The following is a 57,671-nucleotide window of genomic DNA, read 5'->3' on the forward strand; positions in this document are numbered from 1 at the left end:
CGCCCGGATTCCCGGTGTCATGCAGGTGTTTCCGGCCTTTGACAGTCTGGCGGTGATCTACGATCCGGTTCGCCTGACCTATGATGAACTGGCCAAGCGCATTGCCGAACTGGACGGCGGGGAAGAGGCCGGGGAGGCCGAGGAACAGCCCTTGATCGAAGTTCCGACCGTCTACGGGGGGGAATATGGCCCTGATTTGCCATCGGTGGCCCGGGCCGCCGGATTGACGGAAGACGAGGTGGTGCGTTTGCATAGCGGGAAGGAGTACCGGGTATGGATGGTCGGCTTCTTGTCCGGCTTTCCCTATGCGGGGCAGCTGGATGCAAGACTGGTGCTGCCCCGGAAGGCCTCTCCCAGCCTTTCCATACGCCCTGGTTCGGTGGCCATCGCCGAGAAGATGACAGGGATCTACCCCCTCGCCTCGCCGGGCGGGTGGCATGTGATTGGCTGGACGCCGCTGACCATCTTTGATTTGAAGCGGGAACCGCCAGGCCTGTTTCAAGCGGGGTACCGGCTTCGTTTCCGGGCGATTCGGGAGTCGGAAGTGGCTTTTTACTCGGAAGCGGCTTTTCACAGGGAGAAAGGAAGAGGAAAATGAAGGACGGGTTGCGGGCGGACAGGATGCGTTTCGGTTCCGGGCAAGCATACCTGGAGGTGGATAGGCCGGGGCTTTTGACAACCGTACAGGATGGCGGGCGTAAGAATAAGCAGGTGTACGGGGTGTCCCTTTCCGGGGCGATGGATCGTTTCGCCATGCGCGTGGCCAACCTGTTGGTGGGCAATCCCGAGGAGGCGCCTGTGCTGGAATTTACATTCACAGGGCCCACCTTGCGTTTTGCCTGTGATCAGGTGATCGCCATCACAGGGGGAGATTTTACGCCGATGGTGGATGGCCGGCCTGTGCCGCAATGGCAGTCGCTGCCGATTGCGGCTGGCTCAGAGCTTTCTCTGGGAAGGTGCCGCAGCGGCGCCCGGGGATATTTGGCGGTGGCAGGCGGGATTCAGGTGCCGCCTGTGATGGGCAGCGCCTCTACTTTCTTGCGCGGAGGGTATGGCGGGCTGGAGGGAAGGCCGTTGAAAGCGGCCGACCGGCTTCCTGTGGCTGACCTCGGCCCGATGCTGAATCGCTTGGAACGTCGTTTGGCACGGCGCCGTCTTGCCCCTTGGATGATCCCTGATTACGGGCAGTTGCGGCCAGTGAGAGTGATCCCTGGGCCCCATCAGGAGGCCTTTTTGCCAGAGGCTTTGGAGCGTTTTTGGACGAGCGGCTTTCGCATTTCCCCCGCTTCGGACCGGATGGGCTACCGCCTGAGTGGCCCGGTTATAAAACACCGGGGGCGGGCAGATATTTTGTCCACGTATATTTTTCCCGGGGCGATTCAGGTGCCGGCGGATGGCCAGCCGATCGTGCTGATGGCCGACTGTCAGGTGACAGGTGGCTATACGGTGATTGGTGCGGTGGCAGGTGTGGATTTGCCTTACCTTGCCCAGCGAAAGCCCGGGGATGTTCTTCATTTTAGGCCGGTTTCAGTAGCAGAAGCGCAACGGTTGTGGAGAGATCAAGAGGCGTTTTTCAAGCGGTTGCGGGCGGCGGCTTGTTTTTAGTGGAACGTACATACCCTAAAAAAACATCGTGGTTCGAACAGTATAATTACAGAATGATTACAGAATGATTACAAACCCTTCCATTTTTCGCCATTCCTTTGGACAAATATGTGGAGGTTTGGACTACTTTGCGGGATTGCCAAATAAAAATGAGAGAGAGAGAAACCAATTGGGGGTTTTACTATGGGGATTGGACTGTCGTTGACGGCCATCCTGTATTCGCCTATTACTAGCATGCTATGGTTGATCGGGATAGGAGTGTATTGCCTCTTACACCTTCGTGAGGTCAGGTTGGAACCTTACAGCGTCGGCTTGATGCTGCTGACCATGTGGAGTTTCAGTGTCGCGGTCTTTTATGAAAGTTGGGTGAGTTTTGCAGCCTCCTTTGTCCTCGGTTTCTTTTTCCTGTTCCATCAATGGATGCTGGCGCGTGAATGGACGCGTGAGGAAATGGAGCGATGGATGACGCTGCTGTTTCATTACGGCACCGGGACAGCCCTGATTGGCTGGCTGCAGCAGATGGGTCAACTGCCTACTGAGCCGGGCTGGTTTACCTGGCTGATGGGCTGGGCTCCCTTTGTTCCCCTTTCGGAGGAACGGATCTCGGGCAGTTTTAACAATCCCAACTTCGCGGCCTGTTGGTATGCGGTGTTGCTGGTGCTGGGCATGTGGGTGTGGGAACGCTCCGCCCGTTCACGGCGCGTTTTGGTCGCGCTGGAGATGCTGCTTTTGCTCGGCGCGCTGTATTTTACCGGATCGCGCGGCGGGATGTTCGGATGGCTGGCCGGCACATTTTTCTATTTGTTTATCCGGTACCGGCGAGCGGCTTTGCCCTTCCTGACAGGCGCCATGGCCATCCTTTTGACGTTATGTTTTTTCAAGATAGACTGGTTGCCCAGAGGGGAATTGATCTGGAAATCGCTGGATACGCGGCTGGAGATTTGGCGTACAGGATTGGAGTTGTTCATTGACAAGCCCCTGACCGGGATTGGCCTGGCGAACATGTGGTTTGTGGAACCGTGGCTGAGATTGTACCCGGATCCTCTGCCGCATGCTCACAACACCCTTTTATCGATTGCTGTGGAATTGGGCATTGTGGGACTGGGACTGTTCTTGTGGATGCAGGTTTTCGTCATCAAAGGGCTGTTCCAGCTGATGGCTGAAAAGCACATCTTTGCCCCGCTTTTTGCCGGTGTCTTTGTTGTCCTGGCGACGCAGGGGCTGGTGGATCACCCGATGTTCTTGCCTCAGGTGGCTGTGATCTTTTTCGGCATGAGCGGCATGATTCTTCAGTTGACCACTGCTGAAGCGCCGGCACAACCCAAACCTGTTCTCCAGCCGCATCTTGAGTACCGGTTGTTCCGCCACCAACAGCGCCATCAGCGGTTGCGTGTATGAGGGTGTTATAGACAACGGCTCCGTTTTCAGCTATACTAGGCTCAACAACATTCGTCGATGTTGTAGGACAACTGAATGCCAGGTAACATGGTGATTGGACCTTCGGGGCAGGGTGAAATTCCCGACCGGCGGTGATGGTGCCTCAAAAGAGAGCGCCTCAGTCCGTGACCCGCGCAAGCGGTGGATTCGGTGAGATTCCGAAACCGACAGTATAGTCTGGATGGGAGAAGGGATGACCAAACACCATGGCCTCTGAATGCCTGCATGTGCGCATTCCCGGGAAGGAGTGCACGCCAAGGCGGATACACCTTGGCTTCCCGGCGGCGCGAGAGACCGCAGCTGTTTTCTGTCTCCGCAACGCCGGCGGAGATGCCAAGCCAGGGAGATGGTGTGCCTTCTTGTGGCCTTAGCGGTTATTGAGAAACGAACACATGTGCGGACGATCAGAGCGCCATGATCATTTTGCTCATCGATGCAACGCCCCGTCGAAGGTACGGGGCTTTTTTGATCGATAAAAGCGGTAAAGGGAGATGAATGGATGCAGGATGCCGAATGGATGAGGTTTGCGCTGCAATTGGCGGCGGCTGCGCTGGGGCAGACCTCTCCAAACCCGGTGGTGGGTGCGGTCGTCGTGCGGGACGGCGAACTTGTCGGGATGGGGGCTCACTTGCGGGCAGGAGAGCCCCACGCGGAGGTCCACGCGCTGCGGATGGCTGGTGAGAAAGCGGCCGGCGCGGTGCTGTATGTGACATTGGAGCCCTGCAACCATTACGGAAAAACCCCGCCATGCACGGAACAGATTATCGCGGCCGGGATCCGGAAAGTGGTGGTCGCATGCCGCGACCCCAATCCGCTCGTGCAAGGTTCGGGGATTGCGCGGCTGAAAAGCGCCGGCCTGGAGGTTGTGGTGGGAGTCTGCGAAGAGGAGGCGCGACGCCTCAATCGCTTCTTTTTCAAGTGGGCAGAGACGGGACGGCCCTTTGTGACCGTGAAGACGGCCGCCACGCTGGACGGAAAACTGGCCGCATACACGGGAGACAGCCGCTGGGTGACAGGAGAGGCGGCCCGCCGGCAGGTGCACCGGATGCGCAGAGAGCACGATGCGGTGATGGTGGGAATCAATACCGTGCTGCAGGATGATCCGCAGTTGACCGTACGGTTTGATCAAGGAAACAAGCAGCCGTTGCGGGTGGTGGTGGACTCGCAGTTGCGCTTGCCGCTGGATTGCCGCCTGGTGCGCGATGGCCAGGCGCCGACGCTCATCTTTACGACGGCCGGCTCGCCGGAGGAAAAGCGCGCCCGATTGCAGGAGCTGGGCGTTGAGGTGGCCGTCGTGCCGGCTGTACCATCGCCGGACGGCAAGTCCGGGGAGCCCTCCATGCGGGTGGAGCTGGCAGCGGCGATGAAAGAGCTTGGCAAGCGCGGCGTGACCTCCGTCCTGGCGGAAGGCGGCGGCACGCTCAATTTTGCGCTGTTGGAGCGCCGGCTGGTAGATCAGGTGGTGGCCTTTATCGCGCCGAAATTGATCGGCGGCCGCCAGGCGCCGACACCCTTTGACGGCACGGGGTGGCCTGAGATGGCTGCGGCGGTGCGCCTGATGGATGTGCGAATGGAGCAGGTTGGCGAGGATTTTTGCCTGATTGGAACACCTGTTTACACCCATGACGTGGCACCATAGGTTGCGCCATGGTTTTGAGGAAAGGGGGCGTGCGGATGTTTACGGGAATTATTGAGGAGATCGGCAAGGTGACATCCATCCGGCGGCAGGGTTCCCAGGCCATGCAGCTGGCCATCGGCGCCAAAAAGGTGCTTGAGAAGGTGCAGCTGGGCGACAGCATTGCCGTCAACGGCGTCTGCCTGACGGTCACCCGCTATGAGCCGGGGCAGTGGTTTGAGGTGGACGTGATGCCGGAGACGATGAAAAGCACCAATCTGGGCCAGTTGCAGCCGGGATCTCCCGTGAACCTGGAACGGGCGATGACGCCCGAAAGCCGTTTCGGAGGGCATTTCGTCAGCGGTCATGTGGACGCCACAGGCCGGGTGGTCCGCCGTGACGCGATCGCCAATGCGGTTCTTTTTGAATTTGCGGCGCCAGAATCGTTTCTCAAGCAACTGGTGCCCAAGGGATCGGTGGCGGTGGACGGCATCAGCCTGACCGTGGTGGATGTCAAGGCGGATCGTTTTGGCGTTTCGATCATCCCGCACACACTGGAGCAGACGATCCTCCAGTTCAAACGGGTCGGTGACACGGTCAACCTGGAGGCGGACATGTTGGGCAAGTATGTCCGGCACTACTTGGAGCAAAGCGGTTACCTGGAAACGCGCCAGACATTGAGCCCGTCCTACCTGCAGGAGAAGGGGTTCTTGTGATTCGGTGCGCTTCGCGATGAAGGGGGGAACATCATGAGCGGGATGCTGGATTCGATTCCATCTGCGGTGGAGGCGTTGAAAGAGGGGCAAATCATCCTGGTCGTGGATGACGAAAACAGGGAGAATGAAGGGGATTTGGTGGCGCTGGCGGAGAAGGCGACACCAGAAGTGATCAACTTCATGATCACGCACGGCAAGGGGCTGGTTTGCACACCGATTACGGAAGAGCGAGCGGCTGAATTGCAATTGCCACCCATGGTGGATCACAATACCGATCCGCATGGAACGGCCTTTACCATCTCCGTGGATCACCGTTCGACGACGACGGGCATTTCCGCCCACGAGCGGGCCGCGACAATTCAGGCGCTCATCGACCCGTCCAGCAAGCCGAGCGATTTTCGCAGGCCGGGCCATGTTTTTCCGTTGATCGCCCGAAAAGGCGGGGTGTTGCGCCGGGCCGGCCACACGGAGGCAGCGGTGGATTTGGCCATTTTGGCGGGAAGTTACCCTGCCGGTGTGATTTGCGAGGTGGTGAAAGAGGACGGGACGATGGCCCGTTTGCCGGAATTGCTGGAAATGGCCAAGCGGCACGGATTGAAGATCATCTCGATTGCCGATCTGATTGAATACCGGAAACGCCGGGAGACACTGATCAAGCGGGAAGTGGAGGTGACGATCCCGACCGATTACGGGGACTTTCTGGCAGTCGGCTATTCGAATCGTGTCGATGACAAGGAACATCTGGCGCTTGTCAAGGGGGAGATCCATCCCGACGAGCCCGTTTTGGTCCGGGTCCACTCGGAGTGCCTGACGGGGGATGTGTTTGGTTCCCAGCGCTGTGACTGCGGGCCGCAGCTGCATGCCGCCCTGCGGCAGATCAGCGAGGCGGGGAGGGGCGTCCTGCTTTACATGCGGCAAGAAGGCCGTGGAATCGGTTTGCTGAACAAGCTGCGGGCATACCAGTTGCAGGATCAGGGGCTGGACACAGTGGAGGCAAACGAAAAGCTGGGTTTTCCCGCTGATCTGAGGGATTACGGCATCGGCGCGCAGATCCTGCGCGATCTCGGCGTGCGGAAGATGCGCCTTTTGACGAACAACCCGAAAAAACTTCACGGGTTGCAAGGGTATGGCCTGGAAGTGGTGGAACAGGTGCCGATCGAGATCCCGCCGACGGCAGCCAATTATCAGTACCTGAAGGCCAAGAAGTACAAGATGGGCCACCTGCTCCATTTGTAGACTCACTTCATTTACAGACTTGCTTGTCGATGAGCGAGTACCGTTTCCGACGAATCAGGGGGTTGGAATGAGATGGCAAAAGTATGGGAAGGCATGTTGACAGGCCAGGGGTTGCGGATCGGTATTGTCGTCAGCCGGTTCAACACGTTCATCACGGAAAAATTGCTGGAAGGGGCGCTGGATGCCTGCCGGCGTCATGGGGTATCGGAAGAGGATGTGGAGGTGGCCTGGGTTCCCGGTGCCTATGAAATTCCCTTTATGGCCCGGAAAATGGTCGAGAGTGGCCGCTTTGACGCAGTGGTGACGCTGGGGGCGGTGATCCGTGGGGCGACACCGCACTTTGACTATGTGGCCAATGAGGTGGCCAAAGGGGTCGGCCATCTGGCGTTGAACGGCGAGGTTCCGGTGATCTTTGGCGTGCTGACCACGGACACGATTGAGCAAGCTGTCGAGCGGGCGGGAACGAAAGCCGGCAACAAAGGCTGGGATGCGGCGGTTTCGGCCATTGAGATGGCCAATCTCAACAGGCAGTTTGCGTGAATTCAGGCTCATGTTGCATGCGTGCCTGCCGGAAGATGCGCCATCCCGAACCATGATGGTTCGGGATGGCTATTTTTCTGTCCATTCGACAGTGGCCGGTACCTCGTGAAGCTTTGCATCCGGGATGGAGAGGACAATCATCGGATAGGTGAGCACTTCGGCGACGATATCACCGGGGCCCGGTCCCTTGAGCTGGGCGATGACTTGCAACTGTTCCCCATTGTAAGTGATTTCCTTTATTTCGATGGCGTAGCCGGCTGACGGTTTTTCGCCGGCTGTAACCACAAGGTACGTTTTGTCGTTTTCAGTCACCCAATAGGCACCGGCCGGCCGGGATTGCAACTCACCCAGTTTCTCCAGTTGTACGTCCTCCACTTTGAATTCTACCGGGACGGACCCTGCCCCGTCTTCCTTGCCGCTGCTGCCCGAATTTGCGCTTGAAGTGCCGCAGGCGCTTAAGACCATGATCAAGCAGCCGAGAAGGAAAATCATGCGCATGGATGGGGAGGTCCGAAAGAACAGACGGGACAACGAAACCACCTCCGGAAGTCGTGATGGATAAAATTTCATTTAAAAATAAAGACGTTTTTTTGTGACAAGTGGTTTCGCCGTCCTTCCGGCGCGCCGGACAGAAACTCGCGAAAAGCTTGTTCGTAGCCCGAAACCATTTGCTCCAGCGTGAACATCTCTTCCACCCAGCGGCGGCAGTCCTGTCGCCGGAGGGTGGACAGCTTTCCGATCTGGCGGACTGCCTCGTCCACGCTGGAGACGACAAACCCGGTTTTCCCGTGTTGGACAACTTCCGGCACCGATCCGAGGCCAAAGCCGATGACCGGGGTTCCGCAGGCCATCGCTTCCGCCATCACGAGGCCAAACGGCTCAGGTGCCCGGACCAGATGCAACAAGGCGAGGGCGCCGCCCATCAGGCGGTTGCGTTCCACAGGTCCGACCTCTCCCACGAATTGGATCTGTTTGCCGTCAATCCAGGGACGGATTTTGGCCGAAAAAAACTCCTCTTGCCCTTGGGGCACAATGCCGGCGATGATTAACGGCAATCCGGATTTCCGCGCCACTTCAATGGCCAGGTCGGTTCCCTTGTCTGGGCAGATGCGGCCGATGAAAAGCAGGTATTCCCCTGTTTGCCCGACAAAGTCAAATTCCTCCAGGCGAATGCCGTTGTATACGTTGGCGATGTAATTCAGCTCCGGACATCCCTGCCGCTCCGCGTGGCTGATGGAGATGTAGGGCAGTTCGGGATAGTGCCGGTATGCGACCCGGGAGTCAGCTTCCAACAAGGCTGCCCCGTGCAGCGTCGTGACCATCGGCGTGCGGATGAGACGCGCAAAGGGCAAGGGGAAGTAGTTCATGTGATTGTGGAGCAGATCCAGTTCGAGCTTGTCGGCCATCTCCAGCGCGTGGCCGATGTGGATCATCTCCCAGGGACGGGAGGGCCGTTCCGGATGCTCCCCCAGCGGCTCCGGGCAGACGGAGACCAGCTTGGCCCGGGTAGCGGAATCTCCGGTGGCGAAGAGATATACCTCATGTCCCCGTTCAACCAGGCCATCGGCAAGATTGGCGCAAACCTGTTCCCAGGGGCCGTATTTTCGCGGCGGCGTCCGCCAGGCGATGGGTGCCAGAATCCCGATACGCAACGGTTCGATCACCTCCGCAGGATTGGTTTTAGCTAGTGTTTCGTGTCCGGTACAAAGGTGGCAATAGCCTGGAACGAACCGTGGAAATGTTGAAAGGAGATGGCGCCGGGAACGAGAAGATGATCTCCTTTTTGCAACGGGAAGATTTGCTCATCGATGCGCAGTTCGCCTTCTCCCTCAAGGATGCTGACGGTATAAAACGGTCCATGCGAGACAAAGGAAAGTTCATCTGACACGTCCCAGTGTTCCACCTGGAAATGGGGCCCTGACGGAAAGGAGGTGGCGATGCCTTTTTTCAGCACCTTGTTTGGCTGCAAGCTGGGGGAAGGTATCCGAATGACCTGCATCGCTTTCTCCAGGTGCAGTTCTCGCGGCTGGCCGTTTTTGTCCAGACGGCCGTAGTCATAGAGCCGGTATGTGACATCGGAGCTTTGTTGCACTTCCAGCACCCGCACGCCTTGGCACAGGGCGTGTACCGTCCCTGCGGGCACATAGATGAAATCCCCCTTTTCGACGGGGACATGGCGCAACAGTTCCTCCCACCGGCCTTCCCGGATCATCGCCTCCAGCTCTTCTTGCCGGCGCGCTGTGTGCCCGTAGACGATCTTCGCGCCGGGTTCGGCGTCCAGGACATACCAGCATTCCGTTTTGCCCATCGGTTCGCCTTCCAGCACCCTGGCCCAATGATCGTCCGGATGAACCTGAATGGACAGATCTTGCGCCGCGTCGATCATTTTGACCAGGATCGGGAAGGGCGTGCCTGGCTTGGTGCCGAACCATTCCGGGAAGGCATGCCAGACTTCATCCAGTGTCTTGCCAGACAGGGGGCCGTTGGCAATCCGGCTGCAGCCGTGGGGATGCGCAGAGATGGCCCAGCATTCGCCAATCGCCTCCCCATTGAGCGGATAGCCGAACGTCTCGCGAAGCCAGGTTCCACCCCAGATGCGTTCCTTGAAAACCGGTTGCAATAAAAGCGGATATGGCTGCATCGGTATCCCCCCTTGTTCTCGTCAACTTTCTGTGGACTAACGAGGGATGATTTCCATCACCCTGCTTTCAATCAACACGGTTTCCGCCGTGGCTTCGATATTGTAAGAATGCCCTTCCTGTGACTGGATCATGTGCTCGCAAAAGATTCGCTCTGTGAGGAGGAAGGAGAGGGTGGATTCCGCGCCTGCGTTCGGGTTGGGGCCGTCAGGGTTTAACCCGTCCAGTCCCGCTCCCTCTTCCGGCAAGCACATCATCTTGCCGAGGCGGTTCTCGCCGTAAAACCATTGCCGGCACCGCTTGAGCACGTCACCGTATTCAGGATTGCCGCTGATTTCGTACGCCTTGGCGGCAGCCAGTGCCAGCTTCAGGACATCGACCGGCTGCTGGTCCCACTCGCTGCGGGATGCCTTGGTGCACCAGCCCCGGTTTCCGACGGGCTGGATAAATAAGTGAACGGGATGACGCATCTTTGTCAGCAGGAAATCCAGCGAATCCATTCCGATCTGGAGAACCTTTTTGTTTTGCAGGTAATGCCCGCTGGCAAGCAGTGCCCAGGGAAGGAGGCCGTTGCTGTAGGTCATTGCGGGTTCAAACCAGTTCCATCCCGGACTGGCCGATTGTTCGTACATGGATACCAGTTTGCCGGAGAGTTGTTCAATGAGCGGCTCCAGCTGATCCCGGGCTTTTGGGGCTTGGCCGGCATACAGGACACAGGCGGCGAGCGCGTAAGCGCATCCCCGCGGGTAGGCCAGTTGGGCGGCTTGAGGAAGCGCCTTCCAGAACATTTGTTGGGCAAGCTGGCGGTGCGCTTCCTGTGGGGCGTGGAAAGAGGCAAAGGCAAGAGCCCACATGGCGCGGCCCAGGCAGTCGTCGGATGGTTCTTCCGGTTCCCGCTTTCGCGTATAGTCGATGTTGTTATAGAAATGGCCGTTTTCCAGCTGGTTCCAATGGAGAAATGCCAGGTACGTTTCAGCCAGCCGGTTCAATCGTTCGGCCAGGGGCCCTTGCGGCAGCAGCTTTAACCACCAGAGGACGCACCACAGCCCCCGGGCATTGTCATCGGTGGTGTATCCTTCCTGACGCCGCGGGATCAGGTGATTGGCATGTTCCAGCAATCCAACATCGTCGCTCAGGCGGAACAGATGACGGAAACTCACCCGTTGGATCATTGTTACTTCACCACCTTCGAACCCGTCATTTTGAGACAGACGTGATAAAATTTGCGGCCGACCGCATGCCAGCTCATCTCGCGTCCCAGCCCCTGCATCGCTTGTTCATAGCGGGCCAGTGTCTCCCGATCGCCCAGCAAACGGATCAGTTGTTGCCGCCACAAACCGGGCTGGTCGTAAGGAAGGAGCAGTTCGGGATAATCATGCAACAGATCACGGGCATGCGCATAAGGTGTGGAGAGGATGGGCCGTCCCAGACCGACGGCGTAGGCCAGGGTACCACTGGTGATCTGTTGCATGCCCGGATAGGGGGTCACATACAGATCACAGGCGACCAGCAACTCGCTCAATTTTTCCTCCGACAGATACCGGTTGACAAAGCGGACGTGTTCCTCCAGGTGATTTCGGGCTACCCAGTCTTCCAATTCTTCCCGGTAACGCTCACCGATCTGTTTTTTGATTTCCGGGTGTGTTTGTCCGGCGATGACATAGAGCAGATCAGGCACCTCTGCAATCACATCGGGTAGGATCTGGAGCAACATCTCGATCCCTTTCCCGGGACTCAGAAGGCCAAAGGTCATCATCACCCTGCGATTGTCCAGGCCGTGATGTTTCCGGATGGTCTCCCTTGGCAAGGCTGGAGGTTTGGGAGCGCCATGCGGCAGGAAGACGATCTTGTCCGGGTGGATCGGATAATGATTGGTCAGGTAAGAAACCGCCAGTCGGTTCATGACCATCACCCGGTCACTGTAACGGATGATCTCCGCCTGCACGCTTTTGTAGGGTTCCTGAGGTTGTTCAAAGACGGTGTGAAACGTGGTGATGACCGGCTTGTTCAGCAAGCGGAGGAAGGAGACGATGTATCGTCCGGCCTCGCCGCCAAAGATGCCGAACTCATGTTGCAAACTGATGACATCGATATCACTGTCGTTGATCCATTCAGCCAGCCGCACATAATCTTCTAGACGGTGTTTGAGCAGTGTTCGAACATTCCGTGGGGTTTCGGTGTCGCTGTCTGGAAGGATGGAGGCTACCGGAAGCGTCTCGTCAGACAGGTGATGCGCCTCCATGATCCCCTGCCGCAGATGATGGGTGAAGGTGGCGATGCCGCAACGTGTGGGAGGATAAGTACCGATAAATAAAAGTTTCATGCTTTTGCCACCGCCATTTTTCCGGATTTTTGCAGATGCCGCCGATCCATCTTCAGCTTGATGACAGCTCCGTGCATCATTTGGTCTGCCCCGGTCAGCAGGTGATCACAGAGGATGCAGTCCACCACATACGATCCGGATGCGATGGAGGTGCTTTCCCAGATGATCGAACGGGAACAGCTCGATCCTTTTCCAATCCGGCTGTGATTCCCGATGACCGCGTACGGTCCGATGGTACTGTTGTCTTCGAGCACGACATGATCGCCGATCAGGACGGGCGGAACCAGGATGACTCCCTTGCCGATTTGTACATTTTTCCCCAGGTAAACACCTTGTTTCTGGCGCGTGGCAGGCAATTGGAGAGGCACCTTGCCGTCCAGGATATCCCAGTGGGCCTGACGGTATCTTTCTGTCGTGCCCATGTCCATCCAATATCCTTCGATGACGGTGCCGTAAACGCCTGCTCCCTGCTCGATGAGCAGCGGGAAGGTTTCGCGCTCGATGGAGACTTCTTGGTTGGCAGGGATGAATTCCAGCACCTCTTTTTTCATGACATAAATTCCCGCGTTGATGAGATTGGAAGGAGCCTGATCACGCGGAGGCTTTTCGACAAAGCGTGTAATCTTTCCATCCAAAGTCAGTTCGACAACCCCATACGCAGAAGGATCTTCAACCCGTGTCAAACCGATCGTCACAGCTCCTCCATGACTGCGATGGAATTCCAGAAGGGGCAGGAGGGGAGCCATTTGCACCACATCGGCATTAATGACGAGAAACTGGTCACTCAGCATGGGTTCAGCATTTTTGATGGCGCCTGCTGTTCCGAGAAGCTGCTTCTCAACGGCATACTGGATCTCCACCCCTAACCGGCTTCCATCGCCAAAATGCCGCTGGATCACCTCGGGATAGTGCTTGACGGCGATCACAAACTGTTCGATCCCTTCCTGCTTGAGGTGCAGGATCAGGTGTTCCAGCCAGGGGCGATTCCCCAGAGGAGCCATTGGTTTGGGCAAGTCTTCCGTCAGCGGGCGAAGACGTGTGCCAAGACCACCAGCCAACAACAATGCCTTCACGATACGATCCCTCCTTGCGAAAATGGGTTGCTGTATAAATGTTCTAGAAATAGCAGCAAACAAGAAACGAGAGTGCTAAAATGTCAGACACTTAAAAAAGAGTAAAGAAAAAAGAAGTTATCCAATCTCTATCTCAACAAAGAAGGGCCTTGCTGACGCGTTCGTTTCGGGTCCCATTCTTCGTAGAAAACAGCAATTGAAACAACTTCTTTTTCCTACTCTTTAGGATTTATATGTCAGGTAAAACTTTAACATGCTGCTACTTCTAGCCTTATAACCAAAATTATGACACTCGTCACGGATCTCGTCAAGTGGAGGAGTGGCGAAAAAAAGAAAAAGCCCCTATAAAAGGGGATCAGGGGTAAGGAATCATTCACATATTAGGGTGCAAATCAGATAAACTGGGGTAAAGTGGGTATGCATCAAACGGCCAAGGCGAAAGGTTGTTCCGGCAGGTCAGGATGATGCAAGTCGTCACAGTGCCTGCTTGCGCAACAGATGCCATGGATGGGGTCGTGGTCGATGACCAATCCCTCCATATACCATGAATCATCCGGGCTGATGACGAAGGTCACTCCGCCTACCTGAACCCTGTGATCGCGAGCGGTAGGCCGATCCACTTGCACGCCGATGGAGTAGCCGCCGCAACCAAAGCCGCCGATGCGGACAAACAACCGCAGCGCCTGGTCCGCGGACAGCTCCATTTCCTGACGGTAAAACGCCGCTGCCGCCGGAGTGATATGAACGTCCAGGTTCAAAGGGATTCACCTCCCCACCTGTGTATCGGAACAACATCATGAAAAGCACTCTGTATGATAACAGCTAACTGTATTATAACACGAGATTGGTTCTTGTAAAGAGAAATTTTTCGGAGAAATGGTGAAGGAAATATTTTGCACAGATTTGTCTCTCTGGCGGTGGGAAACTTCTGGCGGCTGATCTATAATGGGAAGAAACAAGACAAGAGGAATGGGGCCAGGTGAGACAAGACGCATGACGACGGGCGGGCTTCTTGAGCGGATTGAACGGCAGTTTCGTGGCCGGGAAAGGAAAATTCTTGACCAACATCTCTATGTTCGCTCGGCCGTATTGCTGCCTTTGGTCGAATCGGACGGGGAGCTTGGGGTATTGTTTGAAGTGCGGGCGCATCACCTGAAACGGCAGCCCGGTGAAATCTGTTTTCCCGGAGGAAGAGTGGACGAAAATGACGCCGACGAGGAGGCGGCCGCTGTCAGGGAAACGTGCGAGGAGCTGGGCCTGAGATCGGATCAGGTCAAGGTGTACGGCCCGCTGGACGTCCTCGTCGGCTCCTTCCCGCTGATGATCATTCCCTTTGTGGGGAAAATTCCTTATGATGCGGTTGTGCCCAACCCGAGTGAGGTGGCGCAAGTTTTTGTCGTGCCGTTGTCTGTTCTGTATCAGATGCAGCCGCTGCGGTTTGATGTCCCTGTGAAGGCCACTCCAGCCGAGGATTTTCCGTTTCACTTGATCCCTGGCGGACGCAACTACAAGTGGCGTACCTATACTCTCCCGGAATATTTCTATTGCTACGAGGACAAGGTGATCTGGGGTTTGACGGCCCGCATCCTGCGGCATTTCTTGGAGTTGACCCGCAACGGATCGGCGGCGAAGCCAAAAGGATAGGAGAGAGGAGATGGTCCATTTTCGTTTTTTTCACGCAGCCGATTTGCACTTGGACAGCCCCTTCAAGGGGCTGTCTCGTTTACCGGCACCGATCGACGAGGCGGTGCGGCAGTCGTCGGTGGCCTCGTTCAACCGCCTGATCCGCTTCTGCATCGAGAAGCGGGTGGATTTTCTCTGTTTGAGCGGTGATCTCTACGAAGTGGCAGACGGGCGGCTGGCTGGCCAGATGGTGCTGCAAAGGGGGCTTTGGCGGCTGTATGAGGCGGGCATTCACAGTTTTGTCATCCGGGGCAATCACGACCCCCAGGATGGGCCGCATGCGCAGCTGGAGTGGCCGCCGACGGCCCACCTTTTTTCTTCCCAGCGCGTTGAAGGAATTCCTTTTCGCAAAGGGGGACAAGAGGTGGCGCGCGTATACGGCCGCAGCTATCCGACAGCCCGTTTTCAGGAAAATATTCTGTCCGAATACCGGCGGGACCCGATGGTGCCTTTTGCCATCGCGATGCACCACACCAATGTGGACGGGATGGGAGGGCATGAAAACTATGCTCCTTGCCGTCTGAGCGAACTGGTCGCATGCGGCATGGATTATTGGGCGCTTGGCCATGTCCACAAGCGCCAGATTTTGCATGAGGCGCCATGGGTGGTTTACCCCGGCAATCTGCAGGGCAGAAGCATGAAGGAGCAAGGGGAGAAGGGCGGTTATCTCGTGGAGGTGCGGGATGGACAGGTGGAGGCCATCCAGTTTGTGCCATTAAGTGAAGTGATATGGCAGGAGCTGGAGGTGGATCTGACAGGGGCGGAAGCGGAAGAGGAGATGCTGCGTCGGATCCGGGCCGCGCTGGCCGCTTTGCAGGAGGAGCTGGGAGGCCGGGCCGCCATGGTTCGCCTCGTGCTTCAGGGGATGACCACGCTGGCTCCCCGCCTGAGGAATCCTCTGGTGCTGGAGGACGTGCTGGCGCTGCTCAACGACGAGGTGAACAGCCAAGTCGGCGGGAAGAACGGCCAGTCCACCGCCGCCTGGATGTGGCTGGATGAGGCTGTCAACCGCACGCTGCCGCCTTTTGATCGCCAAACTGTTCCGCCTTTTATCCGCGAAGTGTTGTCCGCATGCGGGCGGCTGCGATCCTCCGGCCATGGCCAAAAGCCGGAAGAGTTGCCCCCGCTGAAGGCCCTCTGGACGCATCCTGCAGCCAGGAGATACCTGGAAGCGTGGACGGGAGAGGAATGGGAAGGAATTTTCGCTGAGGTGGAGAGCCTCCTCTTGTCCTTGTTGCTTTCGGAACGGGAGGGAGGGCGATGAGTTTGCGGCGGATTCGCAAGCTGCGGATTGACGGGTTCGGCCACTGGCGCAATCAGGAATGGGAGATCCATCCACGTCTCCAGTTGATTGTGGGACATAACGAAGCGGGGAAGAGCACCTTGCTCGGATTTATCCGGGGAATTTTGTTCGGGTTCGAGCCGCGCAACTCGCCGCACCGGTATGAGCCGTCCAAGGGCGGCCCCTTCGGCGGTTCCATCTGGATGGAGGATGAGACCGGTCTGTGTGTGCAAATCCAGCGCCTGGGGAAGGAGCGGGTATCCGGCCAGCTGACCGTTTATTTACCGGACGGGCAAACGGCGGGGGAGGACTGGCTGAAGGAATGGCTGGGGAGGATCGACAAACAAACGTTCAGGCAACTGTTTGCTTTTGGATTGGATGATTTGCAGCAGGTACGGTGGCTGGAAGAAGAAGCCCTGACCCCTTTTTTGTACAACACGCTTGCGGGAACCGGAATCTCTCTGGAACGTGTGCAAAAAAAGCTGGCTGAACGGGAAGCGGAACTGTTCCGGCCGCGCGCCAAATCCGGCCGGATTCTTCATATCCTGCAGCATTTGGACGCGCTTGAAGAGAGATGCCGGCACTGGCGCAAGCAGCAGGAACAGGCGGTTGGCTTGAGAAAGCGGCTGGAGCGGGTGAACGAGGAAATTGGCCGTCTGGAGCAGGAAATCGGGAATCGGCAAGAACAGTTAAGCCGCCTTGAGCGCGTCGCCCAGCTTTTCGCGCCCTATCGAAGGTTGCGGGAGCTGGGGGCAAGGCAGCAAAAGGCAAAGGGAGAGCCCGAACCTTACCAGCGTGCGGGCGATCTCAGAGAGCGGTTATCCGAGCATGAAGCGCGGCTGAAGGCGCTTTACGGACGGAGGGAAGAGGTGAAGCGGCAGCTGGTGGAGACCGAGTCACATGATCGCGGCCACAAAGACGGCGAAACGGCACAATCGCTTTCGGGCCTGTTCCTGGCATTGTCGCTCGCCTTGCCGTCCAGCTGGTGGCTGCTGGTTCAGATCTGGAACGGCGGACAAAACCTGTTTTCCCTCAGTCTCGGCGTGATCCTTTTGCTGATAGCTGTCTCCTTGGCCCTGGCCTTCCGTCGCAAGGCGGCAAAAAGCCGCCGGGAGCGGCGGCGCCTGGCTGAGATGGCGGAGCGGTTGAGGCAGGAGGCGGAACGGCTCAATCGTCAAATCGAAGCGGCAGAGCATGAGGCGTCCTGCCTGCGGGAGGCATGCGCGATTCAGGAATCGTTTGGCGAGTGGTTCGCGCAACCGCAATGGCAAGCCTTGATGGATGAATGGCACCGTCGGGGAGAAGGCCGGCTTGCTGCGGAGCGGCAGCGCCTGGAGGCGGAGTTGGCGCAGCAGATGCAGGCATATTCTGCCCGCCTGGAAGAACGGGGCCGGCTGGCGCAGCGGCTGGAGGCGCTTCAGAGCGAAGCGGCGTTGGGGGAGGCTGAGCAGGAGGCTGCACGGCTCAAAGCCGAACTCCAAAAACAGGCCATGCAGTGGTCGGCGGTGGTTTTATCCCGGGCGGTCCTGGAGGAGGCGATGGCCGTTTTTGAACGGGAGCGACAGCCGCTTGCCCTGCAGCGGGCCTCCGAGTACTTTGCGCAATTGACGGACGGCCGCTATCTCCGGATACTGGCGCCGTTGGGGCAGCGGGAGTTGTTGGTCGAACGCCATGACGGGGAGCGGTTTCCGCCCGAACGGCTGAGCCGGGGTACGGTGGAACAATTGCTGCTGGCGATGCGTCTTGCCTTGGTCGAGGAATACAGCGGCAAGGTGGTGTTGCCCCTCGTCATGGATGATATCCTGGTCAATTTTGATCCCCGGCGGATGGCATCCGCGGTAGAGACGATCACCCAGCTGAGCCGGCAGCGCCAGGTATTCTTTTTAACCTGCCATCCGCATGTCGAGGCAGCATTCCGCCAGGCGCTTGCGGGAGAGGATTGGGACTGTCTGGAGTTGGCATGAGGGAAGTGCGTGCGGGCGTGATAAGAACGGTTACGCAGTTTTCAGTCGTGTGTGAAAAGGAGAGACTCGTGGTAGAATGATGGGAACTGGGAGGTGATCGGAAGTGCAAGCGATTGAAGATGTGGCGCAATTCGCTGAGACAATCGCGACGGGCACCGTGGTGGCCATGTTTCATGCGGACTGGTGCAAAGATTGCAAGTTTATCGATCCATTTATGCCGGATGTGGAAAAGGCGTACCAGGGAAAAATACGCTTTGTCAAGGTGGACCGGGATCGCTTTCCGGAACTGGTGGAGCGTTATGATATTTTCGGCATCCCCAGCTTTGTGGCATTTTTTGACGGCAAGGAGACGATTCGTTTTGTGAGCAAGTTGCGAAAGACGCGGGAAGAGATTGAGCATTTTCTGGATCGCGTGTGCGAGGTGAGCGAGGCACTGGCCCAGAACTAGTCGGAGGTGAGGAAATGTCGCGGTCAAACGAAGATTGGGACGCTGCCCAAGATGGCGGCAGGGCCGCCGCATCAGGCGGCCGCGGTGGCGGTGGAGGACAAGGGAGGTTGTGGAAGGTACTCGCCGGGCTGGGGGCCTTTCTGCTGGCATTTGGCGGGAAGCTGAAATTCCTCTTGCCCCTGCTCAAGTTGGGGAAGGTTGGCGGAACGATTTGGAGCATGTTGCTGATGATGGGCACCTATGCCCTGATTTATCCGTGGCAGTTTGCCATCGGGATTGTCCTGATGATCTTTGTCCACGAGATGGGCCACCTGCTGGCCGCCAAGCGCAAGGGGTTGCCGGTTTCAGCGCCTGCTTTCATCCCTTTTGTCGGCGCGCTGGTCACGATGAAAAAGGCGCCGCCTGACGCGGAGACAGAGGCATACATTGCCTATGCCGGCCCGCTGGTGGGCAGCATCGGCGCGTTGGTCTGCCTTTGGCTTGGCCGGAGCCTGGAGATGCCGGTGTTGCTGCTGGTGGCCTGGTTTGGGTTTTTTATCAATTTGATCAACCTGCTGCCGATTCATCCCTTGGATGGAGGCCGGATCGTCACGGCGATCTCCCGCTGGTTATGGGTGGCCGGCCTGGTTATCGGTTTGCTGGCCGTGATCTGGTTGCGATCGATTTTGCTGGGCCTGGTCTGGATTTTGTTTGTCTGGCAGCTGGTGCAAAGCTGGCGGCGGAAAAAAGAGCCGCACAGCCAGGTGCGATGGGCACTGGAGGTGAACCGGCGGCAGTTTGAGGAGGCCGGCATCCCAGTTCCCGGCGCTGAACACACCCGTCAGCTTGAGTTTCAGATTTACAGCCGGCTGGAAGATCAGAAAAAGTATTGTGACATTTTTTATCCGGGTCTGGGAAAACTAGGCACGATTCCCTTTCCATATGGCGAGGTGGTCGCCGTGCGGATGAACGGGATCAGGCCGGGCGGAGAAGGGGAGGATGGGGGAGAACGCTTGATTGTTCAGCTTGAGCTGACTTATTTGCCGGATGAACAGTTTTCCCCGATTCGCGAGGACGCCTATTACCGGGTACCGGCCCGCACCCGCGTGATGTATGGCCTGGCCTATTTTGGCTTGATCTTTGTCCTGAGCGTCTTGCTTGTCATGACACATGATTTGATTCCTCCGCTTAGAGGATAGCCACTGAGGGGAAAAGCAGGGAAAGAGGTTGCATTTCCGATCATTTTGTTATACTATTTTATGCATTAGTATAACTCATTTAGAGTAATACGCCATAATAGGATAACCTTTTTCCGGAAATAGAATGGCTTTGTTTCCTTTTGATTGTTTTATCGAGTACGTCATTGACCCTAATTCACTCCATATGAAGAAGAGAGAGGATTCGGCATGGGAGGAATCAAGAGGTTTCAAAAAGTCTTGGTAGCCAACCGCGGGGAGATCGCGATTCGCGTTTTTCGTGCTTGTACGGAGATGAAAATCCGTACGGTGGCCATTTACTCTGAGCAAGACAGCGCTTCGCTGCACCGGTTCAAGGCGGATGAGGCCTATCTGGTGGGAGAAGGCAAGGCGCCGATTGAGGCCTATCTGGATATTGAGGGGATTATCGAGATTGCCAAACGGAATGACGTGGACGCCATTCATCCCGGATACGGTTTTTTGGCGGAAAACGCCACGTTTGCCCGCCGCTGTGAGGAAGAGGGGATCACTTTTATCGGCCCCAGCCCGGAACATATCAACATGTTTGGGGACAAAGTGGAGGCCCGCAGGCAGGCGATTGCCGCAGGGATTCCGGTGATCCCCGGCACGGATGAGCCGATTCAGGATCTGGCGGATGCCGAGCGTTTTGTGGCTGAACACGGCCTTCCGATCATGATCAAGGCGGCCGCTGGCGGCGGGGGCCGGGGGATGCGCGTCGTCAAGCGGGCGGAGGAGCTGCCCGAGGCGTTCAACCGCGCCCGCTCGGAGGCCCGTTCCGCTTTTGGCGATGACCGGGTTTACCTGGAAAAATTGATCGAGCGGCCGAAGCACATTGAGGTGCAGATTCTGGGTGACCGCTACGGAAATGTGGTTCACCTGTATGAACGGGATTGTTCCATCCAGCGGCGCCACCAGAAAGTGGTGGAGGTGGCTCCGGCCCGTACACTGACGCCGGAGCTGCGGGAAGAGATCTGCCAGTCCGCATTGCGCCTGATGCAACGGGTGGGATATGCCAATGCGGGGACGGTGGAGTTTCTGGTCACCGACGAGGGCAAGTTTTACTTTATCGAAGTGAACCCGCGGATTCAGGTGGAACATACGATAACGGAACTGATCACCGGCGTGGATCTGGTGCGGGCGCAGATCCGTCTGGCAGAAGGGTACCCGCTGACGGATCCGGAGGTCGGCGTGCCGGCTCAGGAGCAGATCACAACCACTGGTTATGCCATTCAGTGCCGGATTACCACGGAAGATCCGGAAAACGGCTTCCTTCCGGATACGGGGCGGCTGGTGGCTTACCGGTCGCCGGGAGGATTCGGCGTGCGGCTGGACGGCAGCAATGGCTTCACAGGGGCGCTGATCACACCTTATTATGATTCGCTCCTGGTCAAGGCCTGCACCTATGCCAACACGTTTGAAATGGCGGCCGACAAAATGCTCCGGGTGTTGCGGGAGTTCCGCATCCGCGGCGTGAAGACCAACATCCCGTTTCTGGAGAACGTGATTCAGGACGAGCAGTTCCTGAAAGGGAATTATGACACGTCCTTTATTGACAGCCGTCCCGATCTGCTCCGGATTCCCAAGCGCCGCAACCGCGGAACCAAACTGCTGCAGTATATCGGACATGTCATCGTGAATGAACGTCCGGTGGAGAAGAAACCGGTGTTCGCCAAGCCGCCCCTGCCCCGGATTACGGAGGAACAGCAACGAATCTTTGCAAGCCAGATGGTTGGTGAAGGCCCCTATCCGTCCACCAAGCGGATTTTGGATGAGCAGGGGCCGGAGGGGCTGGCAAAATGGGTGCTTGCGCAGAAACGGTTGCTCGTCACCGATACCACCTTCCGCGACGCGCACCAGTCGTTGCTGGCCACGCGGGTGCGGACCGATGACATGGTCAAGGTTGCGGAAGCCACCTCCCGCCTGGCTCCGGAACTGTTCTCACTGGAACTGTGGGGCGGTGCCACCTTTGACGTGAGCATGCGTTTCCTCAAGGAGAGCCCTTGGGAGCGCCTGGACAAACTGAGAGAGCGCATTCCTAACATTCTCTTCCAGATGCTGCTGCGTGGTTCCAACGCGGTCGGATATACCAATTATCCGGACAACCTGGTGGTTGCGTTCATCAAGGAAGCGGCGAAGCGGGGAATCGATCTGTTCCGGATTTTCGACAGCCTCAACTGGCTGGACGGGATGCGGGTGGCCATCGATGCGGTGCGCAATGCCGGCAAGATTGCGGAAGGTACGATTTGCTACACGGGGGATGTGCTGGATCCTGCCGAAAGCAAGTACACGATGAAATACTATGTCCAGATGGCCAAGGAGCTGGAGAAAGCGGGCGCCCATATTCTCGGGATCAAGGATATGGCCGGTCTCTTGAAGCCATATGCGGCATACGAGCTCATCCGGACGCTCAAGCAAGAGGTAGGCATCCCCATCCACCTGCACACGCACGACACCAGCGGCAATGGGCTGGCGATGCTCCTGAAAGCGGCGGAAGCCGGGGTGGACATTGTGGATGCGGCGCTCAGCTCGATGTCCGGCACCACCTCCCAGCCCAGCCTGAATGCCTTGGTGGCGGCCCTGGCCCAGGATGAGCGGGCGACGGGCCTCAATCCGGACAACTTGCAGGCGCTGAGCGATTACTGGGAAAAGGTGCGGGAGTTTTACCAGCCCTTTGAAAGCGGCATGAAGGCCAGTTCGGCTGACATTTACAAGTACCAGATGCCTGGAGGCCAGTACACCAACCTGGAGCAGCAGGCCAAGGCGGTGGGCCTGGGTGATCGCTGGCCGGAAGTGAAAGAGGCCTACGCCATGGTCAACCGCATCCTGGGCGACATCGTCAAGGTGACGCCTTCCTCCAAGATGGTGGGCGACTTCGCGCTCTTCATGGTCCAAAACGGACTGGACGAGAAAACCCTCTACGAACGGGGCGAGCAGCTGGACTTCCCCGCTTCGGTAGTGGACTATTTCATGGGCTATATGGGCCAGCCGTACGGCGGGTTTCCGGAGCGGCTGCAGAAGATCGTCCTCAAAGGGAGGGAGCCCTTAAAGGGCCGGCCGGGCGAACTGCTGCCGCCGGTCGACTTCGCGGCGGTGGAAAAGGAGCTGGAAGAAAAGCTCAAGCGCCCCGTCAAGCATGAAGAGGTCCTTTCCTATTGCCTGTATCCGAAGGTCTTCCTGGATTACCAGAAACACCTGGAGGAATACGGGGACGTCTCGGTGCTGGATACGCCTACCTTCTTCTACGGCTTGCGGCCGGGAGAAGAGATTGCTGTCGAGATCGAACGGGGCAAGACGCTTTACATCAAGCTGATGTCGGTCGGCGAGCCGCAACGTACCGGCAAGCGGACGATTTACTTCGAGCTGAACGGTCAACCGCGTGAGATTGAGGTGGTCGACCAGTCGCTCAGCGAGACGGTCCAGTCCCGCCCGAAAGCCGACCTGAACGATCCGTCTCAGGTAGGCGTTTCGATGCCGGGGAAAGTGGTGAAAATCTTCGTTTCCGTCGGAGACAAGGTGAAGAAAGGGGAGCACCTGATGGTGACGGAAGCGATGAAGATGGAGACGACCATTCAGGCCTCCCAGGACGGAGTGGTGGAAGAGATCCTGGTCCGGGAAGGCGATGCCGTGGAAGCCGGAGACCTGGTGCTCAGGCTTAAACTCTAGGCGAATCTTAAACTCCTTTAAACACTAGGTGAATTCGGCCTCTTCATTGGGCTAGTTGCAAGGGGGCTATCCCAGTGCAGGCAAAGTCTGCGCGGGATAGCCCTTTTTTAGGTAAGATGGTCATACCAGGGATGATGACGTCTCTTGGGCATTGTGACCCCCTGAATTTGAATAGACGGCCCAATTTGTCGGAAACATTTTGATCGTCCAGCTCCACTTACCCTCTCTCTCATACATTGAATTTAAGAATGTACATGGAGGGGGAGGGTTTTTGCGTGGGCGGCAGAAAGCACACAGGTGACAGGAATGAAAAGGATTGGAAAAGCAGAGAAGACTGGAGAAGTAGAGAAGTTTTTGGCGTGGTTTACCATCGGGATGGGCATGACGATGATGACCAACATACCCACCAAATGTATCTGATCTCATGGGACGGGGAGGCGCTGCATGTTCACAACTTTGCCGGTGTGACCTCCTACAATGTGGGACACCGGCACCGGTATCTGGGAACGACCGAACCGGCGCCCAGCGGTGTCCCGCACACCCATGCCTACTATACGGAAACCTCGTTTGATGACGGACACAGGCACGTCATCCGCGGATGCACCGGGCCGGCTATTCCACTTCCCGGCGGTGGTCATTATCATCTGTTCAGGGGATATACCACGGTGGACGGGAGGATTCCGCACACCCATTATTACTGCGGAAAGACGAGCCCTTGATTGAATTGGCAAAACCATTGGTTGCACAGCAGGCCACAGATAAGAAAGATGCCCCTCTTTCAAATTGGTTTGATCGTGGCTATAAAGCTGTTGACGGGCGAAAATGAAACGGCAAGAGGGGATTCGGCGGGGTTGCGGCTAGATTCCCCCATGACACAAAGCCCTTTGGAAATGCCTATTGGCAATTCCAAAGGGCTGAAGCGTTTAACTTTGAAACTTTCATTTTAATAGCTCTGAAATAGCTCTGAATTTAATAGCTCTGAATGAACATCTGCACAAACGTTTTCCCGTAAGGGCCGCCATCCAGGATGCCGACGCCCACTTTGTTGAATGAAGGATTCATGATGTTGTTGCGGTGTCCAGGCGAGTTCATGAAGCTCTGATGCGCGCCGGTGACCGACGGGTTTTGGGCGATGTTTTCGGCGGCTGCCTGCCAATCGGTGACGCCAAAGGAACGCATCATGTCAAATGGTGAACCGTAGGTAGGCGAGGTATGGGAGAAATAGCCTCGATCAATCATGTCCTTGGCTTTCGCACGCGCAACTTTTACCAGGCGCATGTCCACCTGCAGGGGCTGTAGGCCCGCTTTTTGCCGCTCTTGGTTGATCAGCTGGACCATCTGTTTCTCGTCGGCAGTCAGGCTGGCCGGCAGTTGGTCATTGGTTCCTTGTTGCGGATTGCTTGGCGGTGTGGCCACGGGCGGCTGCTTGGCAGGAGGCTGCGAGACAGGCGGTTGTTTCGCCGGCGGCTGTTTCACCGGCGGTTGCTCGACAGGCGTTTGTTCGGCCGGCGGTTGTTTCACTGGCCATTGGATGACCAGCGGCTTGTCCATTTGCGTGGAATAAAAGAATTTGTATTGGCATTTTAATGGAATGTCGTACATGAATTGGGTATAGATTTTTGCCGCCTTTGTCACTGCGGTTTTGGTCACAGAAGGTTGCTCCGGTGACATGGCATTGGCTGAAGGAGCAGGCATCAGGGCCGCAGCGAAAAGCGTCATGCTGGTGCCGAGAATGGCCAGTTTTCGCAACAATTTTCTCACTCCTCTTCCCATGGTTTGATTTATCTATCTCTATCTGTCTTACGTGTCTAGGTTACTATAGATTGTGAGTGCCTCCTAGTTGTAAATCATGGCGTTCATGGAACAACATGGCGCTCCTGACAGAAATGTGTTATTGTTTGACCGGAGCTGCGCAAGGAAGGGTATAATTAGGAAAGACATTTATCTTGCAAGCATCTGGAGGCTGGAGCGTGCAACAGGAGATACGCGGGGCGTTGCATTTGATGTACAAGGCATATCGGCACATTTTGCCCAATGTCAATCGGGAGATTGGCAGGTGGCGGCGCCGGGCAGGTGAAATCCCCGATCCGGAGCTGCGGCAGCAAGCCTTGAACAGCATACGGTACAAAAAGTTCCACTGTCAGGGAGGCGCCATCTACGCGCTGCTGTCGGCTGGCGATCTCCGTCGCATTGTCCGGTTAATCGTGGCGTTTCAGACGATCAGCGATTACTTGGACAATTTGTGCGACCGCAGTTCATCGATGGCGGAAGAGGACTTTCGGCAGTTGCATCAGTCGATGCTGGACGCCGTTGATCCGGCGCATGCGCTTTCCGACTATTACCGGTATCATAAGGAAAAGGACGATGGCGGTTACCTGCGGGATCTGGTTCGCGCCTGTCAGGATGAGATCAGCCGGTTGCCAGCCTATCCGGTGGTTTATCCCGAAGTGCAAAAGCTGGTTCAGTTGTACTCGGACATGCAGACTTACAAACATATCCATCCCAGGGAAAGAGAGGCCAGGTTGCAGGCATGGTTTGGGGAATACCGGGATCAGCATTGGCGGGAAGTGAGGGAGCTCTACTGGAATGAATTTGCGGCAGCCTGCGGCTCCACATTAGGGGTGTTTGCCTTGTTTGCGGCAGCAAGCCTCCCCTTCTGCCACGAGCGGCTGGTCCGGGAGGTACGGCAAGCCTACTTTCCGTGGCTATGCGGCCTGCATATTTTATTGGATTACTTTATCGACCAAGAAGAGGATCGGATAGGCGGGGATTTGAATTTTGTCACTGCTTACCCGGATAGTGTGGATGTGTTGAAGCGGTTGCGGCTGTTCAGCCAGCAGGCGGCCGCGAGGGTACAGGGGCTGCCGCAGGCGCGGTTCCATCGCTTGGTCATTGAGGGCTTGCTGGGTCTGTACTTGTCCAACAACAAAGTGAAGGAGGCCGGGCATTTACGGCAAATCGCCCGACAGCTTCTGCGGGAACGGGGATGGCCGGCTCGCTTTTTCTATCTGAACGGCCGGCTCTTGATGGGCCATCAGGAGCAGACCCAGCCGGGACGAGGCTGATGATGGCGGACGTCCTGCGTGTCAATGACGCTTCCTTGAGGCTTTCTTGATTTGAAAGCCGATGCCGATCGTCAGAATGGTTGCCAGGCACAGAAGCAGGATGGCCACCGGGTTGCGGTAAGCGATGGCACTGGAAATACCGACCAGCAAAACGGCTGTCAAGACGGCAAAAAAGAAGGCCAATGGTTTGCTCAATGTCGTTCTCTCCTTTCGACAAACCTAGTGTACCACAAGTGTTCATTCAAAACGATAGGGGATGGAGCGTGGATGATGAACAGGATTGGCATCATAGGGGCAATGAACGAGGAAGTGGAAAAGTTTCGTCAAACAATGGTGATTGAGGAGAGCCGCAGCGTGGCCGGCATCTCTTTTTTTGTGGGGGAGTTTGAGGGTCGGCCGGTGGTGGTTTGCCAGTGCGGCGTGGGCAAGGTAAATGCGGCGATGTGCACGCAAATTCTGATCGACCGGTTTGCGGTTGACCAGGTGATCTTTACCGGGGTGGCAGGAGCCTTGGTGCCGACGCTGGACATCGGGGATATCGTGATTTCGACCGATTGCATCCAACACGATATGGACGTGCGGGCGCTTGGATTTGCGCGAGGCATGATCCCGTTTATGGATCAATCCATTTTCATTGCCGATCCGGGGTTGGTTGAGCTGGCTTATCGTGCTGCGCAGGAGACAGCAGACGGGCAACAGGTGATCCGGGGACGGATCCTGTCCGGCGATCAATTTGTCGCTGATCTGGATACGGTCAGCAGCCTCTACCTGGAATTGAGCGGTGCTTGCGTCGAAATGGAAGGGGCGGCGGTGGCGCAGGTTTGCACGCTGAACGGGGTCCCGTTTGTGATCATCCGCTCGATGTCTGACCGGGCCGACAAGTCAGCGGATGTCAATTTCCGCGAATTCGTCTGCATGGCTGCAGAACGCTCCTACCGGATTGTGGAACGGATGGTTCAATCCATGAAATGAAGCGTAAGAAGCCCCATTCCGTTTTGCATAACCGCTGCTTATTTGCTATATTATCTTTTGTGATGTCCATTTAGGAAAAGATTAAAATTTTCAAAATAAAATAAGATAAAGTAAGGTTTAAGGTTGGGAGAGGAGCGTTTTGGCAATGAGTCGGCAAGTCTGGATCAGACATCTCTTTTTTATCCTGGCAGTTGTTGCGATGGGGGCTTTCATCGCCGGCTGTTCTTCGGCAACCTCAGGAAAGGGGGAGACAGGAAAGGGAGAGGAAAATCTTGCGCAATATTATGCCTCCACCGAAGCGGAGCTGGGAAAGGACAAGCCCATTTATATCGATAAGGAGAACAAAAAGGTAAAAGTGTACGCTACGGTCAACGGGAAGTACCTGGTGGAGCCGACGCGGCATGGTCTCAACTGGGTGGAAGGCGCATACGGGGATCAGGCGGTGTTGAAAGGATATGCCAATCCGCTGGCCTTTTACAATGCGTTGATCGAGCTGGGGCTGACGCCGGCTGTGGCGAAAGGCGGCGATGCCAGCAAGGAGTTTGAGGAGACCCCGGAGGGCAAGGTAATCAAGGGGGATCCGCTGCAGATCACTGTCACCTGGGAAGGGGCTGGCAAGGAGTACGACATCAATGAAGTGATGCTGGATTCCACAGGCAAGGAGTTGGCTTATCGCTTCGGCGGGAATTATGATGCCGCGCTTAAAAAGATGACAGGGTGTTACATGTGTTTTGACAGTTGTTCGGTGGGGATTACCAGCAACGCTTCCCAGCCGGTGGGAACGTTTGAAAACGGCAAAGCCGAATTTCGCGGCAATCCGGAGGTGTTGCCCCAAGACGGCACACCGGTCATCGTGACGTTCGCCCCGAAACAGTGAGAACGATCGGCGATGGTGGGGGATCAGGATGAAGGTAGTGGGTAGATTGGGAGTTCACTTGCTGGCCTCCCTCTTTCTTTTTTACGCCATGGGACTGGGGGCCAGTCTCCTGCTCATCCAGAGCAAATGGCTGGATATGCGCTTTGATTGCGAATACGTGATTCTGGTTTCGATGTTGACGGGTTTATGGTCCACCTTTGTTGCATTGTTTATGGATGCGCCCAGGTTTTCTTGGTGGAGAAGAAGGGGGCCTTCGTTGGCCGCACTGGGGGCCAGCCTGGTTTTGGTCCTGCTTTTGACCCTGCCCAAGGGCGGATGGCTGATCATGCCGGCCTACGCCAGCCGGAAAGCCTTGTTTCTTGAGCAGGCACTGACGCTTTCGCAGATGAATGGCTGGCTGGCGGTTTGGTTTCTGGCAGGCCTGGCTTCCCTGATCGTGTCCTGGCGGATTCCCCTGGCATTTGTCAAGGGAGCGCCGATGCAATGGAAATCGCTTTCGCTCTGGACCCGCACGGGGATGTTGCTGATGTTTGGCCTGATCGGGCTGTTTCTCCTCGTGTATCTCGGGAACGGCGAATTTCAGGCCGCCGTCAACCACGCGGCGGCTGTGATGGCGCAGGCGGATGTGGAGGCTTTCCGGAATTATCTGCTTTCCTTTGGCCCGCTGGCTGCAGTGGTGTCCGGGCTCCTGATGGTGTTTCAATCCGTGATCGCGCCGCTCCCGGCTTTTGTCATCACGTTTTCCAACGGGTTGCTCTTCGGCTGGTTCTGGGGCGCAGTGCTTTCCTGGAGCAGCGCGATGGCCGGCGCTGTGCTCTGCTTTTACCTGGCAAAGTTTTTTGGCCGGCCGCTGGTGGAAAAACTGGTCAGCCGTACCGCCCTGGACTGGGCCGATCGGTTCTTTGCACAATATGGGAGCTATGCCATTTTTATCGCCAGGTTGGTGCCGGTGGTGTCGTTTGACCTGGTCAGCTATGCGGCCGGCTTGACCAATGTGGGCTTCTGGCATTTCTTCTGGGCCACGGGCCTTGGCCAGTTGCCGGCAACGCTCTTGTATTCGTATCTCGGACAGACGGCGACAGGCACGGTGAAGATTCTGTTCTTCCTCTTTACGATTGTGATTGCCCTGGCGGTCATCGGCATGCTGCTCAAACCGCGGCTGCTGAAAGCGGGTGAAAAGAAAGGGCAAGGGAAGGTTGAGGCGAAGTGATGATGAGGGGAGGCAACCATGGGGCAGAGGCGGCAGGAAGAAGCTCGGCGTTGCGCGCCGTGTTCCGGATGGGTATCCGGATAATGGTGAGCGCCGCTTTGCTCACATGGATGCTGACCCGGCTGGACTGGCCCGCCCTATGGGTGTCCCTGCGTGAGAGCCAGCTTGTATACTTGCTTCTGGCTTTTGGAGTGGTGCATGGGGTGGTTCTGGTCAGCGCATGGAAGTGGATGTTGCTGGTCTTGCCGCAGGAGGCGGCGAACAGGCGCCGGACAGGCATGAACTATGGATATTTCCTGAGATTGTATTACGTTGGCCTGTTCTTCAATCATTTTTTGCCGGGCAGTGTGGGAGGCGATGTCGTCCGGATTGCTTTGCTGAGAAAGTCGACAGGCTGGATGCTTGCGGCCGTCAGCGTGTTTGTGGAACGGTTGACCAGCGGCTTGGCGCTTGTGGCCATTGTGCTGGCGGGCGGATGGATGCTGGAGGCGGTGCGCCCCTTTCTGGAAATCGTGTTGCTGCTTGCCGGCTGCTTGATGCTGGTGGTTCTCCTGTTGTGGCGGCTGGCCCGCGACCGCAACCGGGAGACTTCCCAAAAGCTTGATGGCGGGGGTGCCGCCGCCCCTTCCGGCGGCAGGGCTGGCGCAGGCATCCGGAAGCGCCTGCGTCAAGGCTGGCAGGATGCGTTGTCGGTGTTCAGGCGGTACCGTGCGCAAAAGCCCGGCTGGTGGGTGCAAATCGCGCTCTGTTCCTTTGCCTTTCAGGCAGGGTTGGTCTGGATCAACGACCTGCTTTTCCGGGCAATGGGATACCGTCTTCCCTGGCTGGAGCTGCTTGTCTTCATCTCCCTGATTTCGGCACTGACGATGCTGCCGATTAGCGTGAACGGCCTTGGCGTCCGGGAGGTGAGCTACCTTTATTTCTTTCAGCAACTGGGCGTCCCGCAGGAAATCGCGGTTTCAGTCTCCCTGCTGTTTTTCCTGATGGTCGCCTTGTCCAGTTTGCCGGGGGGCCTGTTTTGGCTGAAGGCGGCAGGCAGGAAGAGGCATGAAGCCCTCGAGTCCACTTGATGAAATGGGGGGATAAGCCATGCAACCAGAGGTGGCGGAGGTTGCGCGCCGCACGCTCTGGCACTTCCGCTGGCTGGTGCTCGTCGTGCTGCTCGTGAACGGGGTATGGAATTTGGTCGTGCCCGGGGATATCCGCCGTTTTCTCTCCGTGCAGTCGATCGGTTGGGCTGTTTTCTTTTTGTGCTGGATGTGGGAAGGTTATTTTGAATGCTGGGCCTCTTGCCGCCGCAGACCATAGGGATACGGAGAACGTTGGCAAAAATGGATCAAGCGGGATATAAATAAAGGTGTGGCAAAGGATGGGAAAAGGATGAGGCGAAAGGGCGGTCTGGTCCTCGGTACCCTTTTGATACTGGCTGCTGTTTTGCTTGCGGCATGCTCGCCGAAAACGGCTGTACCGGATCAGCAGGAATCCGGTTCGGCAAGCGATGCTGCCGCCAAGGGTGAAGCGGTCCTCAAGCTCTCGTGGGAGGAGATTGAAGCCGCTGCAAAAGGGAGTCAGGTAAACTTGTTTATGTGGGGCGGTGATGACGGCATCAACCGCTATATCGATGAGTGGGTCGCCCCCAGGGTGAAGGAACAGTACGGGATCACCCTGAAGCGGTATCCGATGGATGCCTCGGAATTTATCAATAAGCTGTTGAGCGAGAAGCAGTCCAGGAAGCAAGCGGGAAGCATGGATATCATCTGGATCAATGGCGAAAACTTCCGGAACGCCAAGGAAAACGGCCTGCTGCTCGGTCCGATTGCCCCCCTGTTGCCCAATGTGCAGCGCTACATGGATCCGGAGCGGCATGATTTGAAGTACGATTTCGGATATCCGACAGAAGGCTATGAGGTGCCCTGGGGCCGGGTACAATTTGTCTTCGCTTACGATTCGGCCAAGGTAAGCAATCCGCCCCGCACGCTGGAGCAGCTTGTCGAATGGGTGAAGAAACATCCCGGGAAGTTTACATATCCGGCACCTCCCGATTTTACAGGCAGCGCATTCATCCGCCATGTCCTCTTTGAAACAGCCGGCGGCGTCGAACCCTTCCTGAAACCGTTCGATGAACAGACGATGGAATCGTACGGTCAGGCCGTCTGGGATGTATTGAACGAGATGGCCCCATACCTCTGGCGCCAGGGAAAGTCGTATCCCCAGTCACTGGCGCAGCTGGACCAGTTGTACCAGAACGGAGAAGTCTGGATGACCATGGGGTATGACGAGGCGAGGCCTTCCTTGCGGATCGCGGAAGGCCAGTTTCCGCCGACCACCAGAACGTTCGTCTTGGAAGGGGGAACATTGGCCAATTCCCATTACCTGGCGGTTCCTTTCAATGCCCCTAATCCGCACGGCGCTTTGACAGTCATTAATTTTCTCCTTTCGCCGGAGGCCCAGAAGAAGAAAATGGAGCAAACCTACTGGGGAGAAAATATGTCCTTGGACCTCGAGCGGCTGTCGCCGGCGGATCAGGAATGGGTCCGGCGGCTGGACAGGGGAGTAGCCACTCTTCCGGAGGATGTCCTGGCCAAGCACCGCCTCCCTGAAATCGACGGCCGCTATGTGGAATGGCTGGAAAGAAAATGGCTTGAAAAGGTCGGAAAATAGGTGGAATCGAAGGTGAAGCACAAGAGAGCGGAACAACGGTTCGGGTGGCCGTGGGGGGTGATCCCCGCGGCGTTGTTTTTTCTCGTCTTTTTCTGCGGAGGTCTGCTACAGGCAATCTGGTTCAGTTTCCTTCCGGACGGGGACGGACACCAGGGGATCGGCTGGGCGTACCGGGAACTGGCCAGTCCAGACTTTTTGCATTCACTTGGCGTGACGGTCGGGATGTCCGCAGCGGTGGCCTTATTTTGCGGCGTGATGGGACTGGGGGCGGCCATCTTGCTGACGCGTCCGGCCGGATGGCGGCAAAAATGGTATCTCTTGTTCCAATTTCCGATGGCGTTGCCCCATTTGATGGCCGCTTACCTCCTTTCACAGATGTTGTGGCAGAGCGGCTGGTTGTCCCGTCTGGCTTACCATTTGGGGTGGATTGACGAGATGGAACAATTTCCGGTGCTGACTCAGGATGCGTGGGGAGTGGGCGTCCTGATGGCCTATGCCTGGAAAGAAATTCCTTTCATGATATTGTTGCTGGTGCCCTTCCTCCTCCGGCTGCAAGACCAGTGGGAGGAAACGGCCCGGTCACTGGGGGCTTCGGAAGGGCAGATTTTGCGTTGGGTGATTTTGCCTTTGCTCTGGCCTGCCTGGGTGGGGGGCATGTGGATTCTTTTTGCTTTTGTGCTCGGAGCTTATGAGATTCCGGCATTGATGGCCGGCACTTTTCCCGGATGGGTACCGGTGCGAGCGTGGCAGGAGTACACGATGTTCGGTCCGGAACGGCGCGCGGTGGCCATTGCGATGAACCTGGTGCTCCTTGTGGTGGCCCTGACGGTTGGGTTGTTGCTCCTCCATCTGCAACGAGTATGGTATGGTAGAGGGAGGAGGATCTAGGCGTTGAGGGATCTGCAGTTCAACCTGCGGTCCGGGGGAAGATGGGTTGAATGGCTTCTGCTAGGGCTTTTGTCCCTCTTTCTTCTCCTTCCCCTGATTCCGCTGGTGCTCTGGAGTTTGGCCGGCCATTGGCCCTGGCCCGAGGTTTGGCCGCGACAGTGGAGCGGCAAGTCCTGGACATATTTGTTTTCGCCGACTGGGAGGGCCTGGGAGGGGCTGATGAACAGCTGGCTGGTTGCATGTCTTACCTTGTTGTTCAACCTGTTTCTGGGCGTACCGGCGGCCCGGACACTGGCCATGCGGCGGTTTCGAGGACGGGGCTTGCTATTCGGACTGTTCTTGGCGCCGCTGTTTGTCCCTTTTACGGTAACGGTGATGGGGATGCACCTGTGGATGTCACGCTGGCCGGGGGAATTCCTGCACATCAGCGTCGCGCTGGCGCATCTGCTGCCGACGCTGCCATACTTCATCGCCATTCTCTGGTATCAGTACCGACTGCTTGGCAGCCACTTGCAGGAGGCGGCACGCACGCTTGGGGCCAGTTCATGGCAGATTTTTCGCTGGGTGGAGCTTCCGCTATTGTGGCCGGGCCTTGCGATGGGGAGCGTATTGGTCGTGCTCATCTCGCTCAGCCAGTACGTCGTCACCTGGGTGACCAGCGGCGGCACGCTGCTGACGCTGCCACTCCTGATGTTTCCGTTTGCCAGCAGCGGCAAGGCATCGCTGGTGGCTGTCTATAGCTTGTGGTACATGTGGCCGGTGCTCTGTCTCTATTTGGTGTATCTGTGGGCTGCGGGCCGGACACAGGTTCCGGGAAGAAGGAGATTTGCCAGAAAGAGAATGTGAATGAGGACATGGAAGGGCGCGGATGATGTTATACCTGGAAGATGTTGCGATCGATTACGGTGGACACCCGGTGATTTCATCCCTTGATTTGCGTCTGGAACGAGGCGAGATCTTCGTTCTGCTGGGACCCTCGGGAAGCGGCAAAAGCACCCTGTTGAAGGGGATAGCCGGGGTGTTGCCGTTGCAGGCGGGCCGCCTCGTTTGGGAAGAAAAGCCCGGCAGGGTGGGCTTGGTCTTTCAGGAGCCACGTCTCTTTCCCCATTTGACGGTCATGGAGAACCTGGCTTTTGGCCTCAGGGCGCAGAAAGTGCCCAAAAGGGAGCGGGCACGGCGGGTGGAGGCCATGGTGGAAACCTTGCAATTGGCCGGTTTGGAAGGGCGGTATCCGCACCAGTTGTCCGGCGGGCAAATGCAACGGGTGGCGCTGGGGCGGGTGCTGGTGCTGGAACCGGATCTGTTGCTTCTGGATGAACCGTTTTCCTCGCTGGATACTCCGCTGCGGGTGGAGCTCAGCCGGTGGCTGTGGAGGGTGCAGCGGGAGAAGGGGTTCACCGTGCTCTGGGTGACCCACCTGCTGGATGAGGCCTTTATGGTGGCGGATCGAATGGGCGTCATGATGAAAGGGCGGCTTCTGCAAGTGGGAAAACCGTTGGAGGTCTACCATTACCCCGGTTCGGAACAGGTGGCCCGTTTTTTCGATTTGCCCAATCGCCACCCCAGGAAGCGCTGGCTGAAGTGGTTTCCGGAGCTGGTTCCAAAGCGGCCGGAGGGATCTTCCGGCGGCGGTGAGGCGCTCCAGGACGAGAAAGAAAACGAGATGGGCTGGCTGCCACCCGAGTTGATCCGGTGGCAAGCGGTGCCGGCCAAAACGCAGGGACATCCTGCGGCGGAAGCGATTCAGGGGAGTCTGGTGTCAGGTGGTTTTCCGTCAAACCGCCTGGAGAGAGAGCCGGATGACTGTTTTCCTGAGGCTCGCCTTTGTGGCATGGTGAAACGGGTGCGGCCCGAAAGAAGCGGACAGATGGTGGAGGCGGAGGCCGGAGGTGTCACCTGGTTGATCGCGCAGCGTTCGACGGATCCCGTGCCGGAGCCCGGCATGCGGGTGGAACTGATCATCCCCTGTTCGGAAATCCGCTGGTACCCGCGCAGTGCGCCGGAGGAAGGGGCAAAAAACCGCAATGACGCATCGGCGGGGGTGAAGACGATTCATGCTTGACACGCATGCGCGCAAATTTGTCCAACCGGTTATCCAGAAAGCGGCCTCTTTTTTTGTCCAGAGAGGGTGGCGGCCCAATCAGATCACGGGTTGTGCATTTATGATCGGAGTGCTGGCCAGCTTGTCCATCGGGCTGGGGCAGCCGCTTTTAGGCGTGGCGCTGCTCTGGATTTCCGGTTTTTTGGATGCGGTGGACGGGAGCATGGCCAGGTTGAGGGGCAACGCTTCGGCGTGGGGAACGGTGCTGGATGTGACGTTGGATCGCCTGGTGGAAGCAGGCGTGATCATTGCCCTGGCTGTGCTTCATCCGCAGCCTGAGGTGCTGTTTCTTCTCTTGCTTTTGGTCATTTCCTTTCTTTTCTCGATGACCGTTTTTCTCACAGTGGGCGCTGTGAGCGGGAAGCGGGGGGAAAAGTCGTTTTATTATCAGGCGGGGTTGGCAGAGCGGACGGAAGGGTTTATTTTTCTTACATTGATGGTGTTGTTTCAGGGACAGCTGCTTTTTTGGGGTGCGCTTTTTTGTTTTGCGGTGGTGGTTACCGCTTTGCAGCGTTTGGCGGAAGCCCGCCGTCTGTTGCGGTAATGCCCGGCTGGTGCACCATCAGAGGAAGCGGCTGATGCGGCAGATTTGAGAAAGCAGGCGGTGGAAATATGTGGAACAATATTTGCGATGTTCCCGGGGTGTTTGTCGGTCACATGGAGGATCGGCGGGCGCTGACCGGTTGCACGGTATGCTTTTTCCCGGAAGGAGGGGTGGCCGGCGTGGATGTGCGCTGCTCGGCTCCCGGCACACGGGAGACGGATCTCCTGTCGCCGATTCATCTGGTCCAGCAGGTCCACGCGATCCTGCTCACAGGAGGAAGCGCATTCGGCCTGGATGCGGCAACCGGTGTGATGCGTTATCTGGAGGAACAGGGCATTGGCCTGGAGACGGGCGCTGGACGTGTGCCGATCGTTCCGGCGGCCGTGTTGTACGATCTGGCGATCGGCGACGGCACGGTCCGGCCGGATGCGGCCATGGGATATGAGGCAGCCAGGAAGGCCAGGCAGGGCGATTTTGCGTGCGGGAATGTTGGCGCGGGGACGGGAGCGACTGTCGGGAAGGTATTGGGGATGGAGAAGGCGATGAAAGGCGGGCTCGGCAGCGCTTCTGTTCAAATCTCCTGGAAAGGGCAAGAACTGGTCGTCGGCGCATTGGTGGCGGTCAACGCCTTTGGTGACGTGCGGGAACCGGAGACTGGCCGCATTCTGGCCGGACCTCGGCTGGAGGATGGCCGGCTTGGCGACAGTGTCAAGTTGCTCCCCCGCGCTGCCGCAGCAGGAGCCGCCCGTTTCGTCGGAGAAAACACAACCATCGGCTTGGTGGCGACCAACGCCAGGCTGAACAAGGCACAGGCGACCAAGGTGGCGCAAATGGCCCAGGATGGCCTGGCCCGCACCATCTATCCGGCCCACACGATGCGGGATGGGGACACGATTTTTGCCGTTTCGACAGGTGATCTTGACGCGCCGGTGGATGTGGTCGGCGCATTGGCCGCCGAGGTGACGGCGGCGGCCATTGTCCGCGGCATCCGTGAGGCGGACGGGGCCGGGGGCCTTCCGGCGCATCGCGACCTGAGCCGGTAGATAACGAATGTAAAGCGGTTATGGAAGTCCGGACGGATACGGGAAGGGTCGGTGCTGTTGGTTGTAAGGGGCAGATCAACCTACCGGCTGCCTGCCGGACCGGTATGCCTCTTCCATCCTTTTGTAGATCTGGCCTTTTTCCGTGTAGGACTTGCGGATACGCTCCAGTTCCTTGTAGTCTGCCTCGGTCAGTTCCCGGATCACTTTCGCCGGAGAACCGACGGCCAGCGTGTTGGGCGGGATTTTCTTTCCGGGAGGCACCAGGGAGCCGGCGCCGATCATCGCATTTTCCCCGATTTCCGCCCGATCCAGGATGATGGCGCCCATCCCGATCAGCGCCCCTTTGCGGATGATGCAGCTGTGGAGGATGGCATTGTGGCCGACGGTCACATCATCCTCGATGATCAGCGGATTGCCCGGGCTTTGATGGAGCGTGGAGTTGTCCTGGATGCTGACCCGGGCGCCGATGATGGTGGGGGCAATGTCACCCCGTAATACTGTGTTGTACCAGATATTGGTATACTCGCCGATCTTCACATCACCGGAAATCACAACGCCCTGTGCCAAAAAGACCGTTGGATGGATTTGCGGTTCTTTGCCGTCAAAAGGCAGAATCATCAGGTTCACCTCTCGCGATACAGAATCTTTGGTTTTCTTCGGGTGTTTGTTACACTTTTCTATGAAGATAGATTACCATGAAACGGGGAACTTTGTGAAACCCTGTGGTGATTCGTAAATGAGGGATGCGCAATGTACGATGTGGCAATTATCGGCGGCGGCATCGTCGGAATGTCCACGGCGATGCATCTGTTGGAAACGGCACCGGGTGCCAAGGTGGTGCTCCTCGAAAAGGAGGAGCGGCTTGGCCTGCACCAGACGGGAAACAACAGCGGCGTGATCCATTCCGGCATTTATTATAAACCGGGAAGCCTGAAAGCACGGTTTGCCACGCAAGGCAGCCGGGCGATGTACATGTTTTGCGAAAAAAACGGAATCCCTTATGAAAACTGTGGAAAGGTCATCGTGGCGGTGAACCCTTCCGAGATCCCGCTGCTCGAGAATTTGTATGAACGGGGCTTGGCCAACGGACTGGCCGTGAAAAAAATTTCGCCTGCGGAACTGCGTGAGCGGGAGCCGCATATCCGGGGCATTGCGGCCATCTACGTTCCGGAGACCGGCATTGTCAACTTCAGGGAGGTGCTGGCGGCGATGGCCCGGAACGTGGAACAGGCCGGCGGGGAATTGCGCCTTGGAGCCAGAGTGGAAGGATGGACGGAAACTTCTGACGGCGTGGTGCTTCGGACACATCGGGAGGAGCTTAGGGCCCGTTACGTGGTCAATTGTGCCGGACTGTTCAGCGATCGCGTGGCCCGGCTTGCCGGGATTTCCCCCGGGTTGAAGATTGTGCCGTTTCGCGGCGAGTATTACGAGCTGGTGCCGCAAAAGCGGCACCTGGTGAAGCACCTGGTCTATCCTGTGCCCAATCCGGCCTTTCCGTTCCTTGGGGTACACCTGACCCGTGCCATTGATGGAACGGTGCATGCCGGGCCGAACGCGGTACTCAGTTTCAAGCGGGAAGGGTACCGGAAGGGGGATGTCAGCCTGCGCGACAGCATCGAAGTACTGGCGTATCCCGCATTCTGGAAAATTGTCCGCCGGTATGGACGGCTGGGGTTGGGCGAGATGCTCCGTTCCTGGAGCAAACAGGCCTTTCTCCGTCATGTGCAGTCCTTTTTGCCTGAAGTGAAAGCGGAGGATCTGACGCCGGCACCTGCAGGGGTTCGCGCCCAGGCCCTCTCCAGAGACGGACGGCTGCTCGACGACTTTCACATCCTTCAGAAAGGAAGGGGGATACACGTCCTCAATGCCCCTTCCCCCGCAGCCACGGCCTCCCTCATGATTGGCCAATATCTCGCCCGGCGAATCCTGGACGCTGCAAGCGGGGAAGCGGGTTTCGGCGCTTCCTTCGCATCGGTTCAAAACAAAGCGTAAACGGGTATCATGGAAAAAGAATAAACTGTCCTGCCCCCGCATACGTTTGTACCAAGAGATGGGTCATGCTGTAAAGCAAAGGCCGAAAAACAAATGGGGGATTTTCAGGATGATCGTGATTAACGGCAGGAAACTGATTCAATGGCTGGCGATGTTGCTGGTTGTGCTGGTTGGCGGGTATTGGATCTGGTCGATCAACACGAACGCGGCAATGCCGGCCTCCACGCTTCCTGAAGCGAAAGTGAAAACGTTTGAAATGGTGGCAGTGGAATTTGACGGGAAGGATCCAAAAACAGGCAAGGAGCGGGAGGTGTACCGCTGGGATCCGGGGACGATTGTCGTCGAGCAGGGCGATCGGGTGCGGCTGAATATTCACGGACTGAACGGGGAGCATCATCCGTTCCTCATCGAAGGCCTGGGCATTCAGGGAGAAGTGACAAACGGAGAGGTGAAAACGATCGAGTTTATCGCCAAGGAAAAGGGCGTGTATAAGATGGTTTGTCTTGTTCACACCGATTCCAAGAACGAGGGGCCGATGATTGGCTATATCGTGGTCCAATAGTAACGGTTTCGCCAGTAGTTACCAACGATGCAGTTTCAGCTGGGGAAACATGTGCAAATAGGGGCCTGGCCGGTGAAAGCCAGGCGATTTTTTTTGCAACATATGCCGCATACGGCGGACCTTGGTTTTTCAGTTTTTATGCTCCGGTTCCAACGGGATTTCAATATCCAGCAGCGGTGCATATTGCTGGCAGCCGAAAATATCCCGTTCTCCCGGACTACCGCTTGGAGAGTTCCGGTAAATGGTGAACTTGATGGCATAGGCCGGATCAAACTCCACAAAGTCGCTTATTCGCTCCACAGGGATGCCGTACAGCGCTGCGATGGATTCGCGAGTAATTCGCTTGCTGGCTTTGACGAGTTCGTACTTTTCTTTTTCTCGAAAGATAATGTCAAAGGTGATCTTGTCGGTGCCGGCGTTTTTGCTTCGGATCGTCTTGGCCAAATCCGCCAATTTTACGGTCTGGTTGCTGGCGGTTTTTGTTTGTGTCCTGTTCATGCTCATTCTTCTCCCCCAACTTCAATCATTTTTACTTCAAACAGTTCCATTGGATCGTCCACCGGAATGACGTGGTTCATCGTCCAACGGTAAGCGGCCGTGGCCGGCAATACTTCATCGACGACGAAAGCGGCCGTCCCTGCCGTTCCTTTCACTTCCGGCAAGCGGGCGTAAAACAGTTGCCGGGTGCCCATCAGTGTAATTTCTTCCGCCAATTTTTTCGTCGGCGCAACGCCTTCCACCACGACGCAAAGTTCGTGGGAACGGATTTCTTTGATCGGTTCCAGATCCCCCATGACACCATTTTTACCGTAAATCTTGAAATCAAGGTGGTAGTCCACGCCGCTGAACGTTTCCTTTACTTGGCTGGATGCCCACTCTACCACTTGGTCGATATGCTGAATCATGTACGGATCCCGGATGCCGGCGATGCCGATGTATTTTTCCCCGACTTTGCCTGAACCTTCTAATTTCACTTTGATTTTGCCTTCCACAGGAACAAATTTGGAGCCGGTGATACGGCACGTTTTTTCGTCGTACTGCTCGTAACGGCAGTTGGTCATATCCAGCATTCCGCCCGTCACATATTCGTAGTAAGGGTTGGAACGTTCGTACATGGCGTGACCCGAAACGGAAGCGATCGTGCAACGTTGTTGCGGATGCATGGCCGTTACTTTGACGTCGTGATCGGTGATGGTGCCAATCACCGTTTCTTTGGCTCCGTACGGTTCGGCGCAGAACGAAGCGCACTCCAGAACTTTTCCCAAGTAATACGCCAAATCTTCGGGAAAGCCTTCCTTAATGGCCGGAGCGGCAAAAACGGCGCAATCGCTGGAGCGTCCGCCGATAATCACATCAGCGCCCATTTCCAGGGCCTTAATGAATGGATGAACGCCGGCCACGGCGACGATTCGATCCGTTTTTTCCAAATCTTCCATGGTCAATGGCGCCCGGCCGTCCAACCCTTCGATGACGACGCCTTGTTCCATTTTCTTTTTGATGTACGCTTTGTCCACTTCGGAATAAAAATAAGCCAGTTTAAATTTGGGTAGGTGGTGCTTTTTTGCCAGGTCTTTGATAATTTGCACAAAGAGGTCAACGCGGCTATTGGATCCGGTGTCGCCCGCAGAGCCGATGATCATCGGCACACCTTGTTCCCGCGCCGCGAGGAGCATTAGCTCTAGGTCATGTTTTTGCCATTCGTACATGCCCACCGACTTGTCGGCGCCCAGGGGAGCAGGACCGATGTCATCACTACCCGAATCGCAACAATAATAGTCCGGCTTGGTCGCCGCTCCAATGTAAAAGCTTTTCTCTTTCGTCGGTGCAAACCCGAGGTGGCCGTTGGGACAGAGGATACGTAATTGTTTTTTTCTTGTCATTCATGTTACCCCTCTCTAAAAATTGAAATTTAACTTGCTGCCATAAGTTATTATATGTTATAACAAAAAAATAAACTGGTAATAACAACACATGACTTATATTACTATTCATTTACTAATATGTCAACAATCTTGGAAAATTGTATCAATAGTAACAGTACTATTTTGGCTCCCGACCGCTTTGACTTCCGGCATCACACTTTCCGATGATGTGAAAGATTTGGTTCTGAAATGTTATTTACTAACTTAAAAAACATAAAAATTATTGACAAATCTGGTTCCTGTTATATAATTGAGTATGTTATATTATAATCTAACATGACAAAAACGCTAATGATTTGACAATTTGTTATAACAACATATGACTTAATAATATCTATAAGGAAGAGGGGTTAGGATGCTCGAACTGATTGCGGAACGGATTGACCAAATGATTCAGTTGGATGTGGCCTCGCGGAATGTGATTCAAACGATTTATCCAATTGCGAGGCAGCATGCCGGCCGGCCGCTGGCGATGCTTGCTGCAGAACGGTTACATAAACAGGTGAAGCCGAAAGATGTGGTTTTCATTGCCACGGGATGGCCGGATCGGCCTCACATTACTCCCGAGATCGCCGAGACCGATGGGCCTCCAGGAGCGGCGGTGTTGGCCAGGGCGTTGCATATTGGTTTGAACTGTGTGCCTATTGTTTTGATTGAAGAACATTTGGTGCCAGCAATGAAAATTGTATTGGAAGCTACCGGGTTACGGGTGGTGCGACCCGAGGAAGCAATAAAAGCGATTACTTCCAGTGCGCCCATCCATGCGGCAGCCGTCATCGGTTTTCCGTCCGATAAAACAGAAGCTGAACGAAAAGCAAAAGAACTGGTTGATGCGTATCAACCTGCCGCTTTAGTTGTGGTGGAGAAGGGAGGGATGAATGAACAGGAGACCATTCATACCAGCCGGGGAGCCGATACGACGGAACATATGGCGAAAGTGGATTATTTGGTGAAGGAACTGAACAAACGAGGTGTCTTGACAATTGGGATTGGTGATGGCGGGAATGAGGTTGGCATGGGAACCATTGCGTCTGAATTGAAGCGCATCATTCCTTATGGTGAAAAGTGTCTTTGTGGATGTGGCGGCGGGATTACCCCGTGCGTTCCGACTGATGTATTGGTGGCTGCTTCGATTTCGAACTGGGGCGCATATGGTGTTGCGGCCTGTCTAGCTTTGTTGACAAAAAATTTGAATGTTTTCCATGACGAAGCCCTCGAAGAACGTTTGTTAGCGCGCTCAGCGGATGCGCAATTGATTGACGGGATTACCGGATACGTGATGCCGAGTGCCGATGGACTGGATGTTTCGGTACATAAGGCATTTGTCAAGGTGATGAGGGAGGTGGTTATTCAAGGGATGCGTTTTGTGTAATGTGGACATGAGCGTGTTTGGATGAGAGAAGAACATTTCTTGGGGGAGGAATATGATGAAAGCGTTTCACAAATACGTGTCCGTTGTGATGGTAGTAATGGGTTTGACGCTTTTTTTGTTCGGTTGTGGCAGTTCCAAAACGACTACTAATGAACAGCAAACGGATAACCAAACTTCCACACAAGCAGTAACTATCAAATTAGCTCACGAGTCACCGGAGACTCATATCAAGGGGATTTGGGCGGAAGAGTTCAAGAAACATGTGGAAAGTGCCAGTGAAGGGAATATAAAGGTAGAATTGTACCATCACGGGCAGTTGTATGCTAAAGAACAGGCCGCATTGCAAGCGGTTACCCAAGGTGTCATTCAAATGAGCATTAGCAGTACCGGATATTTATCTTCATTGGTTCCGGAGTTTGAAATATTCGACTTGCCGATGATGTTTCCCGATTTAAATGTCTTGTATGCGTTGGAAGACAGCGAACTGGGAGAAGAATTATTGCAAAAGTTGGATGCCAAAGGCCTGAAGGGTCTCGGCTATATTACCAATGTGCCCACTGAGCTGTTTACCGCCGAACCGGTTCAGACCATGGAGGATCTGAAAGGTAAGAAAATCAGGGCGCATACAGCATTACTGGAAGAGTCGATGAGGGCTTTAGGTGCGAGTCCCATTACGATGGCCGCAGAAGAAATGTACACTGCCATGCAACAGGGAGTTATTGACGGCATGTTGACCACGACCGCGTATGCAGCGCCCAATAAGTTGCAAGTAGTTGCGCCGCATATGACAAAAGTAATCATCAGTGCGGTGGTGTATCCCATTGTGATCAACAAAAATTTCTGGGATTCTTTAACGGAACAACAACAGCAAATCATCCTGGAAGCCATCCGGAAGGCAGTCCAGCATAACCGGGATAATTTGGAAGCAAAATCTAACGAATACGAATTAACGTTGCAAAACGGAGGTTTGCAGATTCATCAACTGCAAGATTCTGAACGGGCCCTTTGGATGGAAAAATTGAAGCCCATTTATGACAAGACGGCTCAAAAATTAGATGGGGACTTATTCAATCGCGTAATGAAATTTGTGGAAGGTCAATGATAAGATGAGCAAGGTATTCAGGGATTTGCTGGATACCTTGCGTCATTATTTAAAATTATAAAACAGACTTTTTCGGAAGGTTGTGGGAAATGTGAACACCAATAATGGGTTGCCTTTCAACGGCAAAATTTCTCGCATTGTCGACAAGATAGAAGTTTTTTTGACGGCCTTTTTGCTTTCTTTTATTACACTGCTGGTATTTTTCAGTGTTGTTGCCCGAAAGTTGCTTGGCTATTCTTCCGGGGTCATCGAGGAATCGGTCCGTTTTGCCATGATCTGGATGGTGTTTGTCGCGGGAAGTTTAGCGTTTAAAAGAGACATGCACATTACGATCAATATTTTGGTTGACAAATTGAGCGAAAAGAAAAAATTATTTCTTCAAACATTTGCTTGCTTACTGGGGTTTTTGTTCTGCGTCTTTTTGGTGGTGAAAGGATTGGAACTAGTGATCAGTAGTTACCAGTTGGACGAGCGATCGATTGCTTCATGGAAATTTCCGCTCTGGATTCCGCGGTTGGCGGTACCGGTTGGCGCTTTGCTGATGGCTTTTCGTTTGTTGGAAAGAATGCTGCAGAATCTGGTAATGTTGAGGCAGGTGAAATAAGATGATGGTGACCTTTGCCATTGTAACTTTGTTTTTTCTGTTGTTGACCGGTTTACCCATCGCTTTTTCACTTGCCTTGGCAGGCTTAATCTTTTTATATGTGTTGGCTGGCGATAACATTGTCTCCGCCGTTCCGCAAATGATGTATGTTTCCATTGATACGTTCCTGTATATTTCAATTCCGTTGTTTTTGTTGGCTTTTCGAGTTCTTGATTAAGGCGAATGTGATTGACGATTTGGTGCGAGTCATTGAGGCTTGGACGGGACACTGGCGAGGCGGTTTGTTTACTGTCTCCGTACTGGCATGCGCCTTTTTTGCGGCGATTACCGGTTCAAGCTCAGCCACAGCGGTGGCTATCGGAGGTATCCTGGTGCCGGAAATGATCAAAAGGGGGTATGACAAACGCTATGCAATGGGATTGATTGCCGTTGCGGGTGGATTGGGGATTGTCATTCCTCCCAGTATTCCCTTAATTGTTTATGGGTCGGTGGCACAGGAAAGCGTCCGGGATTTGTTTATCGCAGGGATTATTCCGGGGCTGATTTTAACGGCGGCACTGATTGTAACTGGGATGTTCCTGACACGAAAAGACAACATTCTTCTGCCTCCTAAAGCATCTTTTTCCGAACGAATGACGGCGACTAGAAAATCGTTATGGGTTTTGTTGTTTCCCGTTATTATCGCGGTGGGGATATATGGCGGCATTTTTACACCCACCGAGGCCGCAGGTGTTGGAGCCGTATACGCGTACATCATCGCCAAATATGTTTACAAGAGGCTTTCATTCAATGATACGGTGGATGTGCTGGTTAAAAGCGCCGGCAATTCCGCGATGATCATGATGATCATCGCTGGTGCTACAGTGTTCGGCTATGTGCTTTCCTTCGAAATGATCCCACAGAAAATTACAGAAGCGGTGCTGAACGCCCAAATGCATCCTTTGTTGTTTTTGTTGATTGTAAACCTCTTGTTTATCGTGTTGGGAATGTTTTTGGACATTACTTCAATTATATTATTGACAGGACCGATTATCATTCCGATTGCATTGCAATTGGGCATTGATCCGGTACATTTCGGGATTATATTTGTGATCAATATGGAATTAGCCTTGATTACCCCGCCTCTGGGTATGAACTTGTTTATCATCAGTGGGATAATTAAGGAAAAAATTGCACAAGTGTTAAAGGGTGCGTTACCCTTTGCGCTTGTGGAGCTAGCCGTATTGGCTTTGGTAACATTGTTCCCCATCTTGTCATTATTACTAATTAGCAGGTAGTGTAAAAATAAAAATAAAGGATAGTCAGTGACAAGTGTTCAAATGTTTGTTTTTGGGAAGAAGGAGTCTGTGTGAGAGACGATACTCAATGGAGAGTGGTGGGTTGTACAAGTGATGCTGGAACGAGAAGGGATGATCCCGCTTTATCAGCAGTTAAAGCAAATTATTAGTGAGAAGATCCTCAACGGCGAGTATCAACCCAATGAAAAATTGCCCTCTGAAAGAGAACTTTGCGAGCAATTTAACGTCAGCCGGATTACGGTGCGACAGGCTTTGGATGAAGCAATCAAGGAGGGGCTGTTGTATCGGATTCAAGGACGGGGTACTTTTGTTGCGGCAGCGCAAGGACGATTTGAACAACCGTTGGAGTCCATTCACCGCTTTGAAGATTTATTGAAGTCCAAAGGCGAGACCGGGCGAACGGAAATTGTGGAGATTAGTTCCGTTTGGTCCGATTTGCAACTGGCAAGCATTTTACAAACGCAAATTGGATCGCCATTGGTCAGTTTAAAATTGAAAGGGTATTCTTTAGACAAGCCTGTTGTCTATTATCATTCGATTTTTCCGGAAGCAATTGGTAACCAACTGGTAGAAGCGGCAAAAACGTATGCTGAAGAAAAACGGGCTTTTTCCAGTTTGGACTTATACAATGCCATCGAGGAGCAAAAACCAAGCCAAGTAAAGCAAACGTTTGAAGCGATTCAGGCTGACAAGGAAATTGCTGGAATTTTGGAGGTCTCACTGCAAGAAGCATTGATGAAAGTTACTTCCATTTTTTCTGATCAAAATGGAACACCTTTGGAGTTTCGTAAAGCATTTTATTTAGGAGAAAAATATGTTTTTCATTTGACAAGATATTTGAGGTGGTAGAGTCGTTAAAGTTCAAAAAAGCTCTGAAGTCATGCCGGACTATGTCCATTTGTTTCTCAAGTGTCTCCCCACAGATTCGTCATCTGGTATTATGGCAGCAATCAAGAGGAGCATATCCAGGGGACTGCGAAGTGAATTTCCACATCTAAGACATCTAGACACCTTTCCAGCCTATGTACACTTTCTTTCCTTGTGAGTACGACAGGCAATGTGTCCAGTGATAAGATCCGCCGGTATGCGAAGCCCAGAAGAAACGCGGGTGAACGATGTGCACAAAGCCTATTTCTTCCGTCTCTATCCGACAAAAGAACAAGCACAGCAAATTCGGCGAACGATTGGTTGCTGCCGGTTTGTGTACAATCACTTCCTCGCCCGCCGGAAGGAAACCTATGAGCGGGACGGCACCACCCTGAACCAGTACGCCTGTATGCGGGAATTATCTGTATTGAAACAACAACATCCCTGGCTCAAGGAAGTGGACTCCACGGCCCTTCAACGGTCGGTGGAAGAGTTGGACGATGCCTTCCAGCGATTCTTTCGGGAGAAAAAAGGATATCCACACTTCAAGTGTAAGAAACACCTGAAACAGTCCTATACGTCCAAACGCAACGGCAGAGAGGACACTAAGGCAACCATCCGAATCGAAAGCAACCGGATTCGGCTTCCGAAGGTGGGATGGGTGAAGTTTGCCAAATCCAGGGAAGTGCAAGGACGCATTCTCTCGGCGACAGTGCGTTTGACGCCTTCGGGCAAGTTCTTCGTATCGGTGTTGGTGGACACGGAGATTCAACCTCTGGAGCCAAAGACGAACGCCATCGGCGTTGATCTGGGACTGACCCATTTCGCTGTCCTGAACACCGGGGAACGGATTCCCAACCACCGACACCTCCGGAAGCTTGAAGAGAAACTGAAACACTGGCAGCGCATTCTCTCCCGCCGGAAACCGGGCGGGAGGAACCGGGAGAAGGCCCGGTTGAAAGTGGCCCGGCTCCACGAGAAGGTGCGCAACGCCCGGTTGGATTTCCTGCACAAGCTGTCCACCAGGCTGATTCGCGAAAACCAAGTGATCTGCCTGGAGGACTTGCGTGTACAGAACTTGCAGCAGAACCACCGGGTGGCGGGAAGCATCGCAGACGCCAGTTGGTCGGAATTTCGGCGGCAACTGGCGTACAAAGCAAAGTGGTACGGACGGCAGGTGGTGATCGTGTCCCCTGTTTTTCCGTCCAGCCAGCTTTGCTCTTTCTGCGGACACCGAAACACCGGGACGAAGGACCTGTCTGTCCGGCAGTGGACATGTCCGGTGTGCGGCGAAACGCATGATCGAGATGTCAATGCCGCAAGGAATATCCTGCGAGAAGGTTTGCTCCTATTGGGCCTGTCCGCTTGAGCTGACTGAACCGTGGGACACACGGGGATCGCTTGGTGCCGTAAGGCAGAACTCCCGATTACTGGAGTGCTCCCAAGAATCCCGCGGCTTTAGCCGTGCGGAGTGTCAACATTCCACGTTTCCCTATGACATCGGCATGCAGATTGTGGAAGCGGGAAAAAGGATGGAAGAAGAAGGAGAAGGGTTTTCCACTTATGACCTGTATGAGAAAGCTTCGCTGGAAAAACCGTATATTGTCAGACAGACCTTTGAAGTTTGCGGCGCTTCGTCATTTATTGGAGAACGGTTGCAAGTTGAAACCGGGCAGCCGGTTTTTTACGTGACTTCCATTTTCAGTTCGCAGACGGAACAACCGCTGGAATTCCGGACAGCCTATTACCGGGGTGACAAGTACAAGTTCTACATTACGCGCAAACTTTAGCCGCCGAACGTTGACGGGGCGCAGGTTAAAGATGATTGGGACAAATTTTGCCTTTTCGCAGGTTGTAGATGTCAGTATTTTTGTATTATAATAACGCCTAAAATAAAAAAGTCGAGGATCAAAAGATGGTAGGTTCCGTTTTCAAGCAAAAGGTAAAAGACAGTGTGTAGACGGCAAGGCGGAGAAAAGAAGGAGGAAAAAATCATGAACAAATTCAGCCACATCGATCTTCGGGTGAACAATTTGGAAAGCGCCATGCCTTTTTACGAAAAATTTTTGTCCGCCTTGGGTTTTACGCGAACGTTTCACAGCGAAAAATGGAAGGTGTTTGCCGCGGAAGGGGATCTCCCCAGCGTCGCTTATTTTGCCATCACAGAAGATGCGAATCATCAGCCGAACGGCAACTTAATCGGGTTTTGGGCAGAAGATCGGGAAGAAGTGGACCGGATTGCGAAACTTGTCAGTGAAATCGGCGGGAAAATTATCGACGGCCCCAGGCTATTTCCGATCAGTCCGACCTATTACGCCGTGTATTTTGAGGATCCTTTCGGCAACCAATACGAAATTGTCCATCGGTTGAATTGATTTGGCGGATCATCCTTGCGATACTTATTTTATCTGCTTGTTCGGAAGTCGGAAGTGGCCAAACGATATGTGACTGAACCTCCTGTCCAGAAAATGGATGAGGAGTTTTTGTCTTCCATCCACATCACCATCCGTAGATGGAAATGGCGGGCCGAATGACGGGTTGGAAAGCTTGATGTGGCAGTATCGCCTTGACATGCGTCGGAAGGATCATCTATGATAAGGATATGATTAGAATTCTAATTAAATCAAGGGGCGACTGATGGAACATAACCATGATCAGGCTGTTCATGACCAGTGGGAATGGAACCGGGGACCGCTCGGCCGCTTGGTGAAGATTGCCTACATTTCGCTCAGGCGGGAGGTGGAGGCCATGCTTCGTCCATTGGGCCTTACCCATACCCAATGGAGCACGCTCGGCATATTGTACCATTTTCCCGGACTGACGAATGCCGATTTGGAAACGATCCTGCACATTGAACGGCCTAGCGTCACCAGCCTGATCAACGGGATGGAAAGAAAAGGCTGGGTGACCAGAAAAGCAAATCCCAAGGATGCCCGCTCTAAACTCATTTATCTTACAGAGAGCGGCAAAGCCCTGGCCGAATCAACGATGCATTTCGGGCGGCTTGTCGATCAAAAAGTGCTTCGAGGCTTTACGGAGGAAGAAAAACTTCTCCTGCGCAAATTGCTGGAAAAGTTGATTCGAGAAACGGGCGCTGAACCTTGAGCACATGGCGCCAACGTTATTTTTTCGTCATATGATTAGAATTCTAACTAATTTGTTCCAAAGAAAGGTGGGTATCAGAAAGGTGGTTATCCAAATGCGCTTGAAACATGAGCGGAATGCGAGGGACAACCGTCTTCTTGCGCTTATCCCCACTGTTCCCGCTTCTTACATGGGGATCCACAGCGCGATGATGAACATGTTCCGGACGCTCGGTTTTGCGCTGGGACCGACATTGGCGGCGATGGCCTGGTGTAAAAGCCGCGCCTGGATGTTACGGATATGAGAATGACGGTTTGTGTGCTGCTTGCCGTGCAAGTGCTGACGTTGCTGTCTGTCACGGGATACAAAGGCATGAAAAAAATGAGGGTTGGGGAGAACGCTGGGCAAGAGGCGCCAACACCATGATGCTCCGAATGCGCTGTTCCAATGCCGCATGGGCCAATCGGGAGATTGGCCCTTTTTCTTTATCTCGTTTACAAACCGTCGGTCGGTTTATATAATGAAAGGAGAGCAACCATGTCGACGCAATCAGCGTTTTTGAAGCAATGAAAGGTGGGGAACGCGGCAGACAATGAGATGGGAACTGCGGCGAGAACGGACCAAGCGGCTGCTGTTGGATGCGACGGAAGCGGTGATTCGCGAAAAAGGCTGTGCCATGGCATGCGCAGTGCCGTATCTGCTGATCGTTTTGCATTTGGCAGAAACAATTTTGCCGCATTGATGGCAAACATGCTGCAACCGGACCGGCGGGGAAAGGGCGGCAATGCCCGGTGAAAGGAGCGAAACGAAGATGGCCAGTCATTATGACCTGATCGTGATTGGTTCCGGCATGGGCGGACTGACCGTTGCCAGCTTGATGGCGCAGCTTGCGCACAAGCGTGTGCTTGTTCTGGAGCGCCACTTCAAACTTGGCGGTTTTACGCACAGTTTTGCGCGCCCGGGAAACCGTTCATGGGATGTCGGATTGCATTATGTGGGTGAGATGGCCTCAGGGGAGCTGGCCAGGGAGGTATTTGACCTGATCACGCAAAATCGCGTCAAATGGCATAAAATGCCCTCGCCATTTGAAAAATTTGTTTATCCCGATTTCACATTTGAAGTCCCTGACAACGAAAACGACTATCTAGAAGCGTTAATCAACCGTTTCCCTGACGAGGAGGCGGCCATCAGACGGTATTTTGCCGATATTCACGATGCCAGAAAGTGGTTTAACACCTATGTATTTGCGCAATCTACGCCGGCTTTTTCCGCTTCCCTCCTGCGCTTTTTCAGCCGCGGCAAAGAACAACTGGCCCTCTGTACCACGGGCGAATATCTCAGCAAGCATTTTCGAAATCCACGATTAAAAGCGGTGCTGGCATCGCAGTGGGGTGACTATGGCCTGCCTCCCTCCGAATCTGCGTTTCTCATTCACGCGGTCATTGTGTCCCATTACCTCAAGGGCGGTTATTATCCAGCAGGTGGTGCGGGAACGATTGCCGAGAGCGTCGCTTCTGTCATTGAAGCCTATGGAGGAAGGTGTCTTTTGAATCATACCGTCACCGAGATACTCACGCGGGAAGGCAAAGCGGTCGGTGTGAAGGCAACGGCAAAGAAAGGAGCGCAAAACAGGGAAGTGGCATTTTATGCCCCTGTGATCGTTTCGGATGCGGGCGCATACACCACATTTTGCCGGCTTTTGCCGGGAGAAGCCGCGGTTCCATTTCGCTCTGAGCTTGAAAGGATGGCCAAAAAAGGCTATAGCGCGGTGTCGGTTTATTTGGGCTTTAAAGCCAATCCGTCCATTCTCGGCTTTTCGGGTGCGAATCACTGGATTTTTGCCGATGATGACCACGACGCGATTTTTAAAAACCAGAACGGCATGCTGGAAGGGAGAGCTCTTTGCTGTTTTCTCTCTTTTCCTTCATTAAGGGATCCAAAAAGGGATCCAAACGCAAGGTCGCACACGGCGGAAATCGTCGCTCCACTGCCGTATGAAACGGTTGAAGCATGGCAGTCTTATCCGTGGCGGAGACGCGGGCGGGATTATGAAGCGTTGAAACATCGAATCGCTGAAGCGCTTTTAAACCTTGTAGACACATATTACCCAAGGTTTAAAGCGCTGGTAGATTATTGCGAAGTGGCAACGCCGCTCACGGTAGAAACCTTTACCGGCCACCCTTTAGGTTCCATTTACGGTTTGCCTGCCGTCCCAGAGCGTTACCGCCTGTCTCAATTGCGGGTATCCACCCCGGTGAAAAATCTGTATTTGACGGGTGCGGATGTCGTTTCTCCGGGAATCGTCGGCGCCATGATGGGCGGCGTGGCTACCACCGCTCACTTGCTTGGCCGTCTTGGCTTTTGGCGAATCATTTCAGCCGCCAAAAAGCATGGATGAGCATGCCGGAAAATAATATTGGAGAAGTGGATGGTTGATGTAGAATGATAACTCTTATGCTAAAATGATCACGGAATCTTTTATTAATGCTGCGGCAGAGCCTGTGCAAGCACCTTGCAGATGACGCATGTCAATGTACAGATTAAATGTACAGATGAGTAGTTAGGAAAGCTAGCATCTGCAGGGGATAGCCAGTTTCTGATGACAGGGGGAAAGATCATGGAACGGTTCAAAGAGAGCATGCTCAAGTTGATCACGGAAACCTCCACCAAATTGCCGCCGGACGTGCGCAAGGCGATCGCGGAGGCCAAAGCCAAGGAAGATGCAGCCACCAGGGCGGGCCTTGCTTTGTCCACCATCGCGGAAAACCTGGAAATGGCGGAGGCCAATGTGTCGCCGATTTGCCAGGATACGGGCTTGCCCACTTTTGAAATCAAGGTGCCGGTCGGCGCCAACCAGATTGTGATGCGGGAGCAAATTCGCGAGGCGGTTGCGGAGGCGACGGCCCAGGGAATCCTGCGTCCCAACTCGGTCGATTCGCTGACCGGCAAGAACAGCGGCAACAACCTGGGGCCCGAAACGCCTGTGATTCACTTTGAACAGTGGGAGAAAGACGAGATTGAAGTACGCCTGATCCTCAAAGGCGGGGGTTGCGAGAACAAGAACATTCAGTATAGTCTGCCAACCGATCTGGAGGGCCTCGGCAGGGCCGGCCGTGATCTGGACGGTGTTCGCAAGTGCATTTTGCATGCCGTCTACCAGGCTCAGGGGCAGGGTTGCAGCGCCGGCTTTATTGGCGTCGGCATTGGCGGCGACCGGACGAGCGGTTATGCTTTGGCCAAGCAGCAGCTCTTCCGTCCGGTGGATGATGTCAACCCGGTTCCGGAGCTGGCGGAGCTGGAGAAGTACATCATGGAGGCGGCCAACAAATTGTCCATCGGGACCATGGGGTTTGGCGGGGAAGTGACGCTTCTGGGCTGCAAGATCGGGGCCATTAACCGCATACCGGCCAGCTTCTTTGTCTCCGTGGCATACAACTGCTGGGCTTTCCGCAGGCAGGGCGTCATCCTCGATCCCGTAACGGGAGAGATTCGCGACTGGTTGTACAAGGAAACAACCGCCGCTCCCGAAGTGAAAGAGCCTGCGAAAAGCGCTGTGTCAAGCGGAGAAAGACGCGAAATCGTCCTGCGGGCACCGATCAGTGAAGAACAGATCCGCCAGCTGAAGGTGGGGGACATCGTGATCATCAACGGTCCGATGTACACCGGACGGGATGCCCTGCACAAGTACCTGATGGATCACGACGCCCCGGTAGACCTCAATGGCGGTGTGCTGTACCATTGCGGCCCGGTGATGTTGAAAAACAAGGAAACTGGCGAGTGGGAAGTCAAGGCGGCCGGACCGACCACCAGTATCCGGGAGGAACCCTATCAGGGAGAGATTATCCGGAAATTCGGGATTCGCGCCGTCATCGGCAAGGGAGGCATGGGCCCGAAAACGCTGGCGGCGTTGAAAGAATACGGCGCCGTCTATCTGAACGCGATTGGGGGAGCCGCGCAGTATTACGCCCGTTGCGTGAAGAAAGTCAATGGCGTTCATTTTCTCGAAGAGTTCGGAGTGCCTGAGGCGATGTGGGAATTTGAAGTGGAAGGCTTTGCGGCCATTGTCACGATGGATGCCCATGGCAACAGCCTCCATGCCGATGTGGAAAAAACGTCGCTGGAGAAGCTGGAACAGTTCAAGGAACCGGTTTTTGTGTGACTTGGATCGATTTCGCCCGTCACCTTATCAACAAATAGGTGGCGGGCGATTTTAATTGCGCAGATCTTGTTTGGCACTCATTTCTTTCTTCACGGGATTTCGATAGTATGGAAGAGTCTGTTGAGAGGTGGTCGGCAGGGTCACCGTAAAACAGGTCCCGCGGTCAGGCTCGCTGGTTATGGAAATATTTCCACCGTACTTCCGTATAATCTGCCGGGAAACGGCCAGGCCGGTACCCGAATGATTCTCCTGTTTGCTTGTGTATCCCTGACGGAAAATCAATTCCCTTTCTTCCGGCGCGATATAGGAGTTGCGGTTGAACACTTGAATGGCTATGTATGAAGGGTCATGCTGTTCCACTGTCACATCGACATAGCGCTTGGGCTCTGGCACCTTGATCTCTTCATCAAACGCGTTGTCGATGATGTTGCCGATCACTTTGACCAGTTCGAACGGGCGGATGGTCAATTCTTCCAAGCTGACATTGACCTTCACCTTGAACTGGATATGTTTGACAATGGCGGTAGCCGCCTTTGCCTGCAACAGCGCAGCCATTGGCGGGTGTTTCAACTGGAGCAGGGAGAGGGTTTCGTCCGCCTCCAGGTTGAGATCCTCCAAATAACGGATCACGCCTTCCGTATTTCCCAGCTTGGCCAAACCGTAAATCACCTGCAAATGGTTCAAGAAATCGTGCCGTTGGGAGCGAAAATGCGTGATCAGTTCGTCGATATGCTCCAGGTACACCTCCTCCGTTTGCCGCATGGTCAGGTTCTCGATGTTTTTAGCAATCCGAAACACCATGTACGAAGCCAAGACGGCGGAGAGCAATGGAAGACCAAACACTATTGTTGTTGAAAAGTTTTTGAATTCTTGAGTGGGATAGGTCATGGTGTAAAACACGACAATGCTGTTGATGGTGATTATCAAAAGTACCGCCAACCAGACCCATAACAATACGGTAAGATTGAAGCGTTGATACAGTTTAATGATGTTGGCCAAAGTAATACGTTTTTTGTTCATATATACCGTCAGTAATATGACCGAAAGGTAATAGGACCAAGCGGTAAGAAAAGAATTTGGGAAAGTGGTTAATTGCTCTGCATCTATCTGTAGAACTTGTAAGAAAAAAAAGAGAGCAATGGATTCAAACAGGATTTGGCTGATCATCCTTATAAATGTGATTATTACGCAAAAGGCCCAGGAAAACGAGAAAAACAGTTTGAGTAAACCAAAAAAAAGGACAAAGTTGACAGTTATCCTTATTAAATCATGATTATGTATCACAGTGTATGTGAAAATCGTGACCAGCGAATATACGATTGAAGAAAGAAGGCCCTGTTTCCAGACGGGTTTCCAGTCGATGCCCATCAGGGCTAAAGAAAAGAACAGGAAAATCAGGGCCTCAGGCAGTGATATCAAAAGATACTGGATGAGTATCTGCATCAGGACACCTCGAGTTGTACGTGACCTTCTACTTCATCAGTTCTTCCGGGATCTCGGGCTCATAAAGCCAAACGCTGCTGTTATGCTTAACCCCTGCGAAGGCAATCGAAGCAAATGCTGTAGCCAGGAACTGCGCGCAACTATCCAAGAGCCGCTTCATCATGGAACCCTCCTTCAATTGAAAATGAAAATTTTTGATGATATTGATGAAAGCCGGCGATCGAGGCGATCGACAGCTTTGCATCCGACAGGCGTGATGCTAGCCCCCTGTGTGGCCATCCCCAGAACGATGGCGGCAGACAGGGCGGCTGAAAAGGGATAGAAAATCGCTGCCAGGATGGTGGCGGCCAGCACAACGGTTTTGCTGTATTTGCGGCCGTGCACTTGCAGGCGTGAGCGAGGCCGTTTGGGGTTTATCACGGGTGCGTACCGGTGAACCGAAAACCAGGTGCCCGCCATCAAGAGGAAGAGCAGCGGTCCGTGAATGCTCCAGTGGGCAGATGCCACCTGTACAGCCGTCCATGCGAGAAAGTTGATGAGGATGACATCCGCGACGGTGCAGCGCAAAAAGGTGCTCAGGTGCTTTCCGCCGGAGACGATTCTGAGCAGGCTGAAAGCCATCAGAACGACGAGGGCCGACCCGAAAAGCCCAAGCCAATATGCGAGTATCAGGATTGCTCCCAGCTGGATGAACGTGTTCAGGAGGATCTCAATGCCATACGCCATCACGGGTACCGGCTGAGATTCCGATGTATGTTTTCCAATCCAGTTGGCAAAAGCATATGACAAACGATGGATCACTTCTGTACGCCCCTCATGTTTCTGTCACGCATTTCTGACACGCAGAGCAAGAAAAGATTCCTCTAATGCCAATATCTCTGTTAATACTAAACCACTTCGACACGTACAACAAAAATCCTGCAAGCAAGAGAAAAAATTTTTAACAAGAGCCAAAAGTCGACTAATTGTTTATTTAGAAAAACAAAATCTCTATAAAGCATAAAAAAACGAAAACATAAAAGAACGCCGGTACGATGCGTTTATCCACCGGCGTTGCTTTTTGTTCCATTGGTCCTTTTTGTCGCGCCTCAGCTTAATACCATCCGTTCGTCAGCCAGTTCTTTTCCTTTGATGCGTCTGAAGTGATCCAGCAGTTTTGACACGGTCAATTGTTGTTTTTCCTCACCGGAAATATCCAGGATGATTTCTCCCTTGTCCATCATGATCAAACGGTTCCCAAGCAGGATGGCCTGTTCCATGTTGTGGGTCACCATCAGCGTGGTGAGCCGGTTTTCCCTGACAACTTTCTCAGTCAGTTGGGTGACCAGCTGTGCGCGGTTTGGATCAAGGGCGGCCGTATGTTCATCCAGCAAAAGGATTTTCGGCTGGTTCATGGTGGCCATCAGCAGGCTCAGGGCCTGTCTTTCGCCGCCGGATAAAAGCCCCACTTTGGCAGTAAGGCGGTTTTCCAGGCCGATTCCCAAGGATGCGAGCATTTCACGGAAATACTGGCGTTGCTGACGCGTAACGCCTCTGCGCAACCCCCGCCTTTTGCCGCGGATATATGCCATCGACAGGTTTTCCTCAATGCTCATGTTGGGCGAGGTGCCGGCCATCGGATCCTGAAAGACGCGGCCAATCATGGCTGCCCGCTTGTATTCCGGCAAACCGTCGACGCGTTCTCCGTCTATCCATATTTTTCCTTGATCGGACGGAAGCACCCCGGAGATAATGTTCATCAGGGTGGATTTTCCTGCCCCGTTGCTTCCGATAATGGTGGCGAAATCACCCGGTTTTAAATGCAACGAGACATTGTTCAAGGCCCGTTTTTCGTCTTGGGAGCCCGGATTGAAGACTTTTGTGATTCCTTCCAGCCGCAGCATCAGGCTCCCTCCTCCTTGTTGAGATGATGAGAATCTGCTGTGGCCAAGCCGGAGGCTTTAGACGCGGCCGTTTTTTTCGCTGAAATCCGTCTTTTCTTGAAGCGTTCGGTGTACAACGGCGCGGTCAGGGCGATGATGACGATGATCGCTGTGATCAGCCGCAGATCGGAAGCTTCAAAACCAGGGATGCGCAGTGCCATGGCCACCACGAGCCGGTAGACAATCGCGCCGCCGATAACGGCTGCTGTCGTCCAAAACAGGGAACGGGTGCCGAAAAGAGATTCGCCGATGATGACCGAGGCCAGTCCGATGACGATCATCCCGATTCCCATGGCTGCGTCGCTTGAACCCTGAAACTGGGCAAAAAAGGCTCCGGACAGCGCTACCAGACCGTTGGATAAGGATAATCCCAAGATAATCGTCTGATCCGTATGCACGCCCAAACTGCGAATCATCCGCGGATTATCCCCTGTTGCGCGCAAAGCCAGACCAATTTCCGTTTTCAGGAACCAGTCGATAAAAACCTTGATGAGCAGTACCACAACTGCCATCGTGAGGATAAAAGAAAACGGCGTGGGCAGCATGTTTTTCATCCATGTGAC

At 54.7% G+C, this 57,671-nt stretch carries 54 protein-coding genes, 1 pseudogene and 1 other annotated feature (2 of these 56 cut by a window edge); of the genes and pseudogenes, 40 read left to right on the forward strand and 15 right to left on the reverse strand.

What is annotated here, in order from left to right; translation table 11 throughout:
• The 7 genes from BAA01_01350 to BAA01_01380 form a co-directional block, all read left to right on the forward strand.
• Window positions 1-598, forward strand: partial view of a hypothetical protein gene (locus BAA01_01350; GenBank protein ID OUM86150.1) — the 3' portion only. Its footprint begins 116 nt before the window's first position; 598 of the gene's 714 nt are visible here — the last part of the coding sequence; the start codon falls outside the window, past its left edge; the stop codon is at window positions 596-598.
• A gap of 23 nt (window positions 599-621) precedes the next feature.
• The gene (locus BAA01_01355; protein OUM86151.1) at window positions 622-1,605 is read left to right on the forward strand and encodes a hypothetical protein; all 984 of its coding nucleotides are present in this window, start codon (window positions 622-624) and stop codon (window positions 1,603-1,605) included.
• A 291-nt stretch (window positions 1,606-1,896) separates the two neighbouring features.
• A complete protein-coding gene (locus BAA01_01360) occupies window positions 1,897-3,003 on the forward strand; it encodes a hypothetical protein (GenBank protein OUM86031.1) in 1,107 nt (368 codons plus the stop codon).
• Window positions 3,004-3,097: 94 nt separating this feature from the next.
• Window positions 3,098-3,239 (forward strand) — a binding site (FMN riboswitch).
• A 302-nt stretch (window positions 3,240-3,541) separates the two neighbouring features.
• The gene (locus BAA01_01365; GenBank protein OUM86032.1) at window positions 3,542-4,681 is read left to right on the forward strand and encodes a riboflavin biosynthesis protein RibD; all 1,140 of its coding nucleotides are present in this window, start codon (window positions 3,542-3,544) and stop codon (window positions 4,679-4,681) included.
• A 35-nt stretch (window positions 4,682-4,716) separates the two neighbouring features.
• Window positions 4,717-5,373 carry a riboflavin synthase subunit alpha gene (locus BAA01_01370; protein OUM86033.1) on the forward strand — a complete coding sequence of 219 codons (657 nt, stop codon included), beginning with the start codon at window positions 4,717-4,719 and terminating at the stop codon, window positions 5,371-5,373.
• 42 nt (window positions 5,374-5,415) lie between these two features.
• On the forward strand, window positions 5,416-6,609 hold the full coding sequence (locus BAA01_01375) for a bifunctional 3,4-dihydroxy-2-butanone 4-phosphate synthase/GTP cyclohydrolase II (protein ID OUM86152.1): 1,194 nt from the start codon (window positions 5,416-5,418) through the stop codon (window positions 6,607-6,609).
• Between the two features lie 72 nt (window positions 6,610-6,681).
• Entirely contained in the window at window positions 6,682-7,149 is a 468-nt protein-coding gene (locus tag BAA01_01380) for a 6,7-dimethyl-8-ribityllumazine synthase (GenBank protein ID OUM86034.1), read from the forward strand.
• Between the two features lie 69 nt (window positions 7,150-7,218).
• On the opposite strand, the gene BAA01_01385 is transcribed toward BAA01_01380, so the two are convergent.
• The 7 genes from BAA01_01385 to BAA01_01415 form a co-directional block, all read right to left on the reverse strand.
• Window positions 7,219-7,680, reverse strand: a complete 462-nt coding sequence (locus BAA01_01385; GenBank protein OUM86035.1) for a hypothetical protein — start codon at window positions 7,678-7,680, stop codon at window positions 7,219-7,221.
• Window positions 7,681-7,715: 35 nt separating this feature from the next.
• Complete coding sequence (locus tag BAA01_01390; GenBank protein ID OUM86036.1) at window positions 7,716-8,801, reverse strand: hypothetical protein; 1,086 nt, start codon at window positions 8,799-8,801, stop codon at window positions 7,716-7,718.
• Between the two features lie 32 nt (window positions 8,802-8,833).
• Window positions 8,834-9,790: a mannose-6-phosphate isomerase, class I gene (locus BAA01_01395; protein OUM86037.1), complete on the reverse strand. Its 957-nt coding sequence runs from the start codon at window positions 9,788-9,790 to the stop codon at window positions 8,834-8,836.
• A gap of 36 nt (window positions 9,791-9,826) precedes the next feature.
• Window positions 9,827-10,960, reverse strand: a complete 1,134-nt coding sequence (locus tag BAA01_01400; GenBank protein ID OUM86038.1) for a hypothetical protein — start codon at window positions 10,958-10,960, stop codon at window positions 9,827-9,829.
• 2 nt (window positions 10,961-10,962) lie between these two features.
• Window positions 10,963-12,111, reverse strand: a complete 1,149-nt coding sequence (locus BAA01_01405; GenBank protein OUM86039.1) for a hypothetical protein — start codon at window positions 12,109-12,111, stop codon at window positions 10,963-10,965.
• Window positions 12,108-13,184: a mannose-1-phosphate guanylyltransferase gene (locus BAA01_01410; GenBank protein OUM86040.1), complete on the reverse strand. Its 1,077-nt coding sequence runs from the start codon at window positions 13,182-13,184 to the stop codon at window positions 12,108-12,110. The genes BAA01_01405 and BAA01_01410 overlap by 4 nt, the downstream gene beginning before the upstream one ends.
• A 422-nt stretch (window positions 13,185-13,606) precedes the next feature.
• Complete coding sequence (locus tag BAA01_01415; protein ID OUM86153.1) at window positions 13,607-13,936, reverse strand: hypothetical protein; 330 nt, start codon at window positions 13,934-13,936, stop codon at window positions 13,607-13,609.
• Between the two features lie 241 nt (window positions 13,937-14,177).
• Here BAA01_01415 and BAA01_01420 point away from each other — a divergent pair, with 241 nt between their 5' ends.
• The 7 genes from BAA01_01420 to BAA01_01450 all read left to right on the forward strand — a co-directional run bounded on the left by BAA01_01420 (window position 14,178) and on the right by BAA01_01450 (window position 24,139).
• Window positions 14,178-14,828, forward strand: a complete 651-nt coding sequence (locus BAA01_01420) for a hypothetical protein (GenBank protein OUM86041.1) — start codon at window positions 14,178-14,180, stop codon at window positions 14,826-14,828.
• Between the two features lie 10 nt (window positions 14,829-14,838).
• Window positions 14,839-16,131, forward strand: a complete 1,293-nt coding sequence (locus tag BAA01_01425) for a hypothetical protein (protein ID OUM86042.1) — start codon at window positions 14,839-14,841, stop codon at window positions 16,129-16,131.
• Window positions 16,128-18,113 carry a hypothetical protein gene (locus BAA01_01430; protein ID OUM86043.1) on the forward strand — a complete coding sequence of 662 codons (1,986 nt, stop codon included), beginning with the start codon at window positions 16,128-16,130 and terminating at the stop codon, window positions 18,111-18,113. The genes BAA01_01425 and BAA01_01430 overlap by 4 nt, the downstream gene beginning before the upstream one ends.
• A 103-nt stretch (window positions 18,114-18,216) precedes the next feature.
• Complete coding sequence (locus BAA01_01435) at window positions 18,217-18,561, forward strand: thiol reductase thioredoxin (GenBank protein ID OUM86044.1); 345 nt, start codon at window positions 18,217-18,219, stop codon at window positions 18,559-18,561.
• A gap of 107 nt (window positions 18,562-18,668) precedes the next feature.
• A complete protein-coding gene (locus BAA01_01440; protein OUM86154.1) occupies window positions 18,669-19,739 on the forward strand; it encodes a hypothetical protein in 1,071 nt (356 codons plus the stop codon).
• Between the two features lie 207 nt (window positions 19,740-19,946).
• The gene (locus BAA01_01445; GenBank protein OUM86045.1) at window positions 19,947-23,420 is read left to right on the forward strand and encodes a pyruvate carboxylase; all 3,474 of its coding nucleotides are present in this window, start codon (window positions 19,947-19,949) and stop codon (window positions 23,418-23,420) included.
• A gap of 359 nt (window positions 23,421-23,779) precedes the next feature.
• Window positions 23,780-24,139 carry a hypothetical protein gene (locus BAA01_01450; GenBank protein ID OUM86155.1) on the forward strand — a complete coding sequence of 120 codons (360 nt, stop codon included), beginning with the start codon at window positions 23,780-23,782 and terminating at the stop codon, window positions 24,137-24,139.
• Between the two features lie 250 nt (window positions 24,140-24,389).
• Here the strand turns inward: BAA01_01450 and BAA01_01455 are convergent, their stop codons facing one another.
• The gene (locus BAA01_01455; GenBank protein ID OUM86046.1) at window positions 24,390-25,172 is read right to left on the reverse strand and encodes a hypothetical protein; all 783 of its coding nucleotides are present in this window, start codon (window positions 25,170-25,172) and stop codon (window positions 24,390-24,392) included.
• A 251-nt stretch (window positions 25,173-25,423) separates the two neighbouring features.
• Here BAA01_01455 and BAA01_01460 point away from each other — a divergent pair, with 251 nt between their 5' ends.
• From BAA01_01460 to BAA01_01515, 12 genes are all read left to right on the forward strand, one after another.
• The gene (locus BAA01_01460) at window positions 25,424-26,485 is read left to right on the forward strand and encodes a hypothetical protein (GenBank protein OUM86156.1); all 1,062 of its coding nucleotides are present in this window, start codon (window positions 25,424-25,426) and stop codon (window positions 26,483-26,485) included.
• A gap of 267 nt (window positions 26,486-26,752) precedes the next feature.
• On the forward strand, window positions 26,753-27,457 hold the full coding sequence (locus BAA01_01465) for a 5'-methylthioadenosine/S-adenosylhomocysteine nucleosidase (GenBank protein OUM86047.1): 705 nt from the start codon (window positions 26,753-26,755) through the stop codon (window positions 27,455-27,457).
• 199 nt (window positions 27,458-27,656) lie between these two features.
• A complete protein-coding gene (locus BAA01_01470) occupies window positions 27,657-28,334 on the forward strand; it encodes a hypothetical protein (protein OUM86157.1) in 678 nt (225 codons plus the stop codon).
• Between the two features lie 478 nt (window positions 28,335-28,812).
• Window positions 28,813-29,544, forward strand: coding sequence for a hypothetical protein (locus BAA01_01475; GenBank protein OUM86158.1), 732 nt, complete (start codon window positions 28,813-28,815; stop codon window positions 29,542-29,544).
• Window positions 29,545-29,612: 68 nt separating this feature from the next.
• Window positions 29,613-30,614, forward strand: coding sequence for a hypothetical protein (locus BAA01_01480; protein OUM86159.1), 1,002 nt, complete (start codon window positions 29,613-29,615; stop codon window positions 30,612-30,614).
• A 19-nt stretch (window positions 30,615-30,633) separates the two neighbouring features.
• A complete protein-coding gene (locus tag BAA01_01485) occupies window positions 30,634-30,852 on the forward strand; it encodes a hypothetical protein (protein ID OUM86048.1) in 219 nt (72 codons plus the stop codon).
• A gap of 72 nt (window positions 30,853-30,924) precedes the next feature.
• On the forward strand, window positions 30,925-32,205 hold the full coding sequence (locus tag BAA01_01490) for an ABC transporter substrate-binding protein (GenBank protein OUM86049.1): 1,281 nt from the start codon (window positions 30,925-30,927) through the stop codon (window positions 32,203-32,205).
• Window positions 32,206-33,093 carry a spermidine/putrescine ABC transporter permease gene (locus BAA01_01495; protein ID OUM86050.1) on the forward strand — a complete coding sequence of 296 codons (888 nt, stop codon included), beginning with the start codon at window positions 32,206-32,208 and terminating at the stop codon, window positions 33,091-33,093.
• A gap of 3 nt (window positions 33,094-33,096) precedes the next feature.
• Window positions 33,097-33,939 (forward strand): hypothetical protein, encoded by an 843-nt coding sequence (locus BAA01_01500; GenBank protein OUM86051.1) that lies wholly within the window; start codon window positions 33,097-33,099, stop codon window positions 33,937-33,939.
• A 22-nt stretch (window positions 33,940-33,961) separates the two neighbouring features.
• A complete protein-coding gene (locus tag BAA01_01505; GenBank protein ID OUM86052.1) occupies window positions 33,962-35,155 on the forward strand; it encodes a hypothetical protein in 1,194 nt (397 codons plus the stop codon).
• Window positions 35,148-35,738 carry a CDP-alcohol phosphatidyltransferase gene (locus BAA01_01510; GenBank protein ID OUM86053.1) on the forward strand — a complete coding sequence of 197 codons (591 nt, stop codon included), beginning with the start codon at window positions 35,148-35,150 and terminating at the stop codon, window positions 35,736-35,738. The genes BAA01_01505 and BAA01_01510 overlap by 8 nt, the downstream gene beginning before the upstream one ends.
• A 68-nt stretch (window positions 35,739-35,806) precedes the next feature.
• Entirely contained in the window at window positions 35,807-36,781 is a 975-nt protein-coding gene (locus tag BAA01_01515) for a peptidase S58 (GenBank protein OUM86054.1), read from the forward strand.
• A 75-nt stretch (window positions 36,782-36,856) separates the two neighbouring features.
• Here BAA01_01515 and BAA01_01520 read toward each other — a convergent pair whose 3' ends face one another.
• Window positions 36,857-37,399, reverse strand: a complete 543-nt coding sequence (locus BAA01_01520; GenBank protein ID OUM86055.1) for a gamma carbonic anhydrase family protein — start codon at window positions 37,397-37,399, stop codon at window positions 36,857-36,859.
• Window positions 37,400-37,531: 132 nt separating this feature from the next.
• On the opposite strand from BAA01_01520, the gene BAA01_01525 reads away from it, so the two are divergent.
• Entirely contained in the window at window positions 37,532-38,773 is a 1,242-nt protein-coding gene (locus BAA01_01525) for a hydroxyglutarate oxidase (GenBank protein ID OUM86056.1), read from the forward strand.
• Between the two features lie 109 nt (window positions 38,774-38,882).
• Window positions 38,883-39,335 (forward strand): hypothetical protein, encoded by a 453-nt coding sequence (locus tag BAA01_01530; protein ID OUM86057.1) that lies wholly within the window; start codon window positions 38,883-38,885, stop codon window positions 39,333-39,335.
• Window positions 39,336-39,464: 129 nt separating this feature from the next.
• Here the strand turns inward: BAA01_01530 and BAA01_01535 are convergent, their stop codons facing one another.
• Both BAA01_01535 and BAA01_01540 read right to left on the reverse strand, forming a co-directional pair.
• Window positions 39,465-39,833 carry an acyl-CoA synthetase gene (locus BAA01_01535; protein ID OUM86058.1) on the reverse strand — a complete coding sequence of 123 codons (369 nt, stop codon included), beginning with the start codon at window positions 39,831-39,833 and terminating at the stop codon, window positions 39,465-39,467.
• A 2-nt stretch (window positions 39,834-39,835) separates the two neighbouring features.
• The gene (locus BAA01_01540; GenBank protein OUM86059.1) at window positions 39,836-41,215 is read right to left on the reverse strand and encodes a glutamate mutase; all 1,380 of its coding nucleotides are present in this window, start codon (window positions 41,213-41,215) and stop codon (window positions 39,836-39,838) included.
• A 397-nt stretch (window positions 41,216-41,612) separates the two neighbouring features.
• On the opposite strand from BAA01_01540, the gene BAA01_01545 reads away from it, so the two are divergent.
• The 12 genes and pseudogenes from BAA01_01545 (at window position 41,613) to BAA01_01600 (ending at window position 53,743) form a co-directional block, all read left to right on the forward strand.
• On the forward strand, window positions 41,613-42,629 hold the full coding sequence (locus tag BAA01_01545) for a hypothetical protein (GenBank protein ID OUM86060.1): 1,017 nt from the start codon (window positions 41,613-41,615) through the stop codon (window positions 42,627-42,629).
• A gap of 55 nt (window positions 42,630-42,684) precedes the next feature.
• Window positions 42,685-43,731 (forward strand): hypothetical protein, encoded by a 1,047-nt coding sequence (locus tag BAA01_01550; GenBank protein ID OUM86061.1) that lies wholly within the window; start codon window positions 42,685-42,687, stop codon window positions 43,729-43,731.
• 91 nt (window positions 43,732-43,822) lie between these two features.
• Window positions 43,823-44,335, forward strand: coding sequence for a hypothetical protein (locus BAA01_01555; GenBank protein OUM86062.1), 513 nt, complete (start codon window positions 43,823-43,825; stop codon window positions 44,333-44,335).
• 4 nt (window positions 44,336-44,339) lie between these two features.
• Window positions 44,340-45,612, forward strand: a pseudogene (locus BAA01_01560) (hypothetical protein).
• 114 nt (window positions 45,613-45,726) lie between these two features.
• Window positions 45,727-46,482, forward strand: a complete 756-nt coding sequence (locus BAA01_01565) for a hypothetical protein (GenBank protein OUM86063.1) — start codon at window positions 45,727-45,729, stop codon at window positions 46,480-46,482.
• Between the two features lie 268 nt (window positions 46,483-46,750).
• A complete protein-coding gene (locus BAA01_01570; GenBank protein ID OUM86160.1) occupies window positions 46,751-47,869 on the forward strand; it encodes a transposase in 1,119 nt (372 codons plus the stop codon).
• A gap of 136 nt (window positions 47,870-48,005) precedes the next feature.
• On the forward strand, window positions 48,006-48,290 hold the full coding sequence (locus tag BAA01_01575) for a hypothetical protein (protein OUM86064.1): 285 nt from the start codon (window positions 48,006-48,008) through the stop codon (window positions 48,288-48,290).
• A gap of 204 nt (window positions 48,291-48,494) precedes the next feature.
• On the forward strand, window positions 48,495-48,875 hold the full coding sequence (locus tag BAA01_01580) for a hypothetical protein (protein OUM86065.1): 381 nt from the start codon (window positions 48,495-48,497) through the stop codon (window positions 48,873-48,875).
• Between the two features lie 328 nt (window positions 48,876-49,203).
• Window positions 49,204-49,605, forward strand: a complete 402-nt coding sequence (locus BAA01_01585; GenBank protein OUM86161.1) for a hypothetical protein — start codon at window positions 49,204-49,206, stop codon at window positions 49,603-49,605.
• Between the two features lie 94 nt (window positions 49,606-49,699).
• Window positions 49,700-49,888: a hypothetical protein gene (locus BAA01_01590; GenBank protein OUM86066.1), complete on the forward strand. Its 189-nt coding sequence runs from the start codon at window positions 49,700-49,702 to the stop codon at window positions 49,886-49,888.
• 507 nt (window positions 49,889-50,395) lie between these two features.
• A complete protein-coding gene (locus tag BAA01_01595; GenBank protein OUM86067.1) occupies window positions 50,396-51,982 on the forward strand; it encodes a hypothetical protein in 1,587 nt (528 codons plus the stop codon).
• Window positions 51,983-52,201: 219 nt separating this feature from the next.
• Entirely contained in the window at window positions 52,202-53,743 is a 1,542-nt protein-coding gene (locus tag BAA01_01600) for a fumarate hydratase (GenBank protein ID OUM86162.1), read from the forward strand.
• Window positions 53,744-53,794: 51 nt separating this feature from the next.
• Here the strand turns inward: BAA01_01600 and BAA01_01605 are convergent, their stop codons facing one another.
• The 4 genes from BAA01_01605 to BAA01_01620 all read right to left on the reverse strand — a co-directional run.
• A complete protein-coding gene (locus tag BAA01_01605; GenBank protein ID OUM86068.1) occupies window positions 53,795-55,186 on the reverse strand; it encodes a hypothetical protein in 1,392 nt (463 codons plus the stop codon).
• Window positions 55,187-55,360: 174 nt separating this feature from the next.
• Entirely contained in the window at window positions 55,361-55,987 is a 627-nt protein-coding gene (locus BAA01_01610; protein OUM86069.1) for a hypothetical protein, read from the reverse strand.
• 287 nt (window positions 55,988-56,274) lie between these two features.
• Window positions 56,275-57,069, reverse strand: coding sequence for an ABC transporter ATP-binding protein (locus tag BAA01_01615; protein ID OUM86070.1), 795 nt, complete (start codon window positions 57,067-57,069; stop codon window positions 56,275-56,277).
• Window positions 57,069-57,671, reverse strand: the 3' portion of a protein-coding gene (locus BAA01_01620; protein OUM86071.1) for an ABC transporter permease. 363 nt of this gene lie beyond the right edge of the window; the window shows 603 of its 966 coding nt (coding positions 364-966); its start codon lies beyond the right edge, outside the window; it ends in the stop codon at window positions 57,069-57,071. The genes BAA01_01615 and BAA01_01620 overlap by 1 nt, the downstream gene beginning before the upstream one ends.

Origin of the sequence: Bacillus thermozeamaize, assembly GCA_002159075.1 — a bacterium.
Lineage (GTDB): Bacteria > Bacillota > Bacilli > ZCTH02-B2 > ZCTH02-B2 > Bacillus_BB > Bacillus_BB thermozeamaize.

Coding starts and splice junctions, on each gene's coding strand:
- BAA01_01355 (OUM86151.1), top strand. CDS start 622: ATGCGTTTCGGTTCCGGGCAAGCATACCTGGAGGTGGATAGGCCGGGG.
- BAA01_01365 (OUM86032.1), top strand. CDS start 3,542: ATGCAGGATGCCGAATGGATGAGGTTTGCGCTGCAATTGGCGGCGGCT.
- BAA01_01370 (OUM86033.1), top strand. CDS start 4,717: ATGTTTACGGGAATTATTGAGGAGATCGGCAAGGTGACATCCATCCGG.
- BAA01_01375 (OUM86152.1), top strand. CDS start 5,416: ATGCTGGATTCGATTCCATCTGCGGTGGAGGCGTTGAAAGAGGGGCAA.
- BAA01_01380 (OUM86034.1), top strand. CDS start 6,682: ATGGCAAAAGTATGGGAAGGCATGTTGACAGGCCAGGGGTTGCGGATC.
- BAA01_01395 (OUM86037.1), bottom strand. CDS start 9,790: ATGCAGCCATATCCGCTTTTATTGCAACCGGTTTTCAAGGAACGCATC.
- BAA01_01400 (OUM86038.1), bottom strand. CDS start 10,960: ATGATCCAACGGGTGAGTTTCCGTCATCTGTTCCGCCTGAGCGACGAT.
- BAA01_01405 (OUM86039.1), bottom strand. CDS start 12,111: ATGAAACTTTTATTTATCGGTACTTATCCTCCCACACGTTGCGGCATC.
- BAA01_01420 (OUM86041.1), top strand. CDS start 14,178: ATGACGACGGGCGGGCTTCTTGAGCGGATTGAACGGCAGTTTCGTGGC.
- BAA01_01425 (OUM86042.1), top strand. CDS start 14,839: ATGGTCCATTTTCGTTTTTTTCACGCAGCCGATTTGCACTTGGACAGC.
- BAA01_01430 (OUM86043.1), top strand. CDS start 16,128: ATGAGTTTGCGGCGGATTCGCAAGCTGCGGATTGACGGGTTCGGCCAC.
- BAA01_01445 (OUM86045.1), top strand. CDS start 19,947: ATGGGAGGAATCAAGAGGTTTCAAAAAGTCTTGGTAGCCAACCGCGGG.
- BAA01_01460 (OUM86156.1), top strand. CDS start 25,424: ATGTACAAGGCATATCGGCACATTTTGCCCAATGTCAATCGGGAGATT.
- BAA01_01465 (OUM86047.1), top strand. CDS start 26,753: ATGATGAACAGGATTGGCATCATAGGGGCAATGAACGAGGAAGTGGAA.
- BAA01_01470 (OUM86157.1), top strand. CDS start 27,657: ATGGGGGCTTTCATCGCCGGCTGTTCTTCGGCAACCTCAGGAAAGGGG.
- BAA01_01475 (OUM86158.1), top strand. CDS start 28,813: ATGCAATGGAAATCGCTTTCGCTCTGGACCCGCACGGGGATGTTGCTG.
- BAA01_01480 (OUM86159.1), top strand. CDS start 29,613: ATGGGTATCCGGATAATGGTGAGCGCCGCTTTGCTCACATGGATGCTG.
- BAA01_01485 (OUM86048.1), top strand. CDS start 30,634: ATGCAACCAGAGGTGGCGGAGGTTGCGCGCCGCACGCTCTGGCACTTC.
- BAA01_01490 (OUM86049.1), top strand. CDS start 30,925: ATGAGGCGAAAGGGCGGTCTGGTCCTCGGTACCCTTTTGATACTGGCT.
- BAA01_01505 (OUM86052.1), top strand. CDS start 33,962: ATGATGTTATACCTGGAAGATGTTGCGATCGATTACGGTGGACACCCG.
- BAA01_01510 (OUM86053.1), top strand. CDS start 35,148: ATGCTTGACACGCATGCGCGCAAATTTGTCCAACCGGTTATCCAGAAA.
- BAA01_01515 (OUM86054.1), top strand. CDS start 35,807: ATGTGGAACAATATTTGCGATGTTCCCGGGGTGTTTGTCGGTCACATG.
- BAA01_01520 (OUM86055.1), bottom strand. CDS start 37,399: ATGATTCTGCCTTTTGACGGCAAAGAACCGCAAATCCATCCAACGGTC.
- BAA01_01525 (OUM86056.1), top strand. CDS start 37,532: ATGTACGATGTGGCAATTATCGGCGGCGGCATCGTCGGAATGTCCACG.
- BAA01_01530 (OUM86057.1), top strand. CDS start 38,883: ATGATCGTGATTAACGGCAGGAAACTGATTCAATGGCTGGCGATGTTG.
- BAA01_01535 (OUM86058.1), bottom strand. CDS start 39,833: ATGAACAGGACACAAACAAAAACCGCCAGCAACCAGACCGTAAAATTG.
- BAA01_01540 (OUM86059.1), bottom strand. CDS start 41,215: ATGACAAGAAAAAAACAATTACGTATCCTCTGTCCCAACGGCCACCTC.
- BAA01_01545 (OUM86060.1), top strand. CDS start 41,613: ATGCTCGAACTGATTGCGGAACGGATTGACCAAATGATTCAGTTGGAT.
- BAA01_01550 (OUM86061.1), top strand. CDS start 42,685: ATGAAAGCGTTTCACAAATACGTGTCCGTTGTGATGGTAGTAATGGGT.
- BAA01_01565 (OUM86063.1), top strand. CDS start 45,727: ATGCTGGAACGAGAAGGGATGATCCCGCTTTATCAGCAGTTAAAGCAA.
- BAA01_01575 (OUM86064.1), top strand. CDS start 48,006: ATGCAGATTGTGGAAGCGGGAAAAAGGATGGAAGAAGAAGGAGAAGGG.
- BAA01_01580 (OUM86065.1), top strand. CDS start 48,495: ATGAACAAATTCAGCCACATCGATCTTCGGGTGAACAATTTGGAAAGC.
- BAA01_01590 (OUM86066.1), top strand. CDS start 49,700: ATGCGCTTGAAACATGAGCGGAATGCGAGGGACAACCGTCTTCTTGCG.
- BAA01_01595 (OUM86067.1), top strand. CDS start 50,396: ATGGCCAGTCATTATGACCTGATCGTGATTGGTTCCGGCATGGGCGGA.
- BAA01_01600 (OUM86162.1), top strand. CDS start 52,202: ATGGAACGGTTCAAAGAGAGCATGCTCAAGTTGATCACGGAAACCTCC.
- BAA01_01605 (OUM86068.1), bottom strand. CDS start 55,186: ATGCAGATACTCATCCAGTATCTTTTGATATCACTGCCTGAGGCCCTG.
- BAA01_01615 (OUM86070.1), bottom strand. CDS start 57,069: ATGCTGCGGCTGGAAGGAATCACAAAAGTCTTCAATCCGGGCTCCCAA.